Origin of the sequence: Sorangium sp. So ce321, from assembly GCF_051530195.1 — a bacterium.
Classification (GTDB): Bacteria; Myxococcota_A; Polyangia; order Polyangiales; family Polyangiaceae; genus Sorangium.
Genome location: NZ_CP150329.1, coordinates 1,151,955 through 1,209,625, shown reverse-complemented (window position 1 = coordinate 1,209,625; position 57,671 = coordinate 1,151,955). Strand labels below are relative to the sequence as shown.

The 57,671-nt window shown below is 71.5% G+C and carries 44 protein-coding genes (2 of these 44 cut by a window edge); 17 read left to right on the top strand and 27 right to left on the bottom strand.

The window, feature by feature from the left end; genetic code table 11:
* From WME89_RS04650 to WME89_RS04640, 3 genes are all read left to right on the top strand, one after another.
* Positions 1–428, top strand: the 3' end of a protein-coding gene (locus WME89_RS04650) for a hypothetical protein (protein WP_437653786.1). 1,327 nt of this gene lie to the left of the window's left edge; only the last 428 of its 1,755 coding nucleotides appear in the window; its start codon lies beyond the left edge, outside the window; it ends in the stop codon at positions 426–428.
* 209 nt (positions 429–637) lie between these two features.
* Complete coding sequence (locus tag WME89_RS04645; protein WP_438008047.1) at positions 638–2,584, top strand: sigma 54-interacting transcriptional regulator; 1,947 nt, start codon at positions 638–640, stop codon at positions 2,582–2,584.
* 457 nt (positions 2,585–3,041) lie between these two features.
* Positions 3,042–5,144, top strand: coding sequence for a hypothetical protein (locus WME89_RS04640; protein WP_438008046.1), 2,103 nt, complete (start codon positions 3,042–3,044; stop codon positions 5,142–5,144).
* A 30-nt stretch (positions 5,145–5,174) separates the two neighbouring features.
* Here WME89_RS04640 and WME89_RS04635 read toward each other — a convergent pair whose 3' ends face one another.
* On the bottom strand, positions 5,175–6,674 hold the full coding sequence (locus WME89_RS04635) for a hypothetical protein (protein ID WP_438008045.1): 1,500 nt from the start codon (positions 6,672–6,674) through the stop codon (positions 5,175–5,177).
* Between the two features lie 171 nt (positions 6,675–6,845).
* On the opposite strand from WME89_RS04635, the gene WME89_RS04630 reads away from it, so the two are divergent.
* From WME89_RS04630 to WME89_RS04620, 3 genes are all read left to right on the top strand, one after another.
* Positions 6,846–7,334, top strand: a complete 489-nt coding sequence (locus WME89_RS04630) for a hypothetical protein (protein WP_438008044.1) — start codon at positions 6,846–6,848, stop codon at positions 7,332–7,334.
* Positions 7,335–7,846: 512 nt separating this feature from the next.
* Entirely contained in the window at positions 7,847–8,248 is a 402-nt protein-coding gene (locus WME89_RS04625) for a DUF7793 family protein (protein WP_438008043.1), read from the top strand.
* Positions 8,248–9,369, top strand: coding sequence for a PAS domain S-box protein (locus WME89_RS04620; RefSeq protein WP_438008042.1), 1,122 nt, complete (start codon positions 8,248–8,250; stop codon positions 9,367–9,369). The genes WME89_RS04625 and WME89_RS04620 overlap by 1 nt, the downstream gene beginning before the upstream one ends.
* A 160-nt stretch (positions 9,370–9,529) precedes the next feature.
* On the opposite strand, the gene rsgA is transcribed toward WME89_RS04620, so the two are convergent.
* On the bottom strand, positions 9,530–10,642 hold the full coding sequence (gene rsgA, locus WME89_RS04615; protein WP_438008041.1) for a ribosome small subunit-dependent GTPase A: 1,113 nt from the start codon (positions 10,640–10,642) through the stop codon (positions 9,530–9,532).
* 560 nt (positions 10,643–11,202) lie between these two features.
* On the opposite strand from rsgA, the gene uvrB reads away from it, so the two are divergent.
* The 5 genes from uvrB (at position 11,203) to WME89_RS04590 (ending at position 19,866) form a co-directional block, all read left to right on the top strand.
* The gene (uvrB, locus tag WME89_RS04610) at positions 11,203–13,380 is read left to right on the top strand and encodes an excinuclease ABC subunit UvrB (RefSeq protein WP_438008040.1); all 2,178 of its coding nucleotides are present in this window, start codon (positions 11,203–11,205) and stop codon (positions 13,378–13,380) included.
* A gap of 411 nt (positions 13,381–13,791) precedes the next feature.
* On the top strand, positions 13,792–14,976 hold the full coding sequence (serB, locus tag WME89_RS04605; RefSeq protein WP_438008039.1) for a phosphoserine phosphatase SerB: 1,185 nt from the start codon (positions 13,792–13,794) through the stop codon (positions 14,974–14,976).
* A 289-nt stretch (positions 14,977–15,265) separates the two neighbouring features.
* A complete protein-coding gene (locus WME89_RS04600) occupies positions 15,266–16,555 on the top strand; it encodes an SGNH/GDSL hydrolase family protein (protein ID WP_438008038.1) in 1,290 nt (429 codons plus the stop codon).
* A gap of 235 nt (positions 16,556–16,790) precedes the next feature.
* Positions 16,791–17,810 (top strand): LacI family DNA-binding transcriptional regulator, encoded by a 1,020-nt coding sequence (locus WME89_RS04595; RefSeq protein ID WP_438008037.1) that lies wholly within the window; start codon positions 16,791–16,793, stop codon positions 17,808–17,810.
* A gap of 124 nt (positions 17,811–17,934) precedes the next feature.
* A complete protein-coding gene (locus WME89_RS04590; RefSeq protein WP_438008036.1) occupies positions 17,935–19,866 on the top strand; it encodes a glycoside hydrolase 5 family protein in 1,932 nt (643 codons plus the stop codon).
* A gap of 55 nt (positions 19,867–19,921) precedes the next feature.
* On the opposite strand, the gene WME89_RS04585 is transcribed toward WME89_RS04590, so the two are convergent.
* The 5 genes from WME89_RS04585 to WME89_RS04565 all read right to left on the bottom strand — a co-directional run bounded on the left by WME89_RS04585 (position 19,922) and on the right by WME89_RS04565 (position 24,940).
* Positions 19,922–20,272 carry a hypothetical protein gene (locus WME89_RS04585; RefSeq protein ID WP_437623760.1) on the bottom strand — a complete coding sequence of 117 codons (351 nt, stop codon included), beginning with the start codon at positions 20,270–20,272 and terminating at the stop codon, positions 19,922–19,924.
* Positions 20,269–20,652, bottom strand: coding sequence for a phage holin family protein (locus WME89_RS04580; RefSeq protein ID WP_438008035.1), 384 nt, complete (start codon positions 20,650–20,652; stop codon positions 20,269–20,271). Before WME89_RS04580 ends, WME89_RS04585 begins: the two co-directional genes overlap by 4 nt.
* Positions 20,653–20,987: 335 nt before the next feature.
* Positions 20,988–21,893 (bottom strand): extensin-like domain-containing protein, encoded by a 906-nt coding sequence (locus tag WME89_RS04575; RefSeq protein WP_438008034.1) that lies wholly within the window; start codon positions 21,891–21,893, stop codon positions 20,988–20,990.
* Positions 21,894–21,986: 93 nt separating this feature from the next.
* Positions 21,987–24,149: an ABC transporter permease subunit/CPBP intramembrane protease gene (locus WME89_RS04570; protein ID WP_438008033.1), complete on the bottom strand. Its 2,163-nt coding sequence runs from the start codon at positions 24,147–24,149 to the stop codon at positions 21,987–21,989.
* Positions 24,146–24,940: an ABC transporter ATP-binding protein gene (locus tag WME89_RS04565; RefSeq protein ID WP_438008032.1), complete on the bottom strand. Its 795-nt coding sequence runs from the start codon at positions 24,938–24,940 to the stop codon at positions 24,146–24,148. The genes WME89_RS04570 and WME89_RS04565 overlap by 4 nt, the downstream gene beginning before the upstream one ends.
* 189 nt (positions 24,941–25,129) lie before the next feature.
* On the opposite strand from WME89_RS04565, the gene WME89_RS04560 reads away from it, so the two are divergent.
* The 3 genes from WME89_RS04560 to WME89_RS04550 all read left to right on the top strand — a co-directional run bounded on the left by WME89_RS04560 (position 25,130) and on the right by WME89_RS04550 (position 28,184).
* Positions 25,130–25,363, top strand: a complete 234-nt coding sequence (locus tag WME89_RS04560) for a hypothetical protein (RefSeq protein ID WP_438008031.1) — start codon at positions 25,130–25,132, stop codon at positions 25,361–25,363.
* Between the two features lie 63 nt (positions 25,364–25,426).
* Positions 25,427–26,245 carry a bifunctional hydroxymethylpyrimidine kinase/phosphomethylpyrimidine kinase gene (thiD, locus tag WME89_RS04555; RefSeq protein ID WP_438008030.1) on the top strand — a complete coding sequence of 273 codons (819 nt, stop codon included), beginning with the start codon at positions 25,427–25,429 and terminating at the stop codon, positions 26,243–26,245.
* 253 nt (positions 26,246–26,498) lie between these two features.
* Positions 26,499–28,184, top strand: coding sequence for a protein kinase domain-containing protein (locus WME89_RS04550; protein ID WP_437653817.1), 1,686 nt, complete (start codon positions 26,499–26,501; stop codon positions 28,182–28,184).
* Between the two features lie 205 nt (positions 28,185–28,389).
* On the opposite strand, the gene WME89_RS04545 is transcribed toward WME89_RS04550, so the two are convergent.
* The 7 genes from WME89_RS04545 to WME89_RS04515 all read right to left on the bottom strand — a co-directional run bounded on the left by WME89_RS04545 (position 28,390) and on the right by WME89_RS04515 (position 34,521).
* Positions 28,390–28,935: a hypothetical protein gene (locus WME89_RS04545; RefSeq protein WP_437653819.1), complete on the bottom strand. Its 546-nt coding sequence runs from the start codon at positions 28,933–28,935 to the stop codon at positions 28,390–28,392.
* 366 nt (positions 28,936–29,301) lie between these two features.
* Positions 29,302–29,874: a hypothetical protein gene (locus tag WME89_RS04540; RefSeq protein ID WP_438008029.1), complete on the bottom strand. Its 573-nt coding sequence runs from the start codon at positions 29,872–29,874 to the stop codon at positions 29,302–29,304.
* 458 nt (positions 29,875–30,332) lie between these two features.
* Positions 30,333–31,685, bottom strand: coding sequence for a tolB protein (locus tag WME89_RS04535; RefSeq protein WP_438008028.1), 1,353 nt, complete (start codon positions 31,683–31,685; stop codon positions 30,333–30,335).
* Positions 31,676–32,536 carry a TonB C-terminal domain-containing protein gene (locus WME89_RS04530; protein ID WP_438008027.1) on the bottom strand — a complete coding sequence of 287 codons (861 nt, stop codon included), beginning with the start codon at positions 32,534–32,536 and terminating at the stop codon, positions 31,676–31,678. Before WME89_RS04530 ends, WME89_RS04535 begins: the two co-directional genes overlap by 10 nt.
* Entirely contained in the window at positions 32,533–33,033 is a 501-nt protein-coding gene (locus WME89_RS04525) for a biopolymer transporter ExbD (protein ID WP_437653823.1), read from the bottom strand. The genes WME89_RS04530 and WME89_RS04525 overlap by 4 nt, the downstream gene beginning before the upstream one ends.
* A 15-nt stretch (positions 33,034–33,048) precedes the next feature.
* On the bottom strand, positions 33,049–33,801 hold the full coding sequence (locus WME89_RS04520) for a MotA/TolQ/ExbB proton channel family protein (protein WP_438008026.1): 753 nt from the start codon (positions 33,799–33,801) through the stop codon (positions 33,049–33,051).
* A 168-nt stretch (positions 33,802–33,969) separates the two neighbouring features.
* A complete protein-coding gene (locus WME89_RS04515; protein WP_438008025.1) occupies positions 33,970–34,521 on the bottom strand; it encodes an OmpA family protein in 552 nt (183 codons plus the stop codon).
* Between the two features lie 175 nt (positions 34,522–34,696).
* On the opposite strand from WME89_RS04515, the gene WME89_RS04510 reads away from it, so the two are divergent.
* The gene (locus WME89_RS04510; protein WP_438008024.1) at positions 34,697–37,291 is read left to right on the top strand and encodes a glycoside hydrolase family 15 protein; all 2,595 of its coding nucleotides are present in this window, start codon (positions 34,697–34,699) and stop codon (positions 37,289–37,291) included.
* 28 nt (positions 37,292–37,319) lie between these two features.
* Here the strand turns inward: WME89_RS04510 and WME89_RS04505 are convergent, their stop codons facing one another.
* The gene (locus tag WME89_RS04505; RefSeq protein WP_438008023.1) at positions 37,320–38,486 is read right to left on the bottom strand and encodes a hypothetical protein; all 1,167 of its coding nucleotides are present in this window, start codon (positions 38,484–38,486) and stop codon (positions 37,320–37,322) included.
* A gap of 387 nt (positions 38,487–38,873) precedes the next feature.
* Here WME89_RS04505 and WME89_RS04500 point away from each other — a divergent pair, with 387 nt between their 5' ends.
* Positions 38,874–39,308, top strand: coding sequence for a DUF6918 family protein (locus tag WME89_RS04500; protein ID WP_437623743.1), 435 nt, complete (start codon positions 38,874–38,876; stop codon positions 39,306–39,308).
* 245 nt (positions 39,309–39,553) lie between these two features.
* On the opposite strand, the gene WME89_RS04495 is transcribed toward WME89_RS04500, so the two are convergent.
* From WME89_RS04495 to WME89_RS04485, 3 genes are all read right to left on the bottom strand, one after another.
* Entirely contained in the window at positions 39,554–40,870 is a 1,317-nt protein-coding gene (locus WME89_RS04495) for a hypothetical protein (protein WP_438008022.1), read from the bottom strand.
* 10 nt (positions 40,871–40,880) lie between these two features.
* Positions 40,881–42,968 (bottom strand): elongation factor G, encoded by a 2,088-nt coding sequence (gene fusA, locus WME89_RS04490; RefSeq protein WP_436625122.1) that lies wholly within the window; start codon positions 42,966–42,968, stop codon positions 40,881–40,883.
* Between the two features lie 176 nt (positions 42,969–43,144).
* Positions 43,145–43,612 (bottom strand): Tudor-knot domain-containing protein, encoded by a 468-nt coding sequence (locus WME89_RS04485; RefSeq protein WP_437623740.1) that lies wholly within the window; start codon positions 43,610–43,612, stop codon positions 43,145–43,147.
* Between the two features lie 170 nt (positions 43,613–43,782).
* On the opposite strand from WME89_RS04485, the gene WME89_RS04480 reads away from it, so the two are divergent.
* On the top strand, positions 43,783–44,283 hold the full coding sequence (locus WME89_RS04480) for a YchJ family protein (RefSeq protein ID WP_438008021.1): 501 nt from the start codon (positions 43,783–43,785) through the stop codon (positions 44,281–44,283).
* 39 nt (positions 44,284–44,322) lie between these two features.
* On the opposite strand, the gene WME89_RS04475 is transcribed toward WME89_RS04480, so the two are convergent.
* The 9 genes from WME89_RS04475 to WME89_RS04435 form a co-directional block, all read right to left on the bottom strand.
* Positions 44,323–45,564 (bottom strand): patatin-like phospholipase family protein, encoded by a 1,242-nt coding sequence (locus tag WME89_RS04475; protein WP_438008020.1) that lies wholly within the window; start codon positions 45,562–45,564, stop codon positions 44,323–44,325.
* Entirely contained in the window at positions 45,561–46,400 is an 840-nt protein-coding gene (locus tag WME89_RS04470) for a CPBP family intramembrane glutamic endopeptidase (RefSeq protein ID WP_438008019.1), read from the bottom strand. The genes WME89_RS04475 and WME89_RS04470 overlap by 4 nt, the downstream gene beginning before the upstream one ends.
* 86 nt (positions 46,401–46,486) lie before the next feature.
* Complete coding sequence (locus WME89_RS04465; protein ID WP_438008018.1) at positions 46,487–48,169, bottom strand: L-aspartate oxidase; 1,683 nt, start codon at positions 48,167–48,169, stop codon at positions 46,487–46,489.
* Positions 48,170–49,580: 1,411 nt separating this feature from the next.
* The gene (locus WME89_RS04460; RefSeq protein WP_438008017.1) at positions 49,581–50,324 is read right to left on the bottom strand and encodes a PP2C family protein-serine/threonine phosphatase; all 744 of its coding nucleotides are present in this window, start codon (positions 50,322–50,324) and stop codon (positions 49,581–49,583) included.
* A gap of 670 nt (positions 50,325–50,994) precedes the next feature.
* Positions 50,995–51,786 carry a hypothetical protein gene (locus tag WME89_RS04455; RefSeq protein WP_438008016.1) on the bottom strand — a complete coding sequence of 264 codons (792 nt, stop codon included), beginning with the start codon at positions 51,784–51,786 and terminating at the stop codon, positions 50,995–50,997.
* A gap of 1,139 nt (positions 51,787–52,925) precedes the next feature.
* Positions 52,926–53,096, bottom strand: coding sequence for a hypothetical protein (locus tag WME89_RS04450; protein WP_438008015.1), 171 nt, complete (start codon positions 53,094–53,096; stop codon positions 52,926–52,928).
* 496 nt (positions 53,097–53,592) lie between these two features.
* Complete coding sequence (locus WME89_RS04445) at positions 53,593–55,152, bottom strand: PGRS family protein (protein ID WP_438008014.1); 1,560 nt, start codon at positions 55,150–55,152, stop codon at positions 53,593–53,595.
* A gap of 20 nt (positions 55,153–55,172) precedes the next feature.
* Positions 55,173–55,709, bottom strand: a complete 537-nt coding sequence (locus WME89_RS04440; protein WP_438008013.1) for a hypothetical protein — start codon at positions 55,707–55,709, stop codon at positions 55,173–55,175.
* A 611-nt stretch (positions 55,710–56,320) separates the two neighbouring features.
* Positions 56,321–57,671 carry the 3' portion of a hypothetical protein gene (locus WME89_RS04435; RefSeq protein ID WP_438008012.1) on the bottom strand. 239 nt of this gene lie beyond the right edge of the window, so the window shows 1,351 of its 1,590 coding nt (coding positions 240–1,590); its start codon lies beyond the right edge, outside the window — the gene reads right to left on this strand; its stop codon occupies positions 56,321–56,323.

Genomic DNA, 57,671 nt, shown 5'->3' with positions numbered 1-57,671 from the left:
CCGGCACCCGCACGAGCGGCGGCGGCACGGTCGGCAAGTCGATGGAGAAGGAGATCAAGATCGCGAAGGACCTGCTCGGGGCCTGCGGCGCCAAGGTCGAGTGTTACATCGGGAAGCTCGGCGACCCGGCGTCCCAGGCCAAGGAGACGCAGTTCCAGGGGATCAAGGCCGCCTACATGGTGGGCGTCCTCGGCACCCCCGAGGTCCGGCAGCAGATCATCGACGCCATGCCGAAGATCTCGAACGCGGCCGTGCGCTTCGTGTCGGTCTCGGTGATCGACGCCCTCTCGCCGAAGGGCGACGCCGAGGTCGCGACCAAGCTGCAGAAGATCGTCGACGAGGGCGAGGCCTCGAAGGACGCCGAGAAGATCGCCGGCAACGCGCCGTTCAAGACGGTCATCTACCGCCTGAGCGCCCGCTCCCAGTAAGCGCCAGGGCCTCGCGCCCCGTCCTGGCGGCCAGCCCGCGGGACGGGGCACCGGCGTGTGCATCACCATCATCCAGACTTTCCATCACCCGCGTTCTTCGGGCGCGCTGTTTCGTCGGAGTGCCTGGCTCCCGGTTTTTCCTGGCATCTCCTCCCTCTTGACGGTTTACTCCGGGCCCTCCTCACGGGGTCTTCCTGGCTGAACGAACCATGATCGTGCTCGAGGTAACCCAGGGTCTCGCTGCCGGGCGCACCTTCGAGCTCCAGGGCGAGCTGATCACGCTCGGGCGCTCGCCGGACAACCGGGTCGTGCTGGACGACCGCCACATCTCCGGGGCGCACGCGCGCATCGTGAGCACCGCCGACGGGGTGGTCCTCGAGGACCTGCGCTCGACCAACGGGACGAGCGTGACGCGTCGGGGCGAGCGGCTCGAGCTCGGCGCCGCGCGCAGCGCGCTCGCGCTCCAGACGGGGGACGTCATCGAGCTCGGCTCGGGCGAGGCGGTCACGCGGATGGTCGTGACCATCCCGGAGGAGGCCGACGACGCGCGGGTCGTCTCGATCCGGCGCCTCGACGAGATCGAGCCCGCCCAGGCGAAGATCGAGCGCGACCCGAGCGCGCTCTCGGCCATGTACGCGGCGCAGAAGCGGATCGGCGCCGCGAACGATCTCGACCAGGTGCTCGCCGAGATCGCCGACGCGGTGCTCGCGCTGGTCCCGAGCTCGACGCACGTCACGGTGGTGCTCCGCGACGACGACCAGGAGCCGGGCGCGGGGCCTACGGCGTTCGTCCCGGTGCTGACGCGCGTCCGCTCGGAGTCGGGCCGCGGGGCGCCGCCGGCGGGTCCGGTGCCGATCACGCGCAGCGTGTACCGGAAGGTGATCAAGGAGCGGGCGGCGGTGCTCGCCGCCGACGCGCCGATCGAGGTCGGCCAGACCGAGTCGCTGATGGGCGCCTCGATCCGCAGCACCCTGGCCGTGCCGCTCTGGAAGGGCGAGGAGATCATCGGCGTGCTCCAGGCCGACAACCGGAGCGTGCCCGGGATGCTGAACGCCGGCGACCTGGAGACGCTGCTCGTGCTGGCGGCCAACGCGTCGCTGGCGGTGGCGAACGCCCGGCTCATCAAGCGGCTCGTGCTCGCGGAGGAGCGGCTCCAGAAGGAGAACAGCTTCCTGAAGGGGCGCGAGGAGAAGCGCCGGGGCGGGGGCGGGGGCGCGGTCGACATCATCGGCAAGAGCGAGGCGATGCGCCGGGTCATCGGCCAGCTCGACAAGGTGGTCGACACGCGCGTGACGGTGCTGATCGAGGGCGAGACGGGCACGGGCAAGGAGCTCATCGCGGCCGCCGTGCACTACCGCTCGCGCCGCCGCGACAAGCTCTTCGTGGCGCAGAACTGCGCGGCGCTCGCCGAGAGCCTGCTGGAGAGCGAGCTCTTCGGCCACAAGAAGGGGTCGTTCACGGGGGCCACGGAGGAGAAGAAGGGGCTGTTCGAGATCGCCGACGGGGGGACGCTCTTCCTCGACGAGATCACCGAGACCCCGCTGTCGCTCCAGTCGAAGCTCCTCCGGGCGCTCCAGGAGGGCGAGATCCGCCCCGTGGGCGCGACGAGCCCGAAGCACGTCAACGTGCGCATCGTCGCCGCGACGAACCGGAACCTCGAGGACGAGGTGGCGAAGGGGCGGTTCCGCGAGGACCTCTATTACCGGCTCAAGGTGTTCCCGATCCGGCTGCCGCCGCTGCGCGAGCGGCGCGACGACATTCCGCTGCTCGCGGGGCACTTCCTGGAGCGGTACGCGGACGAGATCGGCAAGCCGTGCGGCGGGTTCAGCCAGCAGACGATGGAGCTCATGGTCGCGTACGACTGGCCGGGCAACGTGCGGGAGCTCCAGAACGAGGTGCAGCGGCTCGTCATCCAGCTGGACCCGGGGGCGTTCGCGACGCCGGAGCTGCTCTCGCCGCGGATCCGGCAGGTCGAGGGGCTCGTGACGCGGGCGGGGACGCCCAAGGGGTCGCTCAAGGAGATGATGGACGCCGTCGAGAAGTTCTTCCTCATCGAGGCGCTGCGGGGGCACAACAACAACAAGACCAACGCGGCGAAGTCGCTCGGGATCACGCGCGAGGGGCTCCACAAGAAGCTCCGGCAATACGGGATCTGAGCTCTTCCACGGCGCGACGGAGCCAGCGAGAGGGGGTGTCGCGCGCGGGGGCCGGCGGGGGGCCCTTCCCACGAACTCGCGCCTTGTGGTGGCTATTGCCTCGTGAACGGGTGTGGTGGACCAGGAGCGACGGAGCCATCGGGAGGGGGTGTCGCGCGCGGGGCCGGCGGGGGGCCCTTCCCACGAACTCGCGCCTTGTGGTGGCTATTGCCTCGTGAACGGGTGTGGTGAACCAGGAGCGACTCGCTTCGATGCGGGCCGGCGCTCGGGTTCGTGGGGCCCTTCCCCCGCCGGCCCCGCGCGCGACACCCCCTCCCGATGGCTCTTCCTTAGGGGACGGAAGAGGGATGAGCGGCGCGACGGCGCTTTCGTGAAGAGGGGGAGATACGGCGCGGCGGGCTCTTGCGGTGGGCGAGTTCGATTGGCCGTCGCGGCGCGGACGGGGCATGAGGCATTGATGCTCCGGAGCTTCAGGCGCGCGATGTGGATCGGGGGCGCGGCGGCGGGGGTGCTCCTCGGGGTGAGCAGCCCGGCGGACGCCTGGTATTTTCCAGAGCACGTGGTGCTCGCGGAGGAGGGGCTGGCGTGGCTGCCAGGGGGCGCGAAGGCGGCGCTCGGCGAGGCGGTGCGGGAGATGGCCGCGAGCTCGCTCGTGTGCGAGCGGCTCGACGAGCCGTTCTACGTGACCAGCGCGCTGCGACGGGAGGCGTGCGTGCCCTACGCGACGCTCACGGCGCTCGCCGGGGACCACGCGAGCACCGTGAAGGAGCTGTGGGGCCTCGTCCGGAAGGACGAAGCAGGGGAGACAGGACAGCGACTGCAGTTCGGCGCGCGGACACAATGGCGCGACTTCCTCGGCAAACTGCGGGAGGAAGACGCCGCGGCAGGGCTGTCGGATCGCACCGATCTCGTCCGAGATCTCGATATCTACCTGCTCGGCGTCGACGGAGATTACGTGGATCGCGCCAAGCAGAACGTCACCCACTTCCAGGCTGCAGGGGAGCCCCTCACCCGGGTCGCCGCGGACCTCGCGCGGAGAGGCCGAGTCGACAACGCGCTCGGCCAGTTCATCGGCCACCACCTGCGCTCGCTGCAGCTCGCGACGGGCGCGCGGGAGGGGCCCGCGGACGCGCGGGCGAGCCTGCGGCGCGACGCGCTCCTGGAGCACGCCTATGCGCTCCACTTCCTCCAGGACGCGTTCGCCGCGGGTCACGCGGTGATCACCGCCAAGCTCCGGAGAGACCCGGAGGAGCGCATCGGGACGCACGACCACTTCAACCGCATCGGCGTGTCGGTGACCCGCGCGCTCAACGCCGTCCCCTGCCCGCTCCTGCGGGCAGGCGTGAACGACGCCCGCGCCCCCGGCCTGCCCCCGTGCTGGGAGACGACAGGCGACGGCTTCCTCGGCGTCAGGCCGGCCAGCCAGGACCGGCTCCACGCCGCCGAGGCGACGGCGCGGGCGCAGCTCCAGCTCGCGATGGCGCTCGACCCCCGCTGGGTCGAGCAGCTGCTCGAGCCGGCCGCGTGCGGCCAGCCGGCGCCTGCCCCCTCCCGCCGCGCGCGGCCGCGGGATGTCGACCTCACCATGGCCCTGCTCGACCCGACGCCGGCGTGGTCGCTCGGGCCGCAGCAACGCAAGATGCTGAGCCCGACGTGCGAGCGCGTGAGGCACGTCCTGCGGAGCGCCCTCGCGGCGCTCGCCAGCCTCCGCGAGCGCCGCGCCATCCCGGGGTTCTCCGGCAACACCAGCGAGGACGTCCCCCGCCTCGTGGAGCCCGGCGCCCTCGGGCAGCCGTTCGCGCTCTGCACCCGACCGGCCGCGCGCACCGACCCGGGAATCGACTGGTTCGCGAGCGTCCTTTGCGGCGACCCGGAGCGGGTCGTCCTCGGGGCGCCCGACACGAGCTTGCTGCGGCCGATCCTCGCCGTCTGGCCCGTGCCCCAGGCGGAGGCCGGCAGCCTGGAGGGCGAGGACCCGATCGCGCGCGGGTTCAGCTACCAGGTGTGGCTCTCCTCGCCCTTCGCGGTCCACGGCGCTCCCATCGAGCAGCCGACCGAGGTGTCGTGGAACCCCTCGTTCCTCGTGGGCGTCTCGTACCGCTGGCAATACGTGCTGTCCGGCCGCCCCAACGCCGCGCTGTTCGAGGCCAACGTCGGTCTCCAGACGACCGTGCGCAGCGGCGACCGCGCCCATTTCGGGTCCTTCGCCCTCGCGGAGCTCAGGACGCCTGTCCTCTCCATGATGTTCTGGGCCATGGCCAACGGCGTCACGCGGGCCTTCGACGGCGGCCGCGGCCTCGCCGACACGGCCGATATCATCGAGCTCATGCCCTGCGGGACGCGCCTTTATTTCGACCTGACCAGCGCCGAAAGGCCGTTCTTCGACGGCTTCGACATCGAGGGCCCCGCGCTCCTCCTGCCGCTCGAGCGGGATCTGCTCGGCACCCAGGGGGTCTCGCGGATGCCCCTCGAGGTGCGGTCGCGGTTCGGGTGCGCGCAGCGGTGCGAGGCGTTCTCCGTGTCCCTCGAGCTCGCGACGGGCGTCTCCAGGCTGTTCTAGCGCCGCGCTGGCGGGCCCTCGTCGTCGATCTCAGGGGATCTCGACGCCGAGGCTCGTCTCGAGGAAGGCGGAGAGCGCGGCCCGATCGGGCTCGGAGAGCGACGAGAACGTCGCGAGGTGGTTGCCGCTCGTGACGTTGAAGCGGACGTTGCCGCTCATCGCCGCCGGGGTGACGGCGCCGGCCGCCCACGGGTCCTGGTCGGAGTAGACGAAGGCGACGCCGTCACCGAGGCGGGCGAACTCCGCGAGCGAGCTGTTCTCGGCAGCGTCAAACTCCGGCGCGGTCACGCCCTCGGGCACGAGCCCGCGCTCCATGTCGATGAGGTCGGCGGGAATGAGGCCCTCCTCGACGAGCGCGGCGCGCGGCAAGGCGGGCCAGCCGCTGCTCTGCTGCACCTCGTAGAAGTAGGCGCCGAAGAACGACAGGTACGCGTCGGACATCGGGTAGGCGCCGAAGATGGATGTGACGCTGAAGAACGCCGACGTCAGCTCCTCTGCCGTCGCCGTCGCCGGATCGGGCAGACCGGCGCAGTCGTCGGGGGTGCCGAAGTACTGCCAGAACAGCCACGGATAGGAGAGCGCGGCGGCCTCGAAGGCGCGCGCGGGCTCGACGCGGGCGAAGGTGTCGCCGAGCTCGTCGGCGGCCGAGGCCAGCACGGCGGGCTCGACGGCCGCGCGCTGGGTGCCGAGGGCGGCGCGCTGGATGGCCTCGAGGCGGTCCTGGCACGTGACGTCGACTGTGTCGAAGAACGCGAGGAAGCGCTCGTCCTCGGGCACCATGAACGGGGCGCCGAAGGCGACGGTGGCGTCGACGTCGTCGGGGTAGTGCTGGCGGAAGCTCACCATGTCGACGCCGCCGTTGCTGAAGCCCGAGCCGAGCCACGCGCTCGTGTACAGGTCGTGCAGGCGCACCACGACGTCGTGGGCGTCGTCAGCGACCTGCTTGCGCGTGAAATGGGAGAAGTCGTCGCCGTTGCCGTTGTGGAAGCGCTTGTCCAGAACAAGCTGGTTCCCTTCGAGGAGAGTCGTCAACTCATCCTCGTCGAACCCGAGGAAGTTGCTGTATCCCGTGGAGATCAAGTTCATGGGCAGGTCGAAGCCGCGGTGGATGAGCGTGAGGTGCTGCTCGTGGGTGCCCGACTTCGCGTCCTGGTGATCGTTCAGCTGCAGGAGCGTGAGGTCGTAGAGCTCGGCGCCGTCGTCGCTGGTGCCGGCCGGGCTGACGATGAAGCCGGCCGCCTCGAGCGCCGCGGTCACGCTGATGCACGACTGCGCTTCGCCGTCGACGTCCACGCAGGCGTCGCAGGCGGGGTTGTCGACGCCGGTGCCCGGGTCGGCCGAGCCGGCGCCGTCGCAGTCCGGATCGGGCGCGCCGCAGCCGCAGTCGCAGCCGTCGGAGCCGTTGAAGCGCGGTGCGTCGCAGGTCCACTCCGGCGGCGGCGGCGGCGACACGGGGGTTACGCCTTCGCTTTCGCAGCCGGGGGCGAGGGGAAGGAGAAGCAGCGGTACCAGCAGTACAATCGATTTCATGTGAATGTGTCCTTCGATCAGGGATTCAGGAGTCGAGATCTCCACCCCGCGCGCACGCGGCGGGACGAGAGATGCAAGGGTTGGGAGGGTTCACCGACGACGACCGGCGCGCGGCTGCCGGCAGCCCCGATCTCCAGGAGCCCTCGGAAGACGGAGGCGCGATGACCTCTCTTGCTCCAGCTCCTCTACGGCCAGGACTTCGAGGCCGAGGGCTGGGAGAGCGAGCTCACGGGACGCTCGACGTGCGAAGGCCACGTCGCGGTGGTCGCGCACGCGCCGCACGGCGGCTTGCGGTCGTCGCGTGGCAACCAGCTCGCCAGCGTGGTCGATCCGCTCATCGGGCTGCCGGGCATCGGCAACGCGCCGCTGGGGTGGCGCCGAGCGGGACACGACATCGCGGAGCGTACACCACACCCGATGTACTTCTCATACTGGTTCCGACACGACGGCACATACGGCTCGGGCAACGAGGGCAAGCTCTTCTATTTCCTCGGCGGACAGGAAACCGTAGAACTTTCGCCGGTGTCAAGCCCCGCGGGGACGGCGCCTGGCGAGCCGTGTTTGGCCCATCCGACACCCGCTTGCCCCGTCCAGGGCCGGCGCGGCGTGCTCCGGGCGCAGCTGTGCCTCGACGACGACGGCGGCGTGCGATCGCCATGACGGGTGCGGGTCGTGTACCCCGCTGCGCGGCGAGGCGCGAACACGCCATCACATCTCACAAGCGGGATCTTCGGCGGAGGAATCAAAGCCGCGAGCCGGGCCATGCACTCCACTGGACTCATGACGGCGAAGGCCGGCTCCTGGCGGGATATCCGACGCGCGGAGCTGGCGCCGCGCGCGAGGGACCTCATCGGCTCCGCGGCGGGATGCGCGCTGCACTGGCCCTGTGTTCTCGAGGTTTCGTGACGACCCGCGCCCGCCAGGTCTCCGCTTGTTGGCGCGTCAACAATCTGCCCGCTGCGTGGCGTGAAATGTGGGGCCCGGGTCGCACCGCCCCGGCCAAGAGCTTGGACTCGGGGCAGAGGTTGGTGTTACAACCAGATCGTCTCGGGGACGTGATGAGCGCAGAGCCGCGGGGGTCGCGCCGGGCGGCCGGCGCGGGCGGGACGCAGCGCGCGGCCCGCGCACCGCCTCTGGCCGGCAGGCGAGCACGAGGGAGAGAGGGGGGCGACGTGGACGAGCTCGGAGACGAGCGTCTGAGGACGCGAACCGGGGAGTTCTCCTTTGACAAGGAGAACAGGATCATCCGTTTTGAGACCCACGAGGGCGCGGTCCAGACGCTCGCCGACGCGAAGGAGAACGTCGCGGCGCTCAGGCGGTTCAGCAAGGGCACGCCGTACGCGTTCCTGTGCGATCTCACGAGGTGCAAGGTCACCGACCTGGACGCGCGCAACCACTACGGCGCGGACGAGGGGAGGCTGGCATACCGCGCGATGGCGCTCGTGGGCGGGCGCCCGGTCGGGCGGATGATCGGCAACGTCTTCCTCACCGTTTACGGGAACCGTGACAGGCCCATCCGGCTCTTCGCGGAGGAGCGGGACGCGATCCAGTGGCTGAAGGGGTTCGCTGGCTGATGGCCCGCGATCCACGCGACGATCCACGGCTCGCAGAGCTCTGCGAGCTCGCCGTGAGCCTCCTCCCTGCCGAGGAGGGGCGCGGCGCCCCCTCCACGGCCTCCGGGGCGGACGCGCTCGACCGGGCCCTCTCCGCGCTGAGGTCGCTCGCGGCGGCGCGCTCGGACGCGCGCGCGCTGAACGAGCGGCTCGAAGGGCTCCTGGAGGTGGTCGTGGCGCTCGTCGGGTTCGACTACGCCAAGAAGGCGCACGTCAGCGACAGGAACGACCTCATCGACGGCATGGCCGCCGGCCTGAACATGCTGGGCGAGGAGCTCGCCACCTCGACGGTCTCCAAGACCCATGTGACAAGCATCATCGAGTCGATGCTCGATCTCCTCGTCGTCGCCGACCGGGAGCGCGGGATCCGGAGCGTCAACCAGGCCGCGTGCGACCTGGCGGGCTATGCCCGGGAAGAGCTCGTCGGCAAGCCGATCGACCTCGTGTTCCCCGGGCTCTCGGCCGGCGCGCTGATCGACGCGGGCGGCGCGCGCGACGAGAGGGTCTGTCTGCGGAAGGACGGGCGCGCCGTCCCCGTGTCGTTCCTCGCCTCGGTCATGCGGGCCGACGGCGGGCAGATCCACGGCGTCGTCTGCGTGGCGCGGGACCTCCGCGAGAGCAAGCAGGCCGAGGAGGAGCGCTGGCGGCTCCGCGAGGCCGTGCACCGCCAGACGGTCCTCGTGGAGGAGCTCTCGACGCCGATCATCCCCATCACCGACGGGCTCATGGTGGTGCCGCTCGTCGGCACGCTGGACGAGCGGCGGCTATCGCGGATGACGGAGGCGCTGCTGCAGGCGCTCTCGGCCAGGGCAGCCAGCGTGATCATCGTCGACATCACCGGCGTGCGCACGGTGGATGAGCAGGCCGTGCACGGGCTCGTCCGCGCGGTCCGCGCGGCGCGGCTCCTCGGGGCGAGGGTGCTGCTCAGCGGCATCCGCCCGGACGTGGCGAGGATGCTGGTCGAGATCGGGGCAGACCTCGACGGCGTCGCGACGTTCGGGTCGCTGCAAGGGGGGATCGTCCATGCGTTGAGGGGCGTCGCGGAGAGAGGCCAGCTCGGTCCCGGCGTACGCTTCACGTGACCGAGGCTGGAGCGAGCTCTCCCCCTCGCCGCGCGGGGAGGTCAGCCGCCTGTCTGCCGCCCGTTTCCGGGAGCGAGAGAGCGCCGCCAGGAGCGCCAGGAGCGCCAGGAGATCCTCCTTTCTCTCCTGGCGTCCCTGGCGACCCCTGCGACGGCCCGATCTACCGCTTCGGGTTGGCGCGCATCTGCTTCGAGATCTGCTTCCAGCGCCGCTTCTCCTCGGTCCGCGCGCGCGCGTCCTGCTGCCCGGCGACGTAGCGTCGCTCCGCGCCGAGCTTCAGGTAGCCGCCGAGGCGCTCCGGATCGAGCTCGCCGTCCTTGATGGCGCGGAGCACCGCGCACCCGGGCTCGCCGTCATGCGCGCAGTCGCGGAAGCGGCAGGCTCCGGCGAGGGCCTCGACGTCGTCGAAGCCCGCCGGGCCCGCCCCGTCCGCGGACCAGAGGCCGAGCTCCCGCACGCCCGGCGTGTCGATGACCAGGCCGCCGCCGGGCAACGGGAAGAGCTCCCGGTGCGCCGTCGTGTGGCGGCCGCGCTCGTCCGACGCCCGGATCGCCCCCTCGCGCTGGAGGTCCGCGCCGAGCAGGCGGTTGCTGAGCGCGGACTTCCCCACGCCGGACGAGCCGACCAGGGCGACCGTCTCCCCTGCCCCGATCTCGGCGCGGAGCGCGTCGAGGCCGGCGCCGGAAAGGGCGCTGACCAGCGCGACAGGCGCGGTCGGGGCGACCTCCCGCGCCGCGTCGATGAACCGCCCCGGATCGGGGCAGACATCCGCCTTGTTGAGCACGAGCACCGGGCGCGCGCCGCTGTCGAGGATCGCGTCGATGTACCGCTCCAGGCGGCGCAGGTTGAAGTCGGCGTTCAGCGACGTGACGATGAACACCTTGTCGACGTTGGCCGCGAGCACCTGGGCCTCCACGGCGGTCCCCGCGGCCTTGCGCCGCAGGCAGGTGCTCCGCGCGAACGTGTGCACGATGTATGAGGGCCCGGCGCCGTCGCCGGGCCGGAGCCCCACCCAGTCGCCGACGGTGGGGAGCGCCGCGCGGTCCGCGGCCTCGTGCGCGAGGCGCCCGCTGACGACCGCGAGGCGCGGGCCGTCCGCGGTCTGCACGCGGTGCATGGATGCGGAGGCGAGGATGACGCGCGCGGGCTGCACGGCGTCCTCCAGACTGGCGAGCTGCTTTGCGAAGAAGGGAGTCCAGCCGAGCCCGATCAGGCCGGGCTGCGGTGCGTGTTGCGAAGACGGATCAACGAGAGAGTCGGAGTCGAATTGCATGACGGACGAGCGCTCCATGGCGTTCGGCTGCGCGCGATCGCGATCTGCGCGCGCGCAGCGGTCGACGGACAAGGGCGCGGCGGCGCGCGAGCGCGCCCGCGCCGGCCATTCACGCGCGGGGCCGCCGCGGCGCTGAGCTCGTCGACCGGTCAGGACGTCACGCCAGAGAGCGCGCGCCCGGCCGGGGCGGATGCCCCGCGGGACGCGCAGCGCGAGGCGAGCGCGCGCCGATCAGGGCACGCGCGCGCCGGCGACGGCGTGGAGACGAGCTTCAGCGAGCCGCGGCGGAAACGGCAGCGGCGGCGGAGTGATGTGTGCGCTGTGTATTGCCACTCATGACCTGACCTCCGTACGCCGTGCGTCACGACGACGCGGCAGCGCCTAGAATCCGCCAGCCACGCGCCGCCGTCAAGCGCCGCCGCGCTCGTCCGGTCGCGCCGGCCAGGACCACGACGCCACGCGCCGCCCACGCGCCGCCACGCTGCACCAAGAGCGCCCTCCGGCCGGGGTGGCGGCGGAGGTTGCGAGGAGCCTCTGGCCGCACTAGGGTCCTCCGCTCCATGCCCACAAACTTCGAGCTCGTCTCCGAATTCAGCCCGTGCGGTGACCAGCCTCGCGCGCTCGAGGAGATCTGCTCCGCCTTCGAGCAGGGCGAGAAGTTCCAGGTCCTCCTCGGCGTCACGGGCAGCGGCAAGACGTTCACCGCCGCCAAGGTGATCGAGAAGCTGCAGAAGCCGACGCTCATCATGGCGCCGAACAAGACGCTGGCGGCCCAGCTCTACGGCGAGATGCGGGACCTCTTCCCCAACAACGCCGTCCATTATTTCGTCAGCTACTACGACTACTACCAGCCCGAGGCCTACGTCCCGACGAGCGACACGTTCATCGAGAAGGACGCGATCATCAACGACGCGATCGACCGCATGCGCCACGCGGCGACGCACGCGCTGCTCTCGCGCCCGGACGTGATCATCGTCGCCTCGGTGAGCTGCATCTACGGCATCGGCTCGGCGGAGAGCTACCACGGGCTGCTGATCAAGCTCGAGCGCGGCACCGAGATCCGCCGCGACGAGCTCCTGCGGCGGCTCGTCGATATCCAGTACACGCGGAACGACGTCGACTTCCACCGCGGCACGTTCCGCGTCCGCGGCGACGTCGTCGAGATCTTCCCCGCCTACGAGGAGTCGCTCGCGATCCGGGTCGAGTTCTTCGGCGACGAGATCGAGGCGATCAAGGAGGTCGACCCGGTCCGCGGCAAGGTGGTGGGCCAGCTCGACCGCTACGCCGTCTTCCCCGGCTCCCACTACGTCACCGAGCAGCAGCAGCTCCGGCTCGCGATCCAGGCGATCCGCGAGGAGCTGCGCGAGCGCATCGACTACTACGACAAGGCGGTGCGCTTCCTCGAGAAGCAGCGGATCGAGCAGCGCACGATGTACGACCTCGAGATGCTGGAGCAGATGGGGTTCTGCAATGGCATCGAGAACTACTCGCGCCACCTCTCGGGCCGGAAGCCCGGCGAGCCCCCGCCCACCCTGATCGACTACTTCCCGAAGGATTTCCTCCTGATCATCGACGAGTCGCACCAGACGGTCCCGCAGGTCGGGGCGATGTTCCGGGGCGATCGGGCGCGCAAGGAGACGCTGGTCGAGTACGGGTTCCGGCTGCCGAGCGCGCTCGACAACAGGCCGCTGAAGTTCGAGGAGTTCGAGCAGCACTACGCGCAGGTCCTCTTCGTGAGCGCGACGCCCGGCGACTACGAGGTGCAGAAGTCGGCCGGCGCGGTCGTCGAGCAGATCATCCGGCCGACCGGGCTCATCGACCCGCAGATCCAGATCAGGCCGGTGTCCGGGCAGGTCGACGACCTGCTCGCGCGCATCAGGGAGCGGGTCGCCGCGGGGGATCGCGTGCTCGTCACGACGCTGACCAAGCGGATGGCCGAGGATCTCACCGAGTACTACACGGAGCTCGGCATCCGCGTCCGTTACCTCCACTCGGACGTCGACACGCTCCAGCGCGTCGAGATCCTCCGCGACCTCCGGCGCGGCGAGTTCGACGTGCTGGTCGGCATCAACCTGCTGCGCGAGGGGCTCGACCTGCCCGAGGTGTCGCTGGTCGCCATCCTCGACGCCGACAAGGAGGGCTTCCTCCGGAGCCCGCGCTCGCTGATCCAGACGATCGGCCGCGCCGCCCGCAACGTGAACGGCCTGGTCATGATGTACGCCGATCGCATCACCGACGCGATGAAGCGCGCGATCGACGAGACGACCCGGCGCCGCGCGATCCAGGAGGCGTACAACAAGGAGCACGGCATCACGCCGGCCACCGTGAAGAAGGCGATCCTCGACCTGTCGCCCACGTCGGGCACGCGCGACTACTACGCCGTGCCGAAGGGCCCGGCGAAGGCGGCGGCCGAGGCGGCGCGCTCGGCGATGGACATCGTCGACCAGATCGATGCGGTCCGGCAGGAGATGTTCGCGGCGGCGGAGAACCTCGAGTTCGAGAAGGCGGCGCGGCTGCGCGATCAGCTGCGGCAGCTCAAGGCGCAGCAGGGCGACGGCGAGACGGGCGTCGCGGGCGCGGTGGCCGAGGAGAAGCCGGCGCGCCCGGGGCGGGCGGCGAGCCGGCGCGGCGCGGCGGGGGCGGCGGCCAAGGGCGGCGGCGGCGGGCGCGCGGCGGCGGGGACCAAGGGCGGCGGCGCCGGCGGGCGCGCGGCGGCCGGGCGCGGGCGCTACCGATAGCGACGGAGCCCGCATGGGGGGTGCGAGCGCGCGCGGGGGGCTGGCGGGCCCTCCCACGAACTCGGGCCTTTCAGAGGGCTATTGCCGTGGGTACGGGTGACGTGAGTCCCAGCGGAGGTCACTGCGATGCGGGCCGGCCCTCGGGTTCGTGGGGCCCTCCCACCAGCCCCCCGCGCGCGCTCGCACCCCCCACGCGGGCTCTTCCTGGAAAAGGGGGGGTGGCGGGGCTGCAGCGGTGATGGGCGCCGCGGCGGAACAGGCATGCTCCCACGCTCGCCAGAGGCCGCGTGGGGGTGGCGGTGAGTCGAGGGGGGAGAGATTTTTGGGCAGCTCGCCCCTCGCGCGAGGAGCGCGCTTGAGGGGGAGCGATCGGCGTCGACTATCGGACACGGCGCTGTTAAGGGGCCTGCGATGGCCGCCTCCTCTGATCCCATCCTCATCACCGTCACCGGCAGGGACCACCCGGGCATCACCGCCCGGCTCATGGGCATCCTCGGCGACATCGGCGCCACGCTGCTCGACATCGAGCAGGTGGTGGTGCACGGCAGCCTGAACCTCGCGCTGCTCGTGCTCTTCCCGGAGACGCGCAGCGGGCTCAAGGAGCTCCTGTTCGCGGCGAAGGAGCTCGGCGTGACGCTCGACTTCAAGCCCGTCGACGGCGGCGCCCCCGCGCGCGCCCTCGGGAGCAGGTACGTGGTGACCGCGATCGGGCGAGAGCTCGGCGCGAAGGAGCTGCACGACGTCGCCGCGACCCTCGCGGCCCACGACGCGAACATCGAGAAGATCGCCCGGCTGTCGGTCGAGCGGCTCTCCTCGGTCGAGATCAACGTGCTGCTCCGGCGCGAGGAGGAGGCCGACGCGCTCAAGCAGGCCCTCCTGGCGCTCGCGATGCAGAACAGCTTCGACCTCGCCCTGCAACGCGAGGGGCTCTTCCGCCGGAGCAAGCGGCTCGTCGTCATGGACATGGACTCGACGCTCATCCGCATCGAGGTCATCGACGAGCTCGCGCGCGCGAAGGGGGTCGTGGAGCAGGTCGCGAAGATCACCGAGCGGGCCATGCAGGGGGAGATGGATTACGACGAGTCGCTCCGACAGCGGCTCTCGCTGCTCCGCGGGCTCGACGTCAGCGTGCTCCGGAAGCTCGCCGCGGAGCTCCCCATCACCGAGGGCGCCGAGACGCTCATCCGGGTGCTGAAGCGGCTCGGCTACCGCACCGCGGTGATCTCGGGCGGGTTCTCGATCGCAGCAGAGGCGCTGAAGGTCCGGCTCGGGATCGACTACGCCTACTCGAACGCCCTGGAGGTCGAAGGCGGCAAGCTGACCGGCCGGGTCACAGGCCCCATCGTCAACGCGCAGCGCAAGGCGGAGCTGCTCGAGACCATCGCGCAGGCCGAGGGCGTGCTCCTCGACCAGACCATCGCCGTGGGCGACGGCGCCAACGACCTCTTGATGCTCCAGCGGGCCGGGCTCGGCGTCGCGTTCCGCGCGAAACCCAAGCTCCGGGAGGCGGCCGACACCTCCCTCTCCGCGAGCGGCCTCGACGCCATCCTCTTCCTGCTCGGCATCACCGAGCGCGAGCTGCTGGAAGTCGCCTGACCGACGCAGGAAGGCAGCGCCGCCGAGGAGCAGAGTCCACGGGGCGCGCCGCCTCGCGCCCGGGCCGAGCGCCCCGCCCCGGCGCGGCTGTCGAGGCGCGGCGCCGCGCGGCCCCTTGACAGCCGCGCCGGGCCACAATACTTAACCGTTTCAGTTCACGGTTGGCCTGCCAACACCACCTCGACCCGGGCGCTCGGGCAGCGGCGCTTCGCCGAGCGCGGGATCGAGGCCAGGGCCGCGGCGTCGTGGGGCGCGTTGCGCCAGCCAGATCAGCTGAGGAGGTTCTCCCATGAAGAGCTTGTTTGCGATGGGCGCCGGCGCCGCGCTGCTGATCAGCGCGTGCAGCTCGACGGACGGCACGCCGGACAGCGGCTCGAGCAGCAGCGCCAGCACGGCTTCCGCCGGGGGCGGCGGAGAAGGCGCTGGCAGCGGGGCCAGTGCGGGCGGCGGCGACGCGGGCGGCGGCGACGCGGGCGGCGGCGGCGAAGGCGCGGCCCCTCCCGGGGACACGACCGAGCGGGTCTATGACGCCGACGACAGCAACATCCAGTATTCCGGCAGGGTCGATTTCTCGGACCCCAAGAAGCCGAGGTTCTCGACGCCCGGGGTGACCATCCAGGCGAGCTTCAAGGGCAGCTCCGTCGCGGTCACCCTCGACGACGAGCACAAGTGGGACAAGTACTTCAACTACTTCGATGTCTCCGTCGATGACGGCCCGGTGACGAAGATCCAGCTCCAGCCCGAGGCCATGGAGTACGAGATCGCCTCGGATCTCCCGTACGGCGAGCACACGGTGACCGTGGTCAAGAGGACGGAGGCGTCCATCGGCTACACCGAGCTCCTCGGCTTCAAGTTCGGCGGCGAGATCCGGCCGCCGCCGCAGAAGCCGGGCCGGAAGATCGAGTTCATCGGCGACTCGATCAGCTGCGGCTCCGGGATCGACGCGCCCAACGGGTCCGCGCAGTGCGAGGAGGACGGCTGGGGCCAGCCCTACCACAACGCCCGTCTCGCCTACGGGCCCCTCGTCGCGCGGCAGCTCGGCGCGGAGTACCACGTCACGGCGGTCTCGGGCATCGGGCTCGTCAGGAACTACAGCTCCGAGTACGACGCCAGGCCGATGCCGGAGGTGTATGGCCTCCTGTTCCCGGAGCTCATGGACTCTCCGGCCTGGGACACCGCGCGGTTCGTCCCCGACGCGGTCGTGATCGCGCTGGGCACCAACGACTTCTCCCCGGGAGACAGCGAGCGGCCCAGGATGGATGTCGAGACGTACGCGGAGGCGTACATCGATTTCGTCGACACGCTGAGGGGCTACTACCCTGATGCCCACATCTTCTGCATGTCGAGCCCCATGCTCGGCGACGGCTGGCCCGAGCCCACGGACATGTCGGCGACCGATCACAGGACCAGCCTGACGCGCGTGGAGGAGCACTTCGCGGCGAACGACGACACGAAGGTGCACAAGGTGTTTGTCAGCAAGGCCACCGGGAAGGGCTGCGGGACGCACCCGGACGCGACCGAGCACGAGGCGATGGCGGAAGAGCTTTCGCCGGTGCTCCAGTCGGTCATGGGCTGGTGACCTCGACGCGCTGGCCAGGCATCGCGCTCGGCCGGCGCGTCCCCTCGCGGGCGGCGCCTGCGCCGGGGCGAGGTGTGGGAGCAGCTGCGCCAGGATGCGCGCTCTCCTCCCAGCGCCGGCCGCCTGTGCGAGCGGTAGGCTCGCCAGCGGGCCGTCGTGCTATCCAACCGAGGCTGGGCGACGGCGAAAGCTCACACGGTGGGCTCGAACCGCCGCCCGCGAGCGGAGGTGATGCGTGAAGCGTCCGACGATAACGGACATCGCGTGGCGTGCGGGGGTGTCCAAGGGAGCGGTGTCCTATGCGCTGAACGGCAGGCCGGGCGTGTCGGAGCCGACGCGCGAGCGCATCCTCGCCATCGCGGCGGAGATGGGCTGGCAGCCGAGCAACGCGGCGCGGGCGCTCTCCGACGGCCGGGCCGGGGCCGTCGGCCTGGTCATCGATCGGCCCGCTCACACGCTCGGCATCGAGCCGTTCTTCATGCAGCTCATCTCGGGCATCGAGGCGGAGCTGGCCGAGAAGGCGGAGGCGCTGCTGCTCAAGGTGACCGAGGACCGCCAGGCCGAGGTGGACACCTACCGCCGCTGGTGGGCCGAGCGGCGGGTCGACGGGGTGATCCTGGTCGACCTCTGCGACGGAGATCCGCGCGTGAAGCTGATCGAGGAGCTGAAGCTCCCGGCGGTCGTGATCGGCGGGCCGGCAGGCAAGGGGCAGCTCTCGGGCGTGTGGAGCGACGACGCGAGCGCCATGAGGGCGGTGGTCGACTACCTGGCCGCGCTCGGTCACCGGTCGATCGCCCGGGTCGCCGGCCCCGCGGAGTTCTTGCACACGGCGATCCGCACCAAGGCCTTCAACGCCGCTGCCCGCCAGCGGCGCCTCGACCGGGTGGTGACGGTCCACGCCGACTACACGGGTGAGGCGGGAGGCCAGGCCACGCGGCGGCTCCTCGCGGGGGCCGCGCCGCCGACGGCCATCATCTACGACAACGACGTGATGGCCGTGGCCGCGCTCGCGGTCGCCCAGGAGATGCGCGTCCCGGTGCCCGAGCGCCTCTCGATCGTGGCCTGGGACGACTCGGCGCTGTGCCAGCTCGTGCACCCCGCCCTGACCGCGGTGCGCCGCAACATCGCCGAGCACGGCGCCCGCGCCGCCGCGCTGCTCCTCCGCCTCGTCGCCGGCGAGCCGATCGCCGACGCCGAGTGCAGCGCGCCGACCCTCGCGACGCGGGGCAGCACCGCGCCGCCCGCGCGCTCCTGACCCGGGCTCATCGCCGGCGAGGCGGCGCGGCCGCCCCTCGCGGGCGGTGGACACTGAACCGATTAAGTGCTTTGCTCGCCGCGCGCGCAGCTGGAGCGGCGAGCAGATCACGATGAGAGGGAGCATGCACCGCAATTTCGCCAAAGTCGCTGTCGGCAATCGGGCTGTGGCCTGGCTCGGGGCCAATTTCTGGTCGAGGCGCGGCGGCCCGCTCATGTGGCAGAGCTACGACCCGGCCGTGGTCCGCGAGGAGCTCCGGGTGCTCGCCGATCACGGCCTCGACATGACCCGGTCGTTCTTCTACTGGCCGCACTTCATGCCCGAGCCGGACCGGATCGACGAGGGCTGCGCGGCGCGCTACGGCGATTTCCTCGAGGCGCACAGCGAGGCGGGCCTGACCACGATCCCGACGCTCCTCGTCGGCCACATGTCCGGCGAGAACTGGGACCCTGTCTGGCGGCGCGGGCGCGACCTCTATGGGGATGTGTGGATGGTCGCCCGGCAGGCGTGGTTCGCCGAGCAGATGGCGCGGCGCTTCGCCGGCCACCCGGCGGTGACCGGCTGGCTCATCTCCAACGAGATGCCGATTTACGGCGAGCGCGAGCGGTCCGTGCGCGAGACCGTCACGAGCTGGGCGAGCCTGCTCGTGCAGGCGCTGCGCGCCGGCGGGGCGAGCCAGCCGATCTCGATCGGCGACGGCGCGTGGGGCATCGAGGTCACGGGCAACGACAACGGGTTCTCCGTCCGCGACCTCGGCGCGCTCGTCGATTTTCTCGGTCCGCACGTGTACCGGATGGAGAACGACATGGTCCGCCAGCACTACGGCGCGGCGTTCGTCTGCGAGCTCACGGGCTTCCTGGGCAAGCCGGTCGTGCTGGAGGAGTTCGGGGTCTCCTCGGACTTCGCCTCTGACGAGAACGCCGCGCACTATTACCGGCAGGTCCTCCACAACACGCTGCTGGCCGGCGCCACCGGCTGGATCGGCTGGAACAACACCGACTTCGACCTCATCCACCAGGACCCTTACCGGCACCACCCGTTCGAGCTCCACTTCGGGCTGACGACCACCGACGGCCGGCCCAAACCGCAGCTCCGGGAGATGGCCCGCTTCGCCAAGGTGCTGGCCGACATCGACGTCCTCGGCTGCGAGCGGGAGCCGGCCGACGCGGCGCTGATCGTCCCGTCGTACCTGGAGGGCGCGTTCCCGTTCACGGAGGCCGAGGACCGCAGCTATCTCTTCACCATGCTGCGGCAAGCGTACATCGCCGCGAAGGAGGCAGATCTGCCGGTCGGGCTGACCCGGGAGCGGGACGGGATCGCGGAGGACTGCCGGCTCTATCTCCTGCCGTCGACCAAGCAGCTGACCGCGCCCAGCTGGGCTCTCCTGGAGCGGCTCGCCTCCGGAGGCGCGGTGGTCTACGCATCGTATTGCCATGGCACGCACGGCTCGCAGCGCGGGCCCTGGTACGCGAACCTCAACACGATGTTCGGCGTCGAGCACCAGCTCCGCTACGGGATGGTCGACCCGATCGAGGACGCGCAGGTGGAGCTCACCTTTCAGCGCCCGTTCGGCCCGATCGCGGAGGGCGCCACGCTCACCTTCCCGGTCGCCGGCACCGAGCACAGCCGCGCTTACCTGCCCGTGAAGCCCAGGGGCGCGGAGGTCGTCGCCGTCGATCAGCGCGGCAGGCCGGCGCTGCTGCGGCGCCAGGTGGGGAGCGGCAGCATCGTGCTCTGCACGTACGCACTCGAGCACTTCGCCGCGGCGACCCCTCGGGTCAACCCGGAGCCGACCTATCGCCTCTACGACGCGCTCGCCGAGCTCGCCGGGGTGCGCCGGCCGGTGACCGTGGACGACCCGCGCGTCGCGGCCGGCACCCTGCGCCACCGCGACGGACGTCGCTTCGTGTTCCTCGTGAGCCAGGCGGATCAGCCGCTCTCGGTCAAGCCCGTCCCGGCCGCGGGACACCTGACCGAGCTGGGCGGCAAGACCCCGGTCCGCTCCGTGGAGATCGCGCCTTACGACGTGAGGCTCCTCGAGCTGCGAGCGGAGTAGTCGGCCGCTGCGGACGTCGCGCGGCGCGCGGCGCTGGACGGGGACCCGCGAGGCGCTATCGCCGCAGCGTCTTGTAGAACATGTAGCCGAAGCCGATCGTCAACACGACGAGGGCGGCCCCGCCGATCGTGACGAACGGCACGACCTTCGCTCGCGCTCGCCGGCCGATCTCGCCGACGCGGCTCACGAGATCCTCGCGGACCTCGTCGGCCCTTTGCTCGAGGCGCTCGCGCTCCGGCGAGCTCTTCGCCTCGCTGTCCCTGACCGCGGGGCTCGCGCCGCCAGGGTTCGGGGTGACCAGCGCGTCGTTCCTCCGCTCAAGCTCTTCCAGGCTCGCTCGGACGTTCGAGCGGAGCAGGGCGGCGCGCTGCTCCAGATCATCGATGCCATTTGCGTTCGTGCTCATGCGATTTTTTCCTTCAACACGTTGGCCTGGGCCTCGGCGTGCTCCTTGGTGGCGTCGAGCGGCGGATCCCGCGGGATGAGCCGGTAGCCGACGAGCCCGGCGATCCCTGCCGCGACGAGCAGGACGGCCGCGATGATGAGCGCCGGCGCCGGTCCGCCGATCGCGAGCACCGCCGCGACGAGGAGCATCGCGAGCATCAGGATCGCAGCGGCGGCGGCGACGCCGAACGCGATCGCCGCGTTCTTGAGCCTGGACATGTCCTGCTTGGTCTCGTTCTTCGCGAGCGCGATCTCGATCCTGATCAGCTCTTGCGTGTCCTGGATGGCGCCCTTCACGAGATCGACGAGCCCGCTCTCCTCGGCCTGATTGGTGTTCGCCATGGGTTCCTCGCTTGTGGTGAGCGGTCGAGAGACCCCTCCATGCGGCGTCTCGCCGGCGGATTCGTCCGGTCGCCCGGACTGGTCAGCTCGGTCGACGGCCAGTCGTATGAGCTGCAACTGCATCGATCGGACCAGGCGGAGCGCAGGCGCGATCGCGCCGCTGAGCGGACTCACAGGCAGTCCGAGGCCACGGGCCGTATCCATTACGCCACATGTGGCGAGCGTGCGCGTGCAGAGCAAGGCGCCTTGCCATCAGCCGCCGTGAGCGCCCAGAGGTCGTCTGTCGGTCACCGCGTCCGCCGCGGTGCGGCATGGCGGGGGCGCTCCGAGCTGGCTCAGTACCAGCGCGGCGTCCCGCAATCGACGTGCAGGTGGTCCCGGTGGCTCGCGTCGAAGTCCGGCCCGAGGACGCGTGAGGCGGCCCCGTCGGCGCGGAGCCGCCGGGTCACGCTCCTCAGGAAGTGCCCCTCTCGGGTGCTCGGCTCCTTGTCGCGAAGCACGTAGTCGCGAAGCACGCTGATCGCGCGGCCGCGCTTCGGCGTGAAGCGCGCGATGTCGAAGGCGTTGCCGAACGAGTGCTCGCTCAGGCCCTCGCTCCAGGGGCGCATCCTGCCGACCACCTCCCGGCACGCGTAGCTCCCCAGCGTGCTGATACGGGCGATCGGCGAGCTCAGGTGTGCCTCTGCCTCTTCCTGGATCACGCGCTCGATATCGGCCAGCCGGAGGGCGAGTGAGCAGTCGATCTGCAGCGGGGGCGAGTACACGATGCCAGTCGGGCCGCGCGTGAGCAGCACGCCGTGGGGGATGCCACACCCCTTCTTGTTGGGCTTCGCTGTGTCCGCTATCGCCTGGAACCGCGCGCCCGCGCTCTTCAGGGCGTCGCGGCAGTCCGCGCCCGCGGCCGCGGCGATGTAGTTCCACTGGCGCTGCGCGCGCGGCGGCCGCTCGCCGAGGTCGGCGGCGTCGGCGAGGTGCGGGGCCCAGGAGGCCCATCCCGACGGCGCAGGCGGCGACGGCGCGGGCTCGCCACCAGCGACGGGAGGCGCCGCGACGGCGGGCGCCGCTTCCTGGGGAGCGGGCGCTCCGGCGGCGAGGGCCGGCGCTGCGCCAGGGAGGGCCGGCGCCGGCGGCGCGATCAGCGCGGCTCCGCCGAGCTCGGAGAGCGTCGGGCTCCCATGAGAACAGGAAAGCACCGAGGCCGTCGCCGCCGCAGCGAGCCCCGGAAGGAAGCGTGCGTGCACATCGATGTCCGTACCTCAGCGGGCGACCCGCGCAAGACACGCGATCTCCCCCTCTCCGCGCGCCCGCTCACATCCACACCTCGTTCGCCCGGGTCAGGCCTCCCTCGCGCCGCCGCCGGCCGCCTCGCCCTCGCCGCGCGCGTCGTCTTCTGGCGCTTTCGGGGCCGGCGCCCCGCGGAGCAGGAGCAACCCCGCCACGGAGACCACGATGCCGGCGGCCGTGAGGCTCCACGGCAGCTCGCCCTCGATGACGCCCTGCGTCCACGGCGGCTTGAAGTAGAGCAGCGACACGGCGAGCCCGTTGTTCAAGGCGTGCAGCAGCGCTCCGGGCAGCACCGAGCCGGTGCGGTGGCGCGCGTAGCCCAGCGCGAGCCCGAGCGAGAACGTCGGCAGCAGCCGGTACACCGACCCGTGGGCGAGCCCGAAGAGGAGCGCCGACACCCCGATCGCCACCGCGGGCCCGGCGCGGCGCAGCCCCGCGTAGACGAGGCCGCGGAACAGGAGCTCCTCGCACACGGCGGGCGTCACGGCGACGAGCAGCAGCACGACGGGGTACGGCTGCCCGCCCAGCAGCACGAGCTCGCCGAGCTCGCGAGCAAAGCGCTCTGGCGCGGGGAACCACCGGAGGAGGGTGCCGCCGATCGCGACCCACGCCGACACCCCGAGCAGCAGCGCCCCGGCGAGGCCCCGGACCGAGGCAGGCCGGAGGGCCAGCGTCGCCCGGGGCGAGTAGCCGAAGCCCACGACGAGCGCGAGCGTCGGGAGGAGGAAGAAGCCAACCTGCGAGGCCGCGAGCTGGACGGCCACGCTGGCGCGGGCAATGAGCAGGCTGCCGTAGAAGAAAAGCACCTGCACGCCCGCGAACGCCGCCAGTGAGAAGCCGGCGGAGGGCGCCCCGCCGCTCCGGCGCCCGAGGCCCAGCACGGCGCGCGCCGACTCCTTGCCCCCGAGGAGCACGTCCTCGCGCTCGAACACGCGCGCGGCGAAGAGGAGCGCGAGGCAGGCGTAGAGCGCCGACGAGACGAGCGCCGTGAACAGGAGATCGAGCGGCGCCTCCCCGAGGAAGAGGGCCTTGATCAGCACCGCGATGTTGAGGACCGGGGCGTAGGCCGTCCACGGGTTGAGCTCGACCACCGGCAGCGCCGTGATGCCGGCGAGCAGCGACAGCGGCAGGTACGCCGGCATGAGCGCGTTCTGGCCGTCCTTGAAGTCCTTCGCGAACACGGCGAGCGCCAGGAACAGCGCCGAGAACAGGAGCGTGACCGGAACGAGCAGCGCGAACGTCAGCGCGAAGATCCAGGGGTCGACGACGACGACGTCGGGCAGCAGCCGGCTCACGGTCAGCGACAGGCTCACCACGTTGCCGAGCGCCGTCAGCAGCGAGATGACCCACACGGCCAGGAACTTGCCCGAGATGATCTCGATGGAGCGCAGGGGCGCGCAGAGGAGCGTCTGCATCGTGCCGCGCTCCTTCTCGCCCGCCGTGAGATCGATCGCCGGCAGGAAGCTGCCGAGGAGCGACATCAGGATGAGCATCATCGGCATCATCGAGCCGAGGATCTGGCCGACCTTGCGGCTGTCCGGGGCGACGTCGCGCGACACGACGTCGTAGGCGATCGAGAACCCCTCGGGCAGGCCGCGCTCCGCCTCTCGATCCGCGACGATGGCCCTGCGGGCGCGCCGCAGCGCGCCCTCGAGGCGCGCCTCCGCCATGGCCGAGTCGGCGCGGACCGAGTCGAAGTAGATCGCGACGGCGCCCTTGCCGCCCCGCGCGAGCTCGGTCCCGAGCGCGGGCCACGGGATGAGGACCGCATCGACCTTTCTGTCGCTCACCGCGGCGCGCGCCGCCGCGAGCACGGGGTTCTCCGGCTCTGTCCACCTCGGCGGCGGGTCCTCGCCCTCGGGCGGCGGCGGCGCGTCCTCCGGCCTGGCCTCCGGCTCCCTCGGCGGCGCGAGCGCCCCCGCGAGGAGGCCCTCGCGCACGTCCGGGGGCGCGCCTGCCCACGGCGCGAGCTCGATCTTCCCCGCCGACGCGAGCCTCTCCTGCAGGCCCTCCGCGAGCTCTCCCCACACCGCGATCCTGGACGAGCGCGCCTCGCGCGCGGCCGCCTCGGAGCCGACGAGCTTGCTCATCGCGAGCGCGAACAGCGGATAAAGGAGGATCGGGAGGAGGACGAGGCGCACGAGCGTGCGCCGGTCCCGGAGCGACTCGACGAGCTCCTTGCAGGCGATCGTCCAGACGATGGCGAGCCTCACGGCGCCTCGCCTGCCGCCGGCGGCGCCCCGCCGCGCTCGGGCGCATCGCGCGCTTCGCGCGGGCGGCTCCGGGCCACGTGGTGGAGGAAGGCGTCCGTGAGGTTCGTGGCGCCGGCGCGCTCCAGGAGCTCCGGCAGCGCGCCGGTGTCCGCGATGCGCCCCTCGTGCAGGAGGGCGATGCGATCGCAGAGGTACTCGGCCTCGCCCATGATGTGCGTCGAGAAGAGGACGGCCTTGCCCGCGGCCCGCTCGCGCCGGATCGACTCGACGATGAAGCGGCCGCTGATGATGTCGAGCGCGGTCGTCGGCTCGTCGAGGATGAGCACCTCGGGCTCGTGGAGGAACGCGCGCGCGATGTTGGCGCGCTGCTTCTGCCCCGTGGACAGCGTGCCGCACGGCCGCGAGGCGAACGCGTCCATCTCGAGGTCGGCCACGAGCGCGTCGATGCGGCGCGAGAGCGCGGGCTCCTTCATGCCGTACAGCCTGCCGAAGTAGCGGAGCACCTCGCGGGGCGTGAGCCGCTGGTAGAGCTGGGTGTCGCCGGACAGAAAGCCGATGCGCTGCTTCGCCTCGAGCGGCCGCGCGGCGAGGTCGACGCCGCCGATGGCGACGCGCCCTCCGGTCGGCGACAGGATGCCGGCGAGCATCCGCAGGGTCGTCGTCTTCCCCGCGCCGTTCGGGCCGAGCAGGCCGACGATCTCCCCGGGGTGCACGGCGAGATCGACCCCCTCCACGGCCGTGAAGTCGCCGTACCGCTTCACCAGGCGCTCGGCGAGCAGTGCGGGGTGCATGGCGGCTTCTCCTATTCGGTCCGCGGCGGCGCGCAAAGCGTCGGGCCGCCGGGACCGCGGCGCAGGGCGTCCCCCGGCGCGCGAGCCTCCTGCTCGCGCCGCCCGGTCGCCCGCCGCCCTGGCCGCTTCGCGGCCCCTCGACGTCCGCTGCAGATTCCCTAGACTACCGAGAACATCATGCAGGCGGACATGCCTTCCATGCCCTACCGCAACCGCACTACGTCCGAGCCGGTCCAGTGCCCCTGCGGACACGGGCTTGATCATTACATGGTGAGCGCCGAAGCAGAGTACCGCGTCCTGGGCTACCTCCAGCTGGCGTTCGGGATCTCGGCCCGGCCGACGAAGGTGAAGTACAGGTGCCGGCGCTGCGACACCGTGTTCGCCACGACGAAGGATCCCGCGGTCCTCGACAAGCACTACTGACGCCGGGCAACAGATGATCGACATCGACACGTCGCCGGCGGTCGCCTGCGGCAGAGGGGCTCCATGAAAGGCCGCGTCCTCATCGTCGCCGGGTCCGACTCGGGCGGCGGCGCTGGCATCCAGGCGGACCTCAAGGCGGTCACCGCGCTCGACGCATACGGCGCGACGGCGATCGCCGCGCTCACCGCCCAGAATACCCGCGGCGTGGCCGCCGTGTTCCCGATCCCACCCGACTTCATCGGCCGCCAGATGGAGCTCGTGCTCGACGACATCGGCGCGGACGCGATCAAGACCGGCATGCTCCACTCCGCCGAGGTCATCGAGGAGGTCGCGCGCGTTTACGAGCGCCTCGGCCGCGGCGCGCCGCTCGTGGTCGACCCCGTGATGGTCGCCAAGGGCGGCGCGCGGCTGCTGGAGCACCAGGCCGAGGGCGCCCTGCGCGGCCGGCTCCTGCCGATGGCCGCGCTGGTCACCCCGAACATCCCCGAGGCCGAGGCGCTGACCGGCATGGTCATCGACGGCGTGGACGCGATGCGCCGCGCCGCCGCGCGGCTGCTCTCGATGGGCCCGCGCGCCGTGCTGCTCAAGGGAGGCCACCTCCCGGGCGCGACGGTCGTCGACGTCCTCCAGACCGCGCCCGCGCCCGGCGCCTCCGGGGGCGAGCAGCTGTTCGAGGACGCGCGCATCGAGACGCGCGCGACCCACGGCACCGGCTGCACGCTCGCCTCGGCCATCGCGGCCGGCCTCGCCCAGGGCCTCCCCCTCGTCCCGGCCATCTCGCGCGCGCGCCGCTACCTCCGCGAGGCGATGCGCACCGCGCCGGGGCTCGGCCACGGCCACGGCCCGCTGAACCACGCCCACACGGTGCGGCCGTTCTCCTGAACAGCGCGCGGCGGACCGCGAGCCCCTGTGGAGGGCCGCGCGGCGCGCGCCGGCGCCGCGGCCTGGCGGCGCCCGCGCGGCCGTCGTGGCGCCCCCGCGCCCCGGCGAACGGGCCGACGGCGGCGCCCGTGCAACGACTCGTTGCACCCGGGGCTCGAATGGACGACCCTGCGCGCAGTTCGTATCGGCGTGCCGACGCGTCAGCTTCGGCGACGACGCGGAGCGCTTCCTCACCCTTTGTGCGCCTGTGGCCGTGACCAAAGATCCCCTCCCTCCCATCGACGTCGGAACGGTCATCAGCGACCGGTACGAGGTCCTGAAGAGCATCGGCAAAGGCGGCATGGGCGAGGTGTTCTTGGCCTTCGATCGCCTGACGCAGCAGCAGGTTGCGCTCAAGGTGGTGCCCGAGGCCTCCGCCATGCCGGGCGACGACGAGGCCCTGCGGCAGGAGGTGATCCTCGCGCAGAAGGCTCGCCACCCGAACGTCTGCCGCGTGCACGACCTCGCGCCGAGCCCGTGGGGGCCCATCCTCGTGATGGAGTACATCCCCGGGCAGACGCTCCACAACCACATCCGCAAGCGCAAGACGTCCGGCGGGTTCAGCGCCGACGAGTTCCGCAAGATCTCGACCGACGTCTGCGCGGGGCTCGCCGCCATCCACCAGCAGGGGCTCGTGCACGGCGATCTCAAGCCGGGCAACGTGATGGTCGCCGACGATCGCGCCGTCATCCTGGACTTCGGCTTCGCGAAGGAGCGCGCGCGCGCGGCCGTGCGCAAGCCCGGGGCGCCTCCGGACGGCGGCACGCCTCATTACATGTCGCCGGAGCGGCTGCGCAGCGGCGGCGCTAGCCCCGAGGACGACGTCTACGCCGCGGCGCTGACGCTCTGGGAGATGTGGACCTGCCGCGTCCCCGAGCCCGGCTACAAGCCGCGGCTCAAGACGATGAAGCAGCAGATCACGTTCGACGTGCCTGCCGCGCTGACCAACGACGAGATCCGGCAGATCTTCCGCGCGTTGAACCCGGACCCGCAGATGCGCCCGCAGGCGCGGCACATGCGGTTCTTCAACCCGACGCAGACGACGACCGCGCCGATCCAGCTGCCGCGCGAGCGCATCGACCCTGGCCCCGCGCCCGGGCGGGCCATCAAGACGCAGTTCACGCCCGGCGCGCAGTCGCTGCTCATCACGTACGCCACGAACGCGCCCGACAGCGTCTGCACCCTGTTCCCCCTGCAGAAGCCGGTGCTCTCGATCGGCCGCCGCAGCGATCAGGATCTCGTCCTGGCCGAGGCGACCGTCTCCGGGTCGCACGCGCTGCTCCGGTGGCAGACGGGCTCCTGGCTGGTCGAGGATCTGAACAGCACGAACGGCACGTACGCGGACTTCCCGTTCGAGCGCAAGGCGCAGGTGTCGCTGCTCCACGGGGCCGAGGTGCAGCTCGGCGAGTGCCGCCTCATGGTGGTCACGTTCGGACCGGACTCGCCGCACCACGACAAGGCGAAGCGTTACCTCGCGAGGCGCGACGGCCTCACGGGGCTGCTCGTGCGCGAGCACCTGATGAAGGCCATCGACGAGGACGGCTTCTTCGCCGAGTGGGCCGAGGTGCCGATGCAGATCGCGCGCTTCGAGCTCCGCGGCCAGAACGGCCTCGTGAGCTTGCGGCCGACGATCCTCGAGATGCTCGCGCTGCGCAAGGCCGCGCTTCAGGTCGTCGATCTGACGCAGACGCTGCTGCTGAGCCTGACGACGGCCGCGGCCGGGCGCACGGGCCCGCTCACGTTCGTCGTCTCCATCGTGGGGCCCAACCTGGACGAGGCCCAGCACGTAGTCGAGCAGGTCGTCGCGCAGGTGCAGGGCACGCTCCCCGAGACGCTCGAGCTGACCGCGACGCTCGTGAAGTGCGAGCCCGGTCGCCCCGCTCGCACGCTGATCGACTGAAAGCCGTCACGCGGCCACGCGCAGCTGTCACGCGGCTGCACAGCCGTCCTTCGGCCAGCTGCGCCGTCGCGCAGCGACGAGCGCCGCGCAGCCCGCGGAGCCGTCGCGCGACCCCGCCGCTCGTCATCGAGCTGTAGGTCCCCTCAGCCGCTGCGCGATCCACCGCGCTGCGCCGGCTGCGCGCGAGCGCGCCGCTCCCGCGCGACTACTGGGACGATCCGCTGCAGGCGTCGCCAGGAGCGGCAGCGCGATCGAGCACCACCTCGCCGACCGACTTCCGGACGTCGATCTCCCCCTGCCAGATGAGCTCCGCGCTGCCCTGCGCGTCGACGACATCGCGCAGCAACCGCACATAGACCTTGCCCAGCGAGACCTCCGGGATCGCCACCGTGAAGTCGAACGCGCAGACCGAGTCGCACCGCGGGTTCGCCGCGTCGGGCTCGTCCCTCTCGGTGATCTCGTAGATGCTGTCGATCCGGTCCACGTGCATCGCGCGCTGGCCGCAACAGTTGAGCACGAGCCGGCTGTCCGCGAGCGTCAGGGCGCCGCTCGACCTGTCGTAGCGCCAGCGCAGCACCTCGCTGCTGCAGTAGCTCTCGTCCCCCTCGATCGCGAGCCTCCGCTCCGGATCGACGAACCCGCCGGCCTCGCTCACGACCCCCACCTGAGCGGGCTCTGTCTCGAGACAGGCGCCGAGCAGAAGCAGCGATCCCACCGTTGCAAGCGACCCGCAGACCCCCAGGAACTTCATGCCCCGACTTCCTTGCTGTCCCGCCCCACTGTCAAATTACACTTAAAATGAAGAACCAGGGCTTTAATAAGAACGTCCAGAGCGTCCCTACTCGGACGCTCCGGGCTCAGCCTCAGGGCAGCGAGCACATGGATCGCGCGCATACCGCACCCCGGAGCAGCTGCACGCACATCCACGTGTGATTTACTAGCTGCATTGATGACTGTCCAGGTGAAAGTAGTAGAGCCCGCCCGGTTATCTGACCCTGGACGTCATGGTCGGTTGACCTGCGCTGTCATCCCACGTCTGACCGACGCCGGGACAGCCGCCCGCGACCGTGGCTGGCCTCGGGAGAGGCGCGAGCCCCTTCCTCACCGCCTCACCGCCTCACCGCGCGGCGACGGTCGTGCGGCGACGGGGCGGCGCGCTCTGCTCCTGGCAGCCGGCGCCCACGGGGGCGTCGTCGAGGACGACGGCGCCCGCGGGCACGTCCAGATCGAGGCTGCCGCTCCAGATCACGGCCGGGCTGCCCTGCTCATCGACGACGTCGCGCAGCAGCTTCACGTAGACCTCGCCCCGCGGGACGTCCTGCACGCCGACGGCGAGATCGAAGGCGCACTGCTCTGCGCAGCGCCCCTCCGCGCTGTCCGGCTCGTCCCGCTCGGTGATCTCGTAGAGGCTGTCGATCCTCTCGACGTGGATCGTGCGCTTCCCGCAGCAGTCGAGCATCAGCCGCGCATCCGCGAGGCGGAGCGTCTCGGCGGCCTCATCGTACTGCCATCGCAGCACCTCGGCGCCGCAGTAGCCCCCATCCTCCGTCGCGGTGAGCCGGAGCTCCGGATCCCGGAACCCACCCTGCTCGCTGACCCTGGCTTCTTGAACCGCCGCTGCCGAGCCGCAGCCGCCGGCGCAGACGGCCCCCGCGATCGCAATGGCGGTCCAGATGCGGTTCGAGACCATGCTCTTCTCCATTTCTGTTTCGCTTGCTGACCAGGGCGGCTTACTGCAATTTTCCAGCCAGCCACCCCCTGAGCAGTCCGGAAGCTAACCGCGACCGACGCAGCGGGCCAAAGAAGCGGAAGGCGCGAACGCGGCATCCCCTCGCCTCGGCCTCGGCAGGGAGCGCGGCAACGCGCAGGAAATGCCCACGATTACAGACGTGCCTGGACAGAAGAAGTTGCCGGCAAGCTGCGCCTGCGGGGCATCCAGGCTGCGTGCGCTCCGCGGCGCAGCGCGCCGGATGTCCCGGCCGTGCCTCCGGCCGCCGCGGATCGCTGCGTGTCTATCGTGGCGCAGGCGCGATCGACGACCCGGCCGTGCCGGACGCCCTGACCGCGCGTGCAGCGTCCGCGCGCCGTGCGCCTCGTTTGCGCACCGGCAGCGGGCCCCGGATCAGCGGGGCCGCGCCCGCGAGCGGGTCAGTTCTTCGCCTCGACGGCCTTGCCGGGCGGCAGGGGGTCCCAGCGCAGCGAGTCCCCGAGCAGGTTGGAGATCCGCTTCGGCCGCTGCCCGTCGACGCGCATGATGTAGAGACCTGGCCCCTCCCCGGATGTGCGCGTGGAGAAAAACGCCACAAGCCGCCCGTCGGGGCTACAGGCCGGGTATCCGTTCCTGCCCTGGTTCTGGGTCAGCCGCGCGAGGCCCCCGCCCATCTCCCCCGCCACGACGAGGTCGGTGTTCTTGCCGACGCCCACGGCATAGACCGCCTTCACGCCGTCGGGGTGGTTGCAGAACGTCGGCGCCGACGCGAAGAGCCCCTCCGGAGAGATCGCCTTGCCGCCCACGTGGATGCGCTGTCCGTACCTGCCCTCGCCGGCGAACGCGAGCTTGCCTGTCGGCGTGAACGCCGGGTGGAGCGCCATCCCCACGTCCGATGCCTGCTTGAGGTTCTGGAAGTCGGGGCCGGAGAACAGCTTGATCGTCGACCCCACCCCGATGCTGACCGCGACCTGGGACCGATCCTTCGAGAACGCGATGCCGTAGACCGAGCCCTTCACGGGCAGCTGGATGGGGCCGCCCGCCGGCGTGAAGACCTTGTACTCGTCGCCCTTCACGCTCGCCGCGTAATGGAGCTGCTCGTTCTTCCCGAAGGCGGGGGCGATGGCGGTCTGCTCGGGCGGCGAGACGGCCTTGGCGTCGTGGCCGTCGGCGTCGATGGTGAAGACCCGGCGCAGCGAGCCGGAGCCCGAGGCGAACGTCATGTGGCTGGCGAAGCCGCCGTTCTGGCCGGTGAGCGCGCCGATCAGCTGGTCGGCCACCCGGTGCGACTCGAAGCGCACGTCGCGGAGGGGCACGATGAACTTCTTGTCGAACACCGCGGCCTGCCCGCGGTTCACCAGGAACGCCTGGCCGACGAGCTCGGCCTTGTCCGGGCCGAGCTTCTTGCCGCGCACGCTCACGACCGCCTCGACCCCCTTCGCGGACCACGCCTTCACGTCCACGGGGCTGTCGGACAGGTACAGGCCGTCGGGCGCGGCGCTGTCGGGCAGCACCTCGAACTCGCCGCACAGCTCGAGGTCGCGCCGGACCACGCTGTGGAGCGTCACGTCCTCGGGATCGGAGACGAGCGACGGCAGGACGCCGATCTTCGGGAGGGGGCGCGACGCGCCGGCGACGACCGTGATATGGCCGAGCAGCTCGTCCGGGTTGGGCGGCGGCGTGGCGGCGGGCGCCTGCGCCGCGGGGGCCGGGGCCTGAGCAGGTGCAGGGGGGGAAGCGAGCGCGGCGGCGGCGAGCGCCAGCGCGCCGAGGGCGTATCGAGCTAGTCGCATGTGTTTTCCCTACAGACGAACGTGACGCTGACCTGCTTCTGCCCGAGGTCGGGATAGTTCTCGGGCGGCGGCGGCAGCGCCTGCCCCTTCGCCCCCTCGAGCGTCGCCCGCGCGGCCGCGTCGACGACGGCGTTCCCGCTCGGCGTCAGCGTGTAGCTCACCATCTGCCCGTCCGACAGGACGATCACCGCGCGCGGCCGGTGCTTCGTGAGCTCCTCCGCCGCGAGCCCCGACCCGCTCACGCGGAACCTGCTCGAGAACCAGCCCGCGATGCGCGCCAGATACAGATCCACCGCGCGCGCCTTGAGGGGATCGGTCTCCGTGCCCTCGGCCACGCCGTCCGAGTGCCCCTCCTGATCGACGTTGGGCGCCTCGCCGGCGTCGGTCTTCGGATCGAGCTCGGTGTCGACCTGCTTCGCGATCTCGGCGTCGGGCGGCGGCGGCTCGGTGCCGGCGTCGGCGATCTTGACCTCCGGGGGCGGGATGTCCTCCTCGGTCTTGCCCGCGTCGGGCGACACGAACGCCTTCTGCTCGACGCGCGGCTTCGGCGTCTGGCGCACCCACCGGTCCGGCAGCTTCATCCTGTCCCGCTTGCCGCCGAGCTTGAGCAGCGGGGTGTCCATGTCGAGCACCGGGATGACCTTCACCGGGACGCTCGGCCCCTTCTCGATCTCGGGCGCGGCCGCGGGCAAGGAGAGGTCCGCGAGGGTGATCACCACGGCAGCGCCCGCCTGCACGGCGACCGCGACCGCCACGGCGATCGCGATGTCCCGCGGGCGGAAGTCGCTCCTCGGCCGGCGCAGCCCGGACGGCGTCCTCGGTCCCGGCGCGCGCGCCGCGGCCGTGCTCACGGCGCTGCTCCGCCCGGCCGCGGCGCCGCTCCGCCGGGCTGCCGCGCCGACCCGCCGGGCGGCGGCGGCGCGCCCTCCGGCTCGAGCTCCGGCTGGACGAGGAGGTTCAGCCCCTCCACGCCGGCGGCTCGTGCTGCGGCGACGACCCGCGCCACGGCGCCGTAGCGGGCGTCCTTGTCGGCGCGGATGTAGAGCTCCTTCTCCTTCTGCACGCGCCCGTTCGACGCGAGCACGCCCTCGATGTCGGCGGTCGCGTCGTCCTCGCCGAAGAGGATCTTCTCTTCCTTCGTGATCGTCACGACGAGCTTCGTGTCCTTGGTCGGCGCCTCCTCGGCGGAGACGTTGGGCAGCTCGACCCGGAGCCCCGCCGTCAGCAGCGGCGCCGTCACCATGAACACCACGAGGAGCACGAGCATCACGTCCACGAGCGGCGTGACGTTGATCTCGCTGAAGCCGCCCCCGCGCCGCCTGCGCCCCCCTCCGGCCGACATGCCCATGACCAGCCTCGCCCTTCAGCCCTTCGGCATCACCGGCGTGGGCCGGTCGCTCGACCGCTGGAGCGCCAGCGGGATGGACTCCTGCACCCCCCGCGCGGCGGCGGTGGCGGGGAGCGACGCGATCTCCACCCAGCCCTCGCTGGCGGCCTCGAGCGCGGCGAGCAGGTCGTCGATGCGCTTGTTGAGCCCGTTGTACGCGATGACCGCGGGGATCGCGGCGAACAGCCCGATCGCCGTCGCGATGAGCGCCTCGCCGATGGCCGGGGCGACGACGGGCAGCGACGCGCTCTTCTGCTGACCGATGCGGAGGAAGGCGTCCATGATCCCGTAGACGGTGCCGAACAGGCCGATGAACGGCGACGCGGCCGCGATCGACGAGAGGGTCGGCATGAGCGAGCTCGCCCGCTGCGTCTCGGTCACGATCGCGCGCTTCGCGATCGAGTCGAGCAGCCTGCTGGTCCCGACGCGGCGGCTGAGCTCGAGCACCACGCGGGCGCCCGGCGCGTCCGGGTGCCGCTGCGCGAGCGCGAACAGCTGATCGGGAGAGTGCGCGTGGGACGACTCCTGCTCGAAGCGCGCCTGCTGCGACGTGAGCCGGGCCAGCTGGAGGACCTTGAGGACGGCGATCACCCAGACGAGGAGCGCCGCGAAGATCAGCAGCCAGACGACCAGGAAGACAGGACCGGAAGCGTGGAGGATCAGGGAGACGGGGTCGAGCTTGATCGGGACCGCCGTCGCCGCCTCGGGGGCGCTCTGCAGGAAGGCCATATCGATCTCTTCGTCAGGAATCGGCGTCAGGGAATCGGCTCGTCAGGGGATCCGCGCGCGCCGGAGCCCCGGTTCAGTGCGGTTTGCGGCCGCGGCCCCCGCTGGTGCCTGGAAGCGCGGCCGTGGCGCTCTCTTCACGTCATCCAGCGGCGCGCGGGCGCGCGGGGCTCACTCCGCCAGCAGGATGTCGACTTTTCGGTCGCGCGCCCAGCCCTCTTCGTCCGTGCCGGTCGCCTCGAACTCGCCCTTCGACGAGGTCGCGATGCGCCCCTGCTCGAGGCCCTTCTTGCCGAGGTACTCCGCGACGCTGCCGGCGCGCTTCTGGCCGAGGCCCAGGTTGTACTCCGTCTCGCCGCGCGGATCGGCGTGGCCGATGAGCTTCATCCCCTTGCCCTTGAGCGGGCCCGAGACGAAGCAGCGAGCGAGCGCGTCGAGCGCGCCCGCCGCCTCGCCCTCGATCGACGTCGAGTCGAACGCGAAGCGGGCGGTCGGCAGATCGCCGCAGGCCTTCAGGATCTTGTCGTCGATACGGATCGACCCGCTCGTCGGCTTCGCGGTGTCCTGCTTCGGGGCAGGCGCGGCGGGCTTCGCCGCCGGGGGAGGCGCGACGTCGCTGGGGACATTCGGCGGCGGCTGCGGATCGGAGCCACAGCCGACCGCCAAGGCTGCGAGCGGCGCCGAGACCACGAGGATCAACGCAGGCAGTTTTGTCATGGGCATGCCGTTACCACGCCGGGGAGCGCGTTGCAGCATTTTGAGCGGCCCGCGGCGGGCCGGCGCGCCGGGATGTTGAGCATTCCTGTAAAGTGCCGCGATGCATCGCCCGGACCCTGCATGGGACTACTTGGGGCACAAACGATCTGACCGGCCTCGCGCCGCCAGGGCCTGGGGCGCCGTGGCCCTCTCGCTCGGCGCGGCGGCCTCTGTCGCGCTCGCTGCCCCCGGCGCGGCGCGGGCCGAGGTGCCCGTGCAGCGCACGTTCTTCGAGCTGCCGTCGTCGAACGGGTTCGGCGCGGTGCTGCTCGATCTGAGCCAGGCGCGGCTCACGCACTTCCGCGAGCACCTGTTCGCCACCGAGGAGCCCCTCCTCGACGAGCGCGGCGAGGAGGTCTGGGTCGGCAACCAGCCGCAGGCCGTGCGCACGCGCGACCTGCTCTACGACGCGTACTTCGGGCTGCGCTCCGGCGGCAAGCAGCGGTGGCTGACCGAGGTCCCCGTCGACCTCGACGCGAGCGGCTACGCCGGCTGGACCGAAGGCGAGCGCGGCGGCACGGGCGTCGTGACGATGGTGCAGCGGGTCGGCAACCTCGAGTGCACGCAGTTCTTCTTCGCGCCGCAGGACCTCGAGCAGGCCGGCTTCGTGATGGCGATGCGGGTCGAGAACCGGGGCGACGCGGCGGAGGAGGGCGTGTCGGCCTTCTCGCTGCACAACCTGCACCTCGGCTTCGGCCGCCCAGGCGCGATGAGCGACATCGGCGAGTCGGGCGAGACCGTCGCCTACGACGGGAGCGCGGGCCGGCGCGACTTCCTCGAGCGCGCCTTCGCCGGCGTCGTCGTCGCGCGCGCGCTCGAGCCGGTCGCGCGCCACGGCGCCTCGAGCGCGAGCAGCCCGCCAGAGCTCAACGTCTACCGGATCGTCGAGGACGAGGCCGGCGCCGTCGGCGACCTGCCGGACCTCGACGGGGCGGCGCCCACCGCGGACGGCTCGGTGAGCGCGTTCCAGTGGGACCTCGGCAGCATCGGCCCTGGCGAGGCGCGGTGGGTCGGCGTGGCCTTCGCGCACCACGGCGACCCCTCGGGCGCGGCGGACCCGCTCGCGCAGGGCGCCCTCGACGCGTACGTCGGCGCGAAGGGGGCGGCGGAGGTGGTCGCGGACGAGATCGCCGCGTACAGCGCGTTCCAGGGCTCGATCCAGGTCCCGCCGACGTCGGCGCCCGAGGAGACGACCTTGCTCCGGCAGTCGGCGGTGATGCTCCGGATGGCGCAGTCCCGCGAGAGCCACTTCTTCCTGCGCGAGCACCTGACGCGGGACTCCGAGCCGCGCGCGACGCGGTTCGGCGCGACGCTCGGCGGCCCGCCCGCCGCGCTGCCGGCGACCGTCGCCCACCGCGGCCGCGGCGCCGTCCTCGCGAGCCTGCCGCCCGGCGAGTGGACGGTCGCCTGGATCCGCGACGGCGCCTACGCCACCGTGGCGATGGCCGCCCTCGGGATGAAGGCCGAGGCGCGCGACGCGCTCGGCTACTACCTCGGCGCGGAGGCGGGGCGCTTCCAGGGCTGGAACGAGCTGTCGTCGTACGACATGCCGCCGTACCAGATCAGCCTGGTGCGGTACCACGGCTTCGGGGTCGAGGAGACCGACTTCAACGACTTCGGCCCGAACCTCGAGTTCGACGGGTTCGGCCTGTTCCTCTGGGCGCTGCGCCAGTACGAGGAGCTCACCGGAGACACGGCCTTCGTGGACCAGCACTGGACCACCGCGTCGTCGAAGGTCGCGGACGCCCTCGTCGCGCTGATCGATCCGGAGACCGGTCTCGTCCGGAAGGACTCGTCCATCTGGGAGACCCACTGGAACGGGCGCGAGCGCTCGTTCGCGTACACGAGCATCACCGCGGCGCGCGGCCTCTGCGACGCCGCGGCCATCGCCGAGCGGCGCGGCGAGGCGGACCGGGGCGCGGGGTACCGCGACGCCGCGAACCGGCTGCGCACAGCGATCGCCGCGCGGCTCACGGACGCCTCCGGCGCGCTCGGATCGAACCTCGAGGAGCTCGCGTCCGGCGCGGGCTACTGGGACGCGGCGGTGCTCGACGGGATCGCGATGGGCCTGTTCGACCCGCGGGGGCGCATCGCCGCCGCCACCCTGTCCGGGCTCGACGAGCACCTGCGCGCCCCGGCGGGCGCCGGCTGGTCCCGGAACGACGACCGCACGGATCACGCCGGCGCGAGCGACCTGAGCCCCTGGGGCAGCGAGTACGACAGCGCCGAGTGGGTCGTGACCGACCTGCGCGGCGCTGTCGCCGCGCGGCTCATGGGGGACGACGCGCGCTCGGACCGGCTGATCCGGTGGGTGCTCGATCAGTCGGCCGCGAACTACCTCGCGATCGCGGAGACCTACGACGAGGCGAGCGGCGTCTACAAGTTCAACGTGCCGATGATCGGGTTCGGCGCGGGCGTCTATGCGCTCGCGCTCGCGGCGCGCGACGGGCTGGTCGTCGGGCCGGCCTGCGGCGCGTACTTCGACGAGGGCGCCGCGAGCGGCAGCGGCGCGGGCGGCGGCCCCGCGAGCGGCAGCGGCGCGGGTGGCGGCCCCGCGAGCGGCGGCGGCGGCCCCGGCGGAGGCGACGGTGACAGCGACGGCGGCGGCGCCGAGGACGACGCCGGCTGCGGTTGCCGGCTCGCGCCCGCGGAGGGCGCGGCGCCCTGGCGGCTGCTCGCGGCGGCCGCCGCCGCGGCCGGGCTCGCGCGGCGGAGGCGCGCGCGGGCGCAGCGCTGACGCTCGCCGACGGCGCGCTCGGCGCGGGCTACTCCTCTTCGGTGTCCTCCTGGGGCGGCGCCTCGGCGGCCGGCGGAGGCGCGGGGTCGGCGACAGCGGCGGCCATCGCGTCGGCGAGCGATACCGGCCGCGCGGGCCGCGGCGCCTCCTCGGGCGCGGGCGGCGCCGGAGGCAGGCGCGCTGGCCGGGCGCGCGCGGCCGTCGCCGAGGCCGCGTGCATGCCCGTCCCCATCGAGGAAGCCGCGCCCGCACCCGTCGCGGCGGCCGCGCCCGCACCCGTCGAGGAAGCCGCGCCCGCACCCGTCGCGGCGGCCGCACCCGCACCCGTCGCGGCGGCCGCGGGCGAACCAGCAGCGGACGCCGCGGGCGAACCAGCAGCGGACGCCGCGGGCGAACCAGCAGCGGACGCCGCGGTCCCGCCTGCAGACGCCGCGCGGGCGCTCGCCATCGTCGCGATGCGCGACAGCGGCGCCGCGCCGGGCCCGGGGCTCGTCGCCTCGGGCTCGCCGGCCGCACGTGCCTGCGCGTCGGGCGCGCGCGACGCTCTCCGCGGTTGGCCGCGCGTCTCGACCGACGCGCTCACCGCGCGCGCGAGCTCCCCTGCCCGGGACACGCCGCGCTGCGCGGTGGGCAGCAGCGCGCCCCACGGCGCGCGCGAGCCCTGGCCGGCGACCAGCGCGAGCACGACCGCGATGGCCAGCGCGCACGCCAGCGACGCCGCCACGAGCGCGCGCCCGCGGGCGCGATCCCACGCGCGCGGGCGCGCCGCGACCGGCGCGAGCGCGTCCTGGAGCCGCAGCACGTCGCGCACGCTCGACGGCGCATCGACCACCACCCGGCCTGAAGCCGGCGCGACCGCGCCCGCGACCGGCGCGACCGCGCCCGCGACCGGCGCGACCGCCGCCGCCCTGGCGGCGGGGAGGGTCGCAACGAACGACTTCAGGGCGAGCGACCGGAGATCCATCATCGTGGGGTCGTCGTCCTCTCGCTGCACCGAGGGCGCGCTCGACCGCCGGAGCGGAGGAGGCGGCCGGATCGGGCGCTCCTCGGCGCCCGATGACGGCGGCGCAGCCGCGACCCTCCCCTGCGCGCGGAACATCGCGCCGCCGCAGACCCAGCACTCGAGCGCGGACCCGCCGCGCGCGTCGCTCGAAACCGTGGTGACGATCCCGCAGACTTCGCAGTAGACGTCCATGAGCCCCCCGCAGGCGCTCGCCACACGACCGCGGCGAGCGACCGCCACACCGAAACTGTGATTTAAATTACATCCAGAGTATGGCGTGCGTGAGGCGGCCGTGCATGCGGTCTCGGCGCTGTCTCTCCGGAGGACCGGGCGCGAGGCGGCGCTCCACGGCCATCCTGGACGGCCGACGAGGCGACAGCGCCGTCCTGGACCGATGGATTCCCGGGCGGGCGCTTGCGATGCCTGCCTCTGGGCTGCTGTGGTAAGAGCCGCGCGTCGATGTGGTCGGGAGCGGGCCGCCGGTCCGCCCGACGTGATCGGGGCTCCCTGCCGGGGGGTCGCGCTGACAAGGGTTGGGGAGCCGCGTCCGGTCCCCGAAGCGCCCGGAGGATATCGAGAATGGGTCTCAGCGAAACGCTGCTCGATGCGAACAAGAAATCCCAGGTCGTCGCCGACTGTTGCACGCTGGTCGACGAGGAAGTGGCTTCGAAGGGCGGACTCTCCGGCCTGGCCGTCAAGGCCGGCTACGCGGCCGTGAAGGGCATCAAGCCCGGCTTCATCACCCAGGTGGTCGAGAAGCTGTTGCCCGAGTTCGCCCGGAAGCTCGACCCCATCTGGACCGAGGCAGCGGGCAGCGGGAACGCGAGCTCGTACCTGAGCTCGAACCGCTCGCGGGTCGCCGACGCGCTCCTCAGCGTCACCGACGAGAAGGCGAAGTCGTCGTCGAGCGGCGTCGTGCGCGGCACCTACGAGAAGCTGCGCGGCTCGGCCAAGAAGCACGTCGAAGACGCCGTCCCCCGCCTCGCCCAGCTGATCCAGAAGCACGCGTCCTGAGCTGCCCGGCGCAGCAGGTCCGCGCCCACGCCGGCCTGCTGCGCCTCAGCGGCGCGCTCCTCGTCACCGAGCGGCGCGCTCCTCGTCAGCGAGCGGCGCGCTTCTCGTCACCGAGCGGCGCGCTCCTCGTCACCGAGCGGCGCGCTCCTCGTCACCGAGCGGCGCGCTCCTCGTCACCGAGCAGCGCGCTTCTCGTCAGCGAACAACTTGAATGAAACGGGGTGGGAGGCGCTGCGCGCGCCGGCTCAGCCGGGATCGCCGAAGCTGCGCGCGAAGAGGTCGCGGATCGCCTCGCAGCCGGCGTCGTTGAGGTCCTGCGTGCCGATGCCGGCGAAGTTCTCGCTGGTGATGCTCGGCTGCCGCGCGATCTCCCACGCCGAGCCGCTCCAGCGGAACCAGCCGCGCTTCTCCTGATCGTAGACGAACAGCGGCTTCTTCCAGAGGCGCGCGAGCTCCGCGCCCCAGCCGGTGCCGCCGCGCACGGTGCCGTCGTCCTGGAGCGTGCCCACGACGAAGACCTGGCTGGCCGCGTTGATCTGGTGCCAGATCGTCTGGAGGATGTTGCGCACGAGCGGGATCTCGCTCAGCACGCGGCCGAGGCGCCGCGACACGTAGACGAGGCTGAAGTCGCCCTTGCGCAGCTCGTCGTCCCCGAGCACGACCACGCCCCGCTGACGCTCGAGGAGCCGGTGGCCCTCGAAGCTGTAGTTCAGCTCCTGCACGCCGAACCGCTCGGCGCAGGCCCCGAACTCGGCCTCGGCCCCCTTGGCCCCGCCCGAGTGCAGGCGGAACTGCCGCGGGTCCTTCGGCCGCTCCGACGGGGGACGCACGTCCTCGTCGATGACCCGCATCGAGTGCGGATCGAGGCGCAGGTGGAGATCGGCCAGGTCCTTGTTGCCGTGGTCCTTGAGCAAGCGGAGGCGAACCACGTCGCGCTCCGACTGCAGGTAGACGACCACGCCGACGTGGCGCTCGACCTTCGCGAGCGCGGCCGGCAGCTCGCCGGGGGCGCCCGGCTCGTCGATCTGGGCCGCGACCCAGACCTCGGCCGAGCGCTCCTTCGCGAGCCGCGCGAGCGCCTCCATCGCCGGCTCCGACGTGATCGCCGCGTCGAAGCCGTCCACGATGATCACGTCGGGCTCGAAGTGGGCGACGCCGCGCGCGAAGCCCACCGTCTCGAGCACCTTCTCCACCCACAGCCGCGCCGCCTCGTCGGTCGAGTCGGTCGAGGCCTTCACGTGTCCGAGGTGCGAGTAGATCTGCCGGTGCCGCTCGACCTCGAGCCGGACGGCCTCCGGCTCCGCCAGCCGCATCGACTGCGCGAGATCGTGGAAGATCTCGTCGTAGTACGCGCGCACGTGATCGACCGCGTTCTCGTGCGAGATGTGCAGCACCCGGCGATCCCGGAGCAGGTCGTCGAGCGCGATCTGCACGAGCAGCGCCGTCTTGCCCACGCCGGGCCGAGCGACGATGACGCCGACGTTGCCGCGACCCAGCCCGCCGTGCATCGACCCCTCGAAGACCCGCATGGGGCTCCGCTCGTTCACCTCTTTGCGGTACATGCCGCCCCCCTCACTTGGCCTTCTTGGCCTGCTCTTCCCGGTACTTCTTGATGAGCTCCTCAGCGAGAGCCGCCGGAAGGGGAGCATAGCGCGAGAACTCCATCGTGAACTCGGCTTTGCCCTGGGTGGCAGAACGAAGGACCGTCGAGAACCCGAACATGTCGGAAAGCGGGACCTCCGCCTCGACCCGGCAGAACGCGTCCGCCTCGGTCGAACCGATGATGATGCCGCGCCGCTGCATGAGGATGCCGACGATGCCGCCCTGGTACTCGCTCGGCCCCTCGGCCGCGACCTTCATCAGCGGCTCGAGGATCTGCGGGCCGGCCTTCGGGTACGTCTCGCGCCAGGCGCCGCGCGCGGCCTCCTGGAAGGCGATGTCCGAGGAGTCGACCGCGTGGGCCGCGCCGTCGTTCAGCGTGACCGACACGCCCGTGACGGGGGCGCCGATGAGCTGCCCCTTGGCGAGCATCGACACGAAGCCCTTCTCGACCGCGGGGATGAACTCGCGCGGGATCGCACCGCCGACGACCTGGTCGTCGAACTGGAACGGCGCCTCCGCCCACGGCTCGATGTAGCCGCCGACCTTGCCGTACTGGCCCGAGCCGCCGGTCTGCTTCTTGTGCGTGTAGTTGAAGTCCACGCGGCGCGTGATCGTCTCGCGGTAGGCGACGCGCGGCGGGCTCGTGACGACCTCGGCCGAGTACTCGCGCTTCATGCGCTCGATGTAGACGTCCAGGTGGAGCTCGCCCATGCCCTGGATGATCGTCTCGCCGCTCTCCGGATCCGCCCCGACGCGGAAGGTCGGGTCCTCCTTGGTGAAGCGGCGCAGCGCCTTCGACATGTTCGCCTGGGCCTTGTTGTCCTTCGGCGTCACCGTCAGCGAGATGACCGGGTCGGGCACGTGCATCGACGTCATCGCGACGCTGATGCCGCCGTCCGTGAACGTGTCCCCGGAGTTACAGTCGATGCCGAAGATCGCGACGATGTCGCCCGCGCTCGCGCCCTCGATGTCCTCCATCTCGTCCGAGTGCATGCGGACGAGCCGGCCGACCTTGTGGCGCTTGCCCGTGCGGATGTTCGTGACCTCTTTGCCGCGGCTCAGGCTGCCCTGGTAGATGCGGATGTACGTGAGCTGGCCGAAGCGGCCATCCTCGAGCTTGAACGCGAGCATCACGAGCGGCGCTTCCGGGTCGCTCGACAGCGTGACCTCGGCCTCGTTCTTCTCGACGTCCACGGCCTTGTTGGTGATGTCGGCCGGCGTCGGCAGGTAGCGGGTCACGCCGTCGAGCAGGACCTGCACGGCCTTGTTCTTGTAGGCCGAGCCCATCATCACCGGGACGATCTGGAGCTTCACGGTCGCCTCGCGGATCGCCTTGTAGAGCAGCTCCTCGGTGACGCGCTCCTCGAGGATCGCCTCGGTGAGCTCGTCGGAGTACATCGAGAGCGCGTCGAGCATCTCCTCGCGCGCCGCCTTCACCTCGCCGGCCATGTCGGCCGGGACCTCGCCGGTGATGATCTTCTCGCCGTTGGCCCCCTCGAACCGGTAGGACTTCAGCGTGATGAGGTCGACGACCCCCTCGAACTTGTCCTCGAGGCCGATCGGCAGCTGCAGCAGCACCGGGTTCAGGTTGAGCTTCTCGCGCAGCTGCTGGCGCACCCGCAGCGGGTTCGCGCCGGCGCGGTCGCACTTGTTCACGAACGCGATGCGCGGGACGCCGTAGCGGCGCATCTGGCGGTCGACGGTGAGCGACTGGCTCTGCACGCCGGCGACGGCGCAGAGGACCAGGATCGCCCCGTCGAGCACGCGCATCGCGCGCTCGACCTCGATCGTGAAATCCACGTGGCCGGGCGTGTCGATCACGTTGATCTGGTGCCCGTTCCAGAAGCAGTGCGTGGCCGCGGACTGGATGGTGATCCCGCGCTCGCGCTCGAGGTCCATCGAGTCCATCTTCGCGCCGACGCCGTCCTTGCCCTTGACGTCGTGGATGGCGTGAATTCGCTTGGTGTAGAAGAGGATACGCTCGGTCAGCGTCGTCTTGCCCGAATCGATGTGGGCGCTGATCCCGATATTGCGCAGCTTGGACAGATCGCTGATCACAGAAGGCTCCCCGCCGCGCACCCGTGAGGGCGTGCCCGTGGAGGGCGTGCGGCACGCGTTGAACCTCAGCTGGGCGGACGCACTCTTGCGAGCGCCCAGTCAGAAATTCGGCGCGGCTCTTAATTCGGCCCCAAGGCAAGCGCCAGGGGGAAAATGATTCTTCGCGATAAATTCAACTACTTGGCCTGAATCCTGGAAAGCCCGACCGTCTCGTCCCACTCCGATCCGTAGCCGTCGTAGTGGATGCGGTAGCGCTCTTGCCCCACGATGCCGGTCACGACGGCCGGGTACATCTGGCCGTGCCACTCCACGCGGACCCTGTCGCCGATCTTGTAAACGTTGGTCTGCGAGGCCTGAAGCCCCTTGCTCCGGACCTTCGGCGGCGGCGGGGGGTGGACGACGTTGCCCTCGACGAGGCCGTGGATCCGCTCGCGCGGTACAATTTCATCCCAGATGTCGTCGTACCCCTGGTAGTGGACCTTGAACTTCGTCGGGCCGACGACCTCGATGACCTTGGCCGGGTAGACGTTCCCTTCCCATGTCACGAGGACCTCGTCGCCGATGGCGTATTGGCGCTTGCAGCCCCCCAGAACCAGGGCGACGACCAGGAGGAGGGCCGCAGCGTGTGCGCGCGCTGCGGTCATACGTCCCGCCCGGCTTACCGTCCTCTCCGGCGCCCCGCAAGAGGCTTCGCGTCAGGGCGCGCCGGAGCTTCCCCGGGGACGGCGCCGCGGTGTGGTCCCGCCGCATGCCGACGGCGTGCCGCCGGCGCCGAGGCGCTGCAACGCGGCAGAAACCCGTGTAGAGAACGCCCATGACCCGAGATGTTCGTCCTGGCCTGGGCACCCTCTCTCGGCCCTGCCCGTGCGGCTCGGGGCGCTCGTACCGCGAGTGCTGCGCCCCGTGCCACCTGGGCGATCGCGAGGCGCCCGACGCCGTGGCGCTGATGCGCTCGCGGTACGCCGCGTTCGCCGTCGGAGACACCGCGTACCTCTGGCGGACGCTGCACATGGGCCACATCGACCGCGGGCGCGACAGGGACGACGTGCTGCGCGAGCTCAGGGCGACGATCCACCACCACCGCTACCGCGGCCTGAAGATCCTCGACAGCGTGCAGAGCGGCAGCTCCGCCTCGGTGCTGTTCCTCGCCCAGATCTTCGAGGCTGGCGCCGACCGCTCGTTCATCGAGCTCTCCGATTTCCTCCACGACGGCGAGGGCTGGCGCTACCTCCACGGGGTCGCCGTGCCCCGGGCCCGCATCAGCGTCCCCCCCGAGGAGCTGACCATCGCCCTCTTCTCGTCGCGCGCCGGCTGATCGTCGCGCGCCGGCTGGCCGCGTCGGTCGACCGCGGCCTCAGCCGGCGCCCGTGCCCGAGGTGCGGGCCTCGTGCCACCCCATCGCCTCGACGACGGCGCGGTTCTTCTCCATCCACACCGTGATGCGCTCGCGCGTCGTGCGGTAGGCGTACTCCAGGATGGCGCGCCGCGCGCGCAGGTTGGCCGGGTTGTGGAGGAACAGGAGCGCGTCGTTCGTCGCGGGCTCGAGCACGAGGACCTGCATCTTCCCCTCGGCGAGCGTCCGCCCCACCGCCTGGTGGAGCCGCGCGTGCGCGCCGATCCGCATCGCCTGGTTGAAGATCCAGAGCATGCCCTTGTCGCGCACGCTCTCGCGCACGCCGTGGCCGGTCGGGACCGGGCGGTGCGCGGTGGAGACCGGCACGAGCGGGCTCACGACGATCGTGAGGTCCGCGCCGGCGGCCTGCGCGAGGTCGAGGTGCGCCACGTGCCCGAGCCCGCCGTCGAGGTAGTGGCGGTGGTCGATGCGCACCGGCGTGAAGAACAGCGGGAGCGCGAGCGACGCCGCGCAGGCGAGCGAGACGGGGACGTCGTCGAACCCCTCCGCGCCGAAGACGACGCGCTCGCCCGAGTCGAGGTCGTGCGTCGGGATGCGCAGCGTCCGCGGCATCGCGCGGAACGAGTTCGGGATGCCGCGCCGCAGGAAGAACTCGGCGAGGAACCGCTCGTAGCGATCGAGCCGGAACAGGCCCGCGGGGAGCGAGTCGTTGAAGCGGTCGAGCTGCTCGAAGAGGTACTGCTGCGCCGGCGCGTTGGGGGTCGCGTCGCCCCGGGTCGTGAGCCGGACGACGGCGTGGCGGAGCGCGACGAGGCTCGTGCTGAGCGCGCGCCGCCACTCGCCGAGGTCGATCTGGAGCAGGTGGCCGCGCTCCAGCGGGAAGAAGTTGTCGACCGGATCGAGCAGGGCGCGGTAGAGCCGCTCGATCGGGATGCCGCCGGCGAGGGCCGCGGCCACCGAGGCGCCGCTGCCGTGCCCGAGGTAGAGCGAGAAGCTCTGGTTGTCGATCCCCTCGACCCCGTCCTCGAGCGCCGCGAGCGCGCCGATCTGGTAGAGTGCGCCCGTCAGGCCGCCCCCCGGCAGGCAGAGGCTGACGCGGGCCCGCCCCGGCTCGGCGCGCGCGGCCGAGCGCCCCTCGCCGCTCGGCTCCACGGTCTGCGGGGCGCGGCCGCCGCCGTCCCCCGCTGCGATCTGCGCGGTCCGGCGCTCGCCGCCGCCCTGGCTCTCCACAGCCGGCATCATGAGTGGTCCTCTTCCCTCGCGCGGACCGCACCCTCGGCGCGGTTGCCGAGGGCGCAGGCGAGCGCGATCAACACGAGCGCGCAGGCGGAGCTCGCCGCCACGAGCCACGCCGGCATCGACGTCGTCTCGGGCAGCGCCGCGCCTGCAGCGGCGGGCACTTCGTTGACGTGGCCCGCATCCGCCGCGGACAGGAGCGCGAAGCACTGGATGGCGTTGTAGGTCGCGTGCAGCAGGATGGGCGGCACGAGCGAGCCGCTCGCGACGCGCAGGACGCCGAGCGCAACGCCGAAGATCGCGATCGGCAGGAATTTCTGCCACTCGACGTGGGCGACCGCGAAGAGCACGGCCGTGGTCGCGATGACGAGCGGGGCGCCGTGCTTCCAGCGCATCGGGCGGGTAAGCGCCCCGCGGAAGAAGACCTCCTCCAGCGTGGGGCCGAGCGCGATGAAGATGAGGCCGAGCGCGGCCCGCTCGGCCGCGCTCGCCTCGACGAAGACCCGGACGAGCTCGGCGTCGCTGATCCCCGACGGCCAGCGCCGCTCGATCTGCTCGTAGAGGGCGGCGATGGGCCCCTCGAGCGCGAAGCCGAGCGCGACAGCGAGCGGGTAGAACGCCGCGTGCGTCCGGCGGAGCCCGAGGAACTCGCGGATCGACGCGCGCGGTGCGTGGAGCTGGAGCACGCCGAAGAGCCCGAGCAGGTACGCCGCGGCCTGGCACGCGAAGCTGCTCACGACGTCGAGCTCCGGCGCTGGCCGGAACGAGGCGATCACGCCGAGCAGCCACAGGAACAGGAAGGAGACGCCCGCGACCCAGCCGGCGGCCGCGGGGACCGACATCGGTCGCTCCACGCTGCCTCCCTGGAAGAGTGGGCCGGGCCCTCCGTCGCCGGGCGGAGGCTCGGGGATGCCGCGCGATGGATCGCTCATCGCCCTCGGAGGTACGGCAAGACGCCCCGCTTCACGACCGTATCCGTGGAGAGGCGATCGTTCGTCTCCGGGTAGTCGATGGTCGTGTGCAGCCCGCGGCTCTCGTGCCGGGCGGAGGCGCAGCCGACGATGAGCTCGGCCACGGTGGCGATGTTGCGCAGCTCGAGCAGGTCCCGCGTGACAAGGTGCTTCCAGTAGTACTCGCGGATCTCCTCCTGGAGCAGGGAGATCCGCCGGGCGGCGCGCCGGAGGCGGGCGTCGGACCGGACGATGCCGACATAGTTCCACATGGTCCGGCGCAGCTCGTCCCAGTTGTGGGCGACGACGACCTCCTCGTCGCTCGCGACCGCGTTGCCGACCTGCCACTCGGGCACCTCGGGGAACGGGCTCTGCCTGAGCTCGGCGATCTGGCCGGCGAGGCGCGCGGCGGCGCGGTGGCCGAAGACGAGCCCCTCGAGCAGCGAGTTCGAGGCGAGGCGGTTCGCGCCGTGGAGCCCGGTGCACGTGCACTCGCCGATCGCCCAGAGGCCGGGGATCGTGGTCCTGCCGTAGAGGTCGGTGGTGATGCCGCCGCACATGTAGTGGGCGGCCGGCACGACGGGGATCGGCTGCGAGGTGATGTCGATGCCGTAGCGGAGGCACTGCGCGTGGATCGTCGGGAAGTGCTCGCGGATGAAGCTCGCCGGCCGGTGGGTGATGTCGAGCAGCACGTAGTCCGAGCCGGTCCGCTTCATCTCGAAGTCGATGGCGCGCGCCACGATGTCGCGCGGCGCGAGGTCCTTCCGCGGGTCGTGGTCCGCCATGAAGGCCGTGCCGTCCGGCAGCCGGAGGATGGCGCCCTCGCCGCGCAGCGCCTCGCTCACGAGGAAGCTCTTGGCTTCCGGGTGGAACAGGCAGGTCGGGTGGAACTGGTAGAACTCCATGTTCGCGATCTCGGCGCCGGCCCTGTAGGCCATGGCGACGCCGTCGCCCGTCGCGACGTCCGGGTTCGTCGTGTAGAGGTAGACCTTGCCCGCGCCGCCGGTGGCGAGCACGGTCGCCCGCGCGAGGTAGGTCTCGACGACGTGCGGCTTCGAGGCGGGGCGGTGCCGGGTGGCGGGCCGCTCGGAGTGGGGCGGCCGCGGCGCGCCCGCGTTGAGCGCGGCGTCGGTCTCGTCGAGCACGTAGGCGCCGGCGCAGATGTCCGGCCCGCCGAAGCGGGAGAGCGGGATCAGGTCGATGGCCGTGTGGTGCTCGGCGAAGCGGATGTTCGGGTTCTGCCGGGCCTGCTCGAGGAGCGCGCGCTCGATCTCGAGGCCGGTGGCGTCCGCGGCGTGGACGATCCGCCGCGCGGAGTGGCCCCCCTCGCGCCCGAGGCGCACCTGGCCGTTCTCGTGATCGAACTGCGCGCCCCGCGCGATGAGCTCGCGCACCCGCTCGGGCCCCTCGCGGGCGCAGATCTCGACGACGACGTCGTGGCAGAGGCCCGCCCCCGCCTCGAGGGTGTCGGCGATGTGCGCCTCGGCGGTGTCGTCCGGGGCGAAGACCGCGGCGATGCCTCCCTGGGCGTACTTCGTGTTGGATTCGTCGCGCGCCCGCTTGGTGATGACGATCACCTCACCGTGCTCGGCCGCCTCGAGAGCGAAGGTAAGGCCGGCTACACCGCTGCCGATCACGAGGAAATCTGTCGTTATCGCCACGGCCCGGAGGGTAGCAGGAGCGAGGCGCATGAAGGTAGGCCGTGGTGCGCTTCCCGCGCGCGACAGCGGCGCCGCCGGGGTTCGGGCGGGAGCCGCGCCCGAGCGCCCGGCGGCCTTTGCGGAGCCGGCGCGAGAGCACGGGTGCGCGCCGCGGGGTAAGAGCCGGTGCGAGCCGGGTGGGAGCGCGGGTGCGAGCCGGGCGGGAGCGCGGGTGCGAGCCGGGCGGGAGCGCCGTCGCGCTGTCCGCGGGTGACCGGGCGCAGGCTCAAGAGGAAGTCTGTCTCTGCCTTTCGACTGTCTCGACGAGCTACGACAGGTGAACACGGCGCATCGCGCATATCGCGAGTTCGTGCTCACGTGCATGGTTCACCAGGATGCTTGTCACGAGGCGCAGGTCGTGGCCTGAGAAGAGGCTCGTGGCGAGCCTCGGTCCGCGGTCCGTCCGACTCTCTCCATGGCAGGACTCCCGTCCACGCCAGCGCGTGCCGGGTCATGAGCAAAGCGGTTCAGGGATCGCATGGCCCCGCCCCGAGGCGGGCGCCCCTCTCTCACGGGTCCTTGGGCTCGAGACCAGATGCTCGCACGAGCCTCAGGTGCGTCGCCCTGCTGCGCGCGCTGCGCCGGTGCTGTTCATCCGCCAAGGGCGCGTCCTTCGCCTCGCTGAGGCCGAGCAGGAGCTTGGGACGTATCCCGGAGGGCGGCACGAGGTCCTCCACGGCTTCTCCTCGAGCGGCTCGCCTGGCCAGGCACTGCTCGCAACACCGCTCAGGGTCCCAGTCGATGTCCTCGAGACCAAACTCCCGTACCCATGCCCGCTCCCACTTCCCCATGTGACTCAGGCAGGGGCGCACGCGAGAGGGAGGAATCTCGTCTCGGCAAGACTTCCGGCGCATCGGCATGGGTGCTCCTTCGTAACGGATGGCGCCTATTCTGCCAACCGAGAAGAAGCTCGCCAAGCACTTTCTTCGGGCCATCCTTACCTTGCTTGCGTGCACGCGTTTCACGTCCTGCGACAGATTACGTTCATCGAAGTAAAATTATCACGAAATGAGGAGCCCTCGCTGGCCGCATCCCTTGGTGGTGCGAGGCTCCAGCAGACCCCCGCTCGCCTCGGGCGAGTCTCGGCAGAGCGCACCTCGATCTTGCGGAAGCTCTGGCTCGGCGGCAGGCACACCGGACCGCGCTCGCGCTGACCGTCACGTCGTCGTGCCTGCGCGGGGCCCGCTCCCCACGCCTCGCGACGGACGGGAGTGTCTCGTGGCCGACGGCGGCTCTCCAGGCCGGTCGGTGCTCGGCGCTTCGCCCGCCCCTCCCAGGTTCCGCGCTGCGCGCGGGACGGGAGGGGTCTCCTCACCTCCGCGTCGCCGCCCTCTCGTGCTGGCGCGCCGTTCTTCCTGGTGAGCTCCGCCCCTCAGATGTCGCCGACGCGCGCCAGGAGACACGTCACCTGCTCGGGCTCGCCGTGCTCATGAGCGCAGTCCATCAGCAAGCTCGCCGCGAGCCGCAGCTCGTGGTGCGCCGCAAGGATGCCGGTGATGCGGTGCTCGGGCACAGCGCTCCAGATGCCGACCGAGCACACGAGGAAGATGTCGCCCGGCTCGGTGCGCTCGACCTGGGTCTTCATCTCCACCGCCGCCTCGCAGCCGAGCGCGCGCGTGGCTGCGCTTGCGTGTTGGGTCAACAGGGTCAACACATCCGTCGAGACCGCTGCATCCGACGCGCCACCGTCGAGCACAGCGTCGTCACGCGTTCGCTCCTCCATCCGACCATCACGAAATCGGTAGACGCACATATCGCGGATATAGGCCATGTATGCCGCTCCCGACGCGAGCAGCACACCGGCGAAGCTCACCGGCGCGCCGCTCCGTCCCGGCTCCGGGCGATCGTCCTCGGAGCCGCTGCCGCTCGATCGACGCGGGCTCAACATGAGTCGTATTTCGTCCCGGCAGTGCGGCGCGGTCATCCCACCAGCACAGACGTCGTCCACACCGTCTACCTCGACAGCTGCGTGCACCATCTCGATGGCCGTGCGGGAGACCACCCCTCCGCCGACCCCACCGGCGACCAGAAACAACCCCAGGCAAGGCAACGCACCGAAGCTCTCCTCGTCGTTCGTACGACGCCTCGACACAGGGGCTTCCGCTCCTGCCTCCATGGCGAGCGTTGGGCACACCATCATCCACCTCGCACGCTCGTCACAGGGACGAGCCGAGTCAGGGCGCACCACGCCCGCGGTGCGCCGGATCCCGATCTGTCGCCCATCGTACGGCGCCCCCACCGTGTGTCGTCAGCGCCCCTGGGCCATCGACCTCTGCTCGCTCGTCCGGGCACCTCGCGACGGGCCCTTTCGCTCACGCGCTCAAGATTCCTTGCGCTCGCCAGGCAGCGGGCGCACGAGCTTCAGCAGCATCAGCTTGCTCCGCGCTTTTCGACCTCTCGAGACGGCGCTGCGGCGCCTCCGCTCGGCCTCGGGCATGGGCTGACAGCTCCCGTACATCCCCAAAAGCGATCTGCTGCTGGGCTGCCTTCAGCGACCGTCGGATAACATCCGCAATCGCGGCCCGACGCAGAAGGAGTCAGCAGATCGACGGTCCGTCCGCCCGCGCCTTGGGCATTCCACACCATGGTGGAAAAGTTGTAAGCGCCGAGCAGCCCACCGTGCCGCGTCTCCGCGACAAATCAGTCCCTAGCACCCCGGCGCGGGGTGCGTCCATTCATTTCTTGTTCTCTCCTTCAGCTCAGCAGCTTACCGCCCGCAGCCCTCATTCTCGTGGACCGCATTCCGTTGAGTCATTCAATATTTCCACACAACGACGCCACTCTTGTCACTGGCCGCAGTTCGCCTTGATGCTGAAGTCCCAGCACGCTCCGCTCGCTCCGGGCACACCGGCGTTCTGCTCCGAGCCACCAGGCCCGGCGCTGCCGCCGTCCCCGGCTGTACCCGCCGTGAAGTTCTCCAGCGCAACGGCTGCGCTCGGCGCCGCGGCGTAGGCGATTCCCACCGCATGGCCGCCTCGACCGCCGCCGCCGGGGCCGCCGCGGCCGCCGGAGCCGCCACGACCACCATCGCAGCCGGAGCCACCAAGAGACGAAGCGGTACCTGCGGTCCCGCCACTGCCCCCGCTGGCGCCAGGTCGTCCCAATCCGCCCTTTCCTCCGTTGCCCGCCTTGCCCGCGATGACGGTCACCTCGGTCAGCACCAGCTTCGTTCCCAGGCTGAGGATGCCGATGCTCGATCCGCCGGCTTGGCCGCCGCCTCCTCCTTTGCCTCCGCAGCCGCCGGCTCCGCCTCCGCCGCCGCTGGCGCCAGAAGCCTCCACGGGGTTCCTCGGGTCCCCGCAGAGATACCCCGCCTTCGCTCCGCCGCCTCCGCCGCCTCCTTGGCCTTTCTTGCCGGTGATGCCGGGGGACCCGTCGCCGCCAGTGATGCCGGTGAGGGCGAGGGTGGTGGCGCGGCCGGCGGGGCCGGGGGTGTCGGAGGCGCCATCGCGGCCGGGTTGGCCCTGTTCGCATTCGCCCGTCTCCGTTTGGCCGACGCCCCCGAGGCCCGGAGCGTTGGGGATCGGGTCGGGCAGGGGGATGCCGGCCTGACCGGGCTGGCCGTTGCCGTCGTCCATGCCGGGGATGCCACCGGGGCCGCCTTGACCGCCGCGGGTCTCGCCGTCTTCGCAGAGGGTGACGCCGGGGTCGCCGCCGTAGCTACCGTCATCGCCACTCCCACACCAAGCCACACCGCGCTGGCCGTCCCCAGCACGATGACCGGCCCCCAGCTCCGCTCCTGCGTTGGTGCGATCGGCGTCACGGGCGCGACCGGCGAATTCTCCGCCGTAGGCGCGCCGGATGCAGCCGCGTCGGCCGGCGCGTTCGGCGTCGCCTCCCCCTCCGGAGCGGCCGGCGCCGTCTCTTTCGCCTCCTCGCACCACGCGGTCCGTGCTGGTGTGCCCAAGAGCAGAGCGCTGAAGATATAGATGCACACACCCAGCTCGTGCTTGGCCCTGCGGACCTGCGTGCGATCCACCCCTCTCACGCCCCGCGCCGCACGCAGGCCTGGAGGAGTCCTCCGATCGCCGGCGTTCGTCGCGTCTACGCGGCGCCGCGTCCGTGCGACCGACACCTCGACGACTGGCCGCTCCGACGCGGTGGAATAGCGACCTGCTGCCAGGCTCCCTTCAGCGACCGTCGGATCATATCCGCTATCGCGGCCCGACGCAGAAGGACTCAGCAGTTCAACGGTCCCTCCGCCCGCGCCTTCGGCAGTCCACTCTAGGGTGGTGAAGTTGTAAGCGCCGGGAAGCCCCCCGTGCCGCGTCTCCGCGACAAAACGGTCCCCACCACCCCAGCGCGGGATGCGTCCAATCATTTCTTGTTCTCTCCTTCAGCTCAGCGGCTCACAGACCGCAGCCCTCGTCTTCGATCGATCGCATTCCCTTGAGCCACACACGGTTTCTCCGCCGACTCCACCGGCGACCAGGAACAGCCCCAGACAAGGCAACGTACCAAAGCTCTCCTCGTTGCTCGTACGACGCCTCGACACAGGGGCTTCCGCTCCTGCCTCGATGGCGAGCGTTGGGCACACCATCCTCCACCTAGCACGCTCGTCACAGCGACGAGCCGAGTCTGGCGCACCACGCCCGCGGTACGCCGGTTCCTGATCTGTTAGCCCAGCGCACGGCGCAGCCGCCGTGCGCTGGTCAGCGCGCCTTCGCCCTCAACGTCCCCCCGCTCGAATCGGCACCCTCGAGACCAAGCCTTCCGCTCAACGATCCTTGCGTTCGCGGCGCGGCGAGCGCACGAGCTTCAGCAGCGTCAGCTTGCCGTCGCGCTTGCTTCGCCCCTTCGGACCACCCACCCTGGGTGCGGTCTTCTCCCAGCCGAGGCCCAGCAGCGGCTTCGGTCGGCTCCCCGATGGCGGCGCAAGCTCCTCCACCGCTTCTCCGCGAGCCACTTGCGTAGCGATGCAGTGCTCGCAGCACCGCTCCGGATCCCACGGGATGTCATCGAGGCCGAGCTTCCGTACCCACTTCCGCTCCCACTCCCCGAGCCCGCTCAGGCTGGGGCGCCTGCGAGAGGGAGGGAGGTCATCTTCGCGTGACTTCCGGCGCATGGGCAGGCGGGCTCCATCGGATTCGGGCAGAGCCGATTCTGCCGATGTTGGAAGCGCTCGCCAAGCGGTTTCTTCCAGAAATCGATGCGCTTTCACAGGTTTACGGCCATTCATGAGGAATTGTCACAGAATCGTACGGGCGTCTTCACTTTCCACAGCCCTTGCCTTTGCCAGACATCCAGCGCCCCTTGCTCCCGCCATGCACGCCACCCGGGGATGGCACCTCTCCCCTGCGATCTCGTCTCCTACGATCACCATCTTCTCCCTCGACGGCGCGGTCGGCGCTCTCGACGACGCCGCCCGCTACCTCACCGCTCGCTCACGGAAACTCCTGCTCCGCCGCCATTACGCCTTCGGCGCCTGCATTCTCCGCAACGTTGCTGCTTCCCCCGGGTCCTCCCGCCCCCGCCGTGCCGGGTGTCAGCGTCGTCTGCCCCTGCTGCTTCACCGTCTCGCCTCGGTACGCGATCGCTAGCGATGGCCCGCCGAGGCCTCCTCCTCCCGGGCCACCGTTGCCTCCCTGACCTCCCTTGACCGCCAGCGCACGCAGCTTTGGAGCCGCCCATCCCGGTGCCTCCGATCCCACCGAGGCCGCCGAGGCCGCCCGGCTGCAGATCACCGCCTGCCCCCCCTTGCCCCCGTTGCCCGCCTTCAGCACGCAGTCCTTCAGCGTCACCTTCCCCTCCACGCTCGCCAGCGCGATGCTGGCTCCGCCGGCTCCGCCACCTTGGCCAGGCAGCCCGCCGCAGCCGCCGGGTCCGCCGCTGCCTCCGCTCGCTCCAGCTCCTGGCATGCTGCCTCGGCAGATCGCCGCGCCGCCCTTCGCGCCTCCGCCTCCACCTCCGCCTTGCCCGGGCTTGCCCGCTCTACCGGCCCCGCCGCTCACGCCCACGTAGCCCGACGAGTTCAGCATACCGAGGCCGCTCGCGGCGAGGCCCGCTTCGCCGGGGGTGCCGTTGTCGCCCCCTTGGCCGGTGCCACCAGCGGCACAGCTCCAGTTGCCTGCAGCGGGCTCTCCAGAGCCTGCTGCGCCGAGCGCGCCAGGCTCTCCGATCTGTCCACTGCCACCGTTGTTCACCCTGCCAGCGCCGCCCTCTCCGCCGATCGACAATGCGCCGCCGCACGCGTTCTCGACCTGTGCACCGCCCGCCAGCGTCTCATCGGGCGCTCCCGATGTATCCAGATCGCTGCACGCATCGGTTCCGGCGTTCCCCGGCGACGCCTGCGCCGGCACCTCACTCGGCGCATCCTCTCCCTCCGCGCCGTCCGCTCCGTTGCCGGCGATCAGCTCGCACCGCACGAGCTCCGCCTCCGCGCCATCGACCAGCACCGCGATCGACGAAGCTCCCGGCGCCTGAGCGTCCGCCGCACGCGCCGACACGTCCTCGATCCTCACCGCCCCCTCGCCCCGCATCACCTTCAGCGCGATTGCCTCCTCGCCGGGCGCCACGACCGTCTTCGCCGTCTCGCCGATCCAGCGCCACCCGTTCGCGCAGTCGAGCCCGCCGAAGAGCTTGACGCCTACTGGCAACTCGACAGCCTCCTCGAACTGTTCGGCGCAGGCATAGACCCCCATGCCCTTGTCGCCAGCGCGCCGGAGCGCTTCGGCGAGCGTCGCGACCGGATCGGCGCGGGTGCCTGCATTACCGTCGTTGCCAGTCGAAGCCACGAACACGCCGCAGGCGTCATCCACGGCGCCATCGATCTCGCTCGGCACACATCCGGAAGGCACGACCTCGCTGCCCCTGCCCCGGTGTTTCTCGCACGTGAGCATGAGTTCGCAGTCGTTCTCGATGTGGTGCCAAAGCCCATCGCAGCTGCTGGAGCTCAGCGCGACAGCGACAGTTGACCCCAGCAGGACTCGCCTAAACCTTCTCATCGATCGTTCTCCGGCTCGGCTCACCATGCGCTCACCATCACAAAGCCGACACCATCGACGCACGGCTCCGGAAGCACAAGCAGTGCGGTCGCCTTCTCCGCATTTTTTCCTGGCCACAGGGCATACGTCAGCGCGGCCGTGGCGAGTACAACACCCGATGCAATGTAGCTCCCCAGCGCGATATCGCCCAAGCGACCAGCGCGCTCACCTGCGCGATGAAGCTCAGCGCATTGTCCTGCGAACGACGGGGATGCCAAGCACCCGCCGCCTTCGGCGAAGATCTTGTCCTGTTGAGCGCGTGCTTCCGAGTTCGCACTGTTCGACGCAACCGTCGTCCCCACCCCCACGCCGAGCCCCACCGCGCTCGCCGCCCCCAGCGCGATCACCGGCACCCAGCTTCGCTGTTGCGGCGGCGCCATCGGCTCCACCGGCGCTACCGGCGGCTTCTCTGCCGCGGGCGCACCGGCCCCCGCGCCCGACGCGCTCCCCTCCGCCGCCCTCACGACCGGCGCGGCCTCTCGCGCTTCGCTCTTCGCCGCCGCCATCGCCAGCGCCACTTCCGCCGACCCTCCCTTTGCTCCCGGCGCCGTTTGCTCGCACCACGCGGTTCGCGCTGGGGTGCAGAGGAGAAGAGAGAGCAATGCAAGGATGCCCACCCCCGGCCCGTGCTCGGCCCTGCGGGCCTGCGCGCGGTCCGCCCCTCCCACGCCCCGCGCTACGCGCGGGACGGGAGGGGTCCCCTGCTCGCCGGCGGCTCTCGTGACCGCGCGACAACGCGTCCACCCGGCCTCGGTCATCGCCGGCAACTCTCGCAAGAAGCAAAAGCGATCTGCTGCCGGGCTGCCTTCAGCGACCGTCGGATAACATCCGCAATCGCGGCCCGACGCAGATGGGTGCAGCAGATCGACGGTCCGTCCGCCCGCGCCTTGGGCATTCCACACCATGGTGGAGAAGTTGTAAGCGCCGAGCAGCCCACCGTGCCGCGTTTTCGCGACAAAACGGTCCCTACCACCCCGGCGCGGGGTGCGTCCATTCATTTCTTGTTCTCTCCTTCAGCTCAGCAGCTCACGGTTTCAGCTCAGCAGCTCACGGCCAGCAGCTCTCATGGCCCGAGTAGATTGCATTCCGTTGACTCATTCGGATTTTCCACACAACTTCACCGCTCTGCTCATTGTCCGCAGCTCTCGCCGGTTGTGAGGTTCCAGCAGCCCCCGCTCGCCCCCGGCGCGCCGGCGCTCTCCGGGGGACTGCCAGGCGCAGCGCTGCCGCCATCACCGGCCGTGCCTGGTTTGAATTGCACGACCGGAGCATCGGTCGGTGTCACCGCATACGCGATGCCTACGGCGTGGCCTCCTCGCCCGCCGCCGCCGGGGCCGCCGGCTCCGCCTCGGCCACCGTCGCCTCCCTTGCAGCCGGGGATCGAGGGGGGATTATCCGACGCTGCGCCACCTGCAGCACCGGCGCCGCCATTGGCCCCGTTCTGTCCGACTACTCCGTCTCCGCCCTTGCCCGCCGTCCCCACCTCGACCGTCACCTCCCTCAGCACCAGCTTCGTCCCCAGGCTCACGATCCCGAAGCTCGACCCGCCCGCCTTCCCACCACCACCGCCCTTGCCTCCGCAGCCGCCGGCTCCGCCTCCGCCACCGCTGGCGCCGGGACCATCCAGCGGGTTCGCGACGGGCCCGCAGAACAGCCCTGCTTTCGCGCCTCCGCCGCCACCTCCCCCTTGACCTCGCTTCCCAGATGTGCCGCTACCGCCGTCGCCGCCAGCGATGCGGTTCAGCGTCAGCTGCGTGTCGCTGCCGGCCTCGCCGGCACCGCCGGGATCGCCGCTCTTGCCATTCTCCCCAACTTCGCATTCACCGGCCGCATCGGTTTGACCGACGCCACCGAGGCCCTTGTTGTTCGGGTTCGGCTCCGGCAGCGGCGCACCATCCGCACCCTTCTGCCCATTGCCCTCGTCGGTACCGGTGGTCCCGCCGAGTCCACCGGCGCCGCCGCGCGTCTCGCCGTCATGACACATCGTCACGCCGGGCTCGCCGCCGTAGACAACCTTGCACGCCTCGGACACCACCTCCGACGCGCTCGCTCCTGCCTGCGGCGCCTCCGTCGGCGTCTCGCCGTTCGCGCCGTCCATCCCATCGCCCGCGCTCACGTCCACCTGCGCGAGTTCCGCCTCGATGTCCGCCACCGCCACGCCGATCGACGACCCGCCTGGCTCCGTCGCGCTCGCCGCGTGAACCTTGAAGCTCCGCACCTTCGCCCCGCTCGCGGCTTCCGTCATCGTGAGCGCCACCGCGCCCGCCGGTCCCTCGATCGCGCTCCGCGCCTGTTCGCTCCACGTCCACCCAGCCGCGCAGTTGAAGCCCCCGATCATCGCCAGCTCCGCCTTGATCGTCACGCTCTCCGCGAACGCCCCGCTCGCGCACGCAAGCACTCGCTTGCCCTTCGCCTTCGCGATCGCTTCCCCGAGCGACGCGTACGGCTTCGCCTTCGTCCCGTCCCCGCCCGGTTCCGCG

Coding starts and splice junctions, on each gene's coding strand:
- WME89_RS04645 (WP_438008047.1), top strand. CDS start 638: ATGATCGTGCTCGAGGTAACCCAGGGTCTCGCTGCCGGGCGCACCTTC.
- WME89_RS04640 (WP_438008046.1), top strand. CDS start 3,042: ATGCTCCGGAGCTTCAGGCGCGCGATGTGGATCGGGGGCGCGGCGGCG.
- WME89_RS04635 (WP_438008045.1), bottom strand. CDS start 6,674: ATGAAATCGATTGTACTGCTGGTACCGCTGCTTCTCCTTCCCCTCGCC.
- WME89_RS04620 (WP_438008042.1), top strand. CDS start 8,248: ATGGCCCGCGATCCACGCGACGATCCACGGCTCGCAGAGCTCTGCGAG.
- rsgA (WP_438008041.1), bottom strand. CDS start 10,642: ATGCAATTCGACTCCGACTCTCTCGTTGATCCGTCTTCGCAACACGCA.
- uvrB (WP_438008040.1), top strand. CDS start 11,203: ATGCCCACAAACTTCGAGCTCGTCTCCGAATTCAGCCCGTGCGGTGAC.
- serB (WP_438008039.1), top strand. CDS start 13,792: ATGGCCGCCTCCTCTGATCCCATCCTCATCACCGTCACCGGCAGGGAC.
- WME89_RS04600 (WP_438008038.1), top strand. CDS start 15,266: ATGAAGAGCTTGTTTGCGATGGGCGCCGGCGCCGCGCTGCTGATCAGC.
- WME89_RS04590 (WP_438008036.1), top strand. CDS start 17,935: ATGCACCGCAATTTCGCCAAAGTCGCTGTCGGCAATCGGGCTGTGGCC.
- WME89_RS04585 (WP_437623760.1), bottom strand. CDS start 20,272: ATGAGCACGAACGCAAATGGCATCGATGATCTGGAGCAGCGCGCCGCC.
- WME89_RS04580 (WP_438008035.1), bottom strand. CDS start 20,652: ATGGCGAACACCAATCAGGCCGAGGAGAGCGGGCTCGTCGATCTCGTG.
- WME89_RS04565 (WP_438008032.1), bottom strand. CDS start 24,940: ATGCACCCCGCACTGCTCGCCGAGCGCCTGGTGAAGCGGTACGGCGAC.
- WME89_RS04560 (WP_438008031.1), top strand. CDS start 25,130: ATGCCTTCCATGCCCTACCGCAACCGCACTACGTCCGAGCCGGTCCAG.
- thiD (WP_438008030.1), top strand. CDS start 25,427: ATGAAAGGCCGCGTCCTCATCGTCGCCGGGTCCGACTCGGGCGGCGGC.
- WME89_RS04545 (WP_437653819.1), bottom strand. CDS start 28,935: ATGAAGTTCCTGGGGGTCTGCGGGTCGCTTGCAACGGTGGGATCGCTG.
- WME89_RS04540 (WP_438008029.1), bottom strand. CDS start 29,874: ATGGTCTCGAACCGCATCTGGACCGCCATTGCGATCGCGGGGGCCGTC.
- WME89_RS04535 (WP_438008028.1), bottom strand. CDS start 31,685: ATGCGACTAGCTCGATACGCCCTCGGCGCGCTGGCGCTCGCCGCCGCC.
- WME89_RS04525 (WP_437653823.1), bottom strand. CDS start 33,033: ATGGGCATGTCGGCCGGAGGGGGGCGCAGGCGGCGCGGGGGCGGCTTC.
- WME89_RS04520 (WP_438008026.1), bottom strand. CDS start 33,801: ATGGCCTTCCTGCAGAGCGCCCCCGAGGCGGCGACGGCGGTCCCGATC.
- WME89_RS04515 (WP_438008025.1), bottom strand. CDS start 34,521: ATGCCCATGACAAAACTGCCTGCGTTGATCCTCGTGGTCTCGGCGCCG.
- WME89_RS04505 (WP_438008023.1), bottom strand. CDS start 38,486: ATGGACGTCTACTGCGAAGTCTGCGGGATCGTCACCACGGTTTCGAGC.
- WME89_RS04500 (WP_437623743.1), top strand. CDS start 38,874: ATGGGTCTCAGCGAAACGCTGCTCGATGCGAACAAGAAATCCCAGGTC.
- WME89_RS04495 (WP_438008022.1), bottom strand. CDS start 40,870: ATGTACCGCAAAGAGGTGAACGAGCGGAGCCCCATGCGGGTCTTCGAG.
- WME89_RS04485 (WP_437623740.1), bottom strand. CDS start 43,612: ATGACCGCAGCGCGCGCACACGCTGCGGCCCTCCTCCTGGTCGTCGCC.
- WME89_RS04480 (WP_438008021.1), top strand. CDS start 43,783: ATGACCCGAGATGTTCGTCCTGGCCTGGGCACCCTCTCTCGGCCCTGC.
- WME89_RS04475 (WP_438008020.1), bottom strand. CDS start 45,564: ATGATGCCGGCTGTGGAGAGCCAGGGCGGCGGCGAGCGCCGGACCGCG.
- WME89_RS04470 (WP_438008019.1), bottom strand. CDS start 46,400: ATGTCGGTCCCCGCGGCCGCCGGCTGGGTCGCGGGCGTCTCCTTCCTG.
- WME89_RS04460 (WP_438008017.1), bottom strand. CDS start 50,324: ATGGAGGCAGGAGCGGAAGCCCCTGTGTCGAGGCGTCGTACGAACGAC.
- WME89_RS04455 (WP_438008016.1), bottom strand. CDS start 51,786: ATGGACGACGGCAACGGCCAGCCCGGTCAGGCCGGCATCCCCCTGCCC.
- WME89_RS04445 (WP_438008014.1), bottom strand. CDS start 55,152: ATGAGAAGGTTTAGGCGAGTCCTGCTGGGGTCAACTGTCGCTGTCGCG.